Origin of the sequence: Streptomyces nymphaeiformis, from assembly GCF_014203895.1 — a bacterium.
Classification (GTDB): Bacteria; Actinomycetota; Actinomycetes; order Streptomycetales; family Streptomycetaceae; genus Streptomyces; species Streptomyces nymphaeiformis.
The window spans coordinates 1-57671 of sequence record NZ_JACHJY010000002.1 but is presented as its reverse complement, the minus strand read 5'-3'; the positions used below and the strand labels follow the sequence as shown (position 1 = coordinate 57671).

The 57671-nt window shown below is 73.6% G+C and carries 49 protein-coding genes (1 of these 49 running past the window's edge); 29 read left to right on the top strand and 20 right to left on the bottom strand.

Annotation, left to right across the window (positions count from 1 at the left end; genetic code table 11):
* On the bottom strand, window positions 1-1627 hold the 5' portion of the coding sequence (locus GGE06_RS43360; RefSeq protein WP_184930210.1) for a helix-turn-helix transcriptional regulator. The gene continues 1202 nt to the left of window position 1, outside the view; the window shows 1627 of its 2829 coding nt (coding positions 1-1627); the start codon lies at window positions 1625-1627; its stop codon lies off the left edge, out of view.
* A gap of 166 nt (window positions 1628-1793) precedes the next feature.
* On the opposite strand from GGE06_RS43360, the gene GGE06_RS06285 reads away from it, so the two are divergent.
* From GGE06_RS06285 to GGE06_RS06260, 6 genes are all read left to right on the top strand, one after another.
* Window positions 1794-3416, top strand: a complete 1623-nt coding sequence (locus GGE06_RS06285) for a cytochrome P450 (RefSeq protein ID WP_184930209.1) — start codon at window positions 1794-1796, stop codon at window positions 3414-3416.
* A 46-nt stretch (window positions 3417-3462) separates the two neighbouring features.
* Window positions 3463-6069: a class III lanthionine synthetase LanKC gene (lanKC, locus tag GGE06_RS06280; protein WP_184930208.1), complete on the top strand. Its 2607-nt coding sequence runs from the start codon at window positions 3463-3465 to the stop codon at window positions 6067-6069.
* 176 nt (window positions 6070-6245) lie between these two features.
* Window positions 6246-8021 carry an ABC transporter ATP-binding protein gene (locus GGE06_RS06275; protein WP_312883038.1) on the top strand — a complete coding sequence of 592 codons (1776 nt, stop codon included), beginning with the start codon at window positions 6246-6248 and terminating at the stop codon, window positions 8019-8021.
* A gap of 22 nt (window positions 8022-8043) precedes the next feature.
* A complete protein-coding gene (locus GGE06_RS06270) occupies window positions 8044-9255 on the top strand; it encodes a cytochrome P450 (RefSeq protein ID WP_184930207.1) in 1212 nt (403 codons plus the stop codon).
* Between the two features lie 9 nt (window positions 9256-9264).
* Window positions 9265-10278, top strand: coding sequence for a radical SAM protein (locus GGE06_RS06265; RefSeq protein WP_184930206.1), 1014 nt, complete (start codon window positions 9265-9267; stop codon window positions 10276-10278).
* 97 nt (window positions 10279-10375) lie between these two features.
* Entirely contained in the window at window positions 10376-11728 is a 1353-nt protein-coding gene (locus tag GGE06_RS06260) for a carboxyl transferase domain-containing protein (RefSeq protein ID WP_116157488.1), read from the top strand.
* Between the two features lie 9 nt (window positions 11729-11737).
* Here GGE06_RS06260 and GGE06_RS06255 read toward each other — a convergent pair whose 3' ends face one another.
* The 3 genes from GGE06_RS06255 to GGE06_RS06245 all read right to left on the bottom strand — a co-directional run bounded on the left by GGE06_RS06255 (window position 11738) and on the right by GGE06_RS06245 (window position 13860).
* Entirely contained in the window at window positions 11738-12064 is a 327-nt protein-coding gene (locus tag GGE06_RS06255; RefSeq protein ID WP_116157489.1) for a plasmid stabilization protein, read from the bottom strand.
* Window positions 12065-12129: 65 nt separating this feature from the next.
* Window positions 12130-12585 (bottom strand): ATP-binding protein, encoded by a 456-nt coding sequence (locus tag GGE06_RS06250; RefSeq protein ID WP_116157490.1) that lies wholly within the window; start codon window positions 12583-12585, stop codon window positions 12130-12132.
* Between the two features lie 66 nt (window positions 12586-12651).
* Complete coding sequence (locus tag GGE06_RS06245) at window positions 12652-13860, bottom strand: serine hydrolase domain-containing protein (RefSeq protein ID WP_184930205.1); 1209 nt, start codon at window positions 13858-13860, stop codon at window positions 12652-12654.
* Between the two features lie 186 nt (window positions 13861-14046).
* Between GGE06_RS06245 and GGE06_RS06240 the strand changes: the two genes are divergently transcribed.
* The 4 genes from GGE06_RS06240 (at window position 14047) to GGE06_RS06225 (ending at window position 17154) form a co-directional block, all read left to right on the top strand.
* Window positions 14047-14433, top strand: coding sequence for a hypothetical protein (locus tag GGE06_RS06240; RefSeq protein WP_184930204.1), 387 nt, complete (start codon window positions 14047-14049; stop codon window positions 14431-14433).
* Between the two features lie 106 nt (window positions 14434-14539).
* Window positions 14540-15928, top strand: a complete 1389-nt coding sequence (locus GGE06_RS06235; protein WP_147321047.1) for an MFS transporter — start codon at window positions 14540-14542, stop codon at window positions 15926-15928.
* Between the two features lie 151 nt (window positions 15929-16079).
* Window positions 16080-16598 (top strand): SgcJ/EcaC family oxidoreductase, encoded by a 519-nt coding sequence (locus tag GGE06_RS06230; RefSeq protein WP_116157494.1) that lies wholly within the window; start codon window positions 16080-16082, stop codon window positions 16596-16598.
* Between the two features lie 97 nt (window positions 16599-16695).
* Window positions 16696-17154, top strand: a complete 459-nt coding sequence (locus GGE06_RS06225; protein ID WP_116157495.1) for a group II truncated hemoglobin — start codon at window positions 16696-16698, stop codon at window positions 17152-17154.
* Window positions 17155-17171: 17 nt separating this feature from the next.
* Here the strand turns inward: GGE06_RS06225 and GGE06_RS06220 are convergent, their stop codons facing one another.
* The 6 genes from GGE06_RS06220 to GGE06_RS43355 form a co-directional block, all read right to left on the bottom strand.
* The gene (locus GGE06_RS06220; protein ID WP_116157496.1) at window positions 17172-18638 is read right to left on the bottom strand and encodes a sensor histidine kinase; all 1467 of its coding nucleotides are present in this window, start codon (window positions 18636-18638) and stop codon (window positions 17172-17174) included.
* The gene (locus GGE06_RS06215; RefSeq protein ID WP_116157497.1) at window positions 18635-19312 is read right to left on the bottom strand and encodes a response regulator transcription factor; all 678 of its coding nucleotides are present in this window, start codon (window positions 19310-19312) and stop codon (window positions 18635-18637) included. Before GGE06_RS06215 ends, GGE06_RS06220 begins: the two co-directional genes overlap by 4 nt.
* A 57-nt stretch (window positions 19313-19369) precedes the next feature.
* Window positions 19370-19861, bottom strand: a complete 492-nt coding sequence (locus GGE06_RS06210; protein WP_184930203.1) for an SAM-dependent methyltransferase — start codon at window positions 19859-19861, stop codon at window positions 19370-19372.
* 82 nt (window positions 19862-19943) lie between these two features.
* Window positions 19944-20303 carry a hypothetical protein gene (locus tag GGE06_RS06205; protein WP_116157499.1) on the bottom strand — a complete coding sequence of 120 codons (360 nt, stop codon included), beginning with the start codon at window positions 20301-20303 and terminating at the stop codon, window positions 19944-19946.
* Between the two features lie 55 nt (window positions 20304-20358).
* Complete coding sequence (locus tag GGE06_RS06200; RefSeq protein ID WP_184930202.1) at window positions 20359-21036, bottom strand: 4'-phosphopantetheinyl transferase family protein; 678 nt, start codon at window positions 21034-21036, stop codon at window positions 20359-20361.
* Window positions 21033-21155 (bottom strand): hypothetical protein, encoded by a 123-nt coding sequence (locus GGE06_RS43355; protein ID WP_281402301.1) that lies wholly within the window; start codon window positions 21153-21155, stop codon window positions 21033-21035. The genes GGE06_RS06200 and GGE06_RS43355 overlap by 4 nt, the downstream gene beginning before the upstream one ends.
* A 127-nt stretch (window positions 21156-21282) precedes the next feature.
* Here GGE06_RS43355 and GGE06_RS06195 point away from each other — a divergent pair, with 127 nt between their 5' ends.
* Window positions 21283-23061: an FAD-dependent monooxygenase gene (locus tag GGE06_RS06195; RefSeq protein WP_312883037.1), complete on the top strand. Its 1779-nt coding sequence runs from the start codon at window positions 21283-21285 to the stop codon at window positions 23059-23061.
* On the opposite strand, the gene GGE06_RS06190 is transcribed toward GGE06_RS06195, so the two are convergent.
* Together GGE06_RS06190 and GGE06_RS06185 are read right to left on the bottom strand one after the other, a co-directional pair.
* Window positions 23038-24687 carry a glycosyl hydrolase family 8 gene (locus tag GGE06_RS06190; RefSeq protein WP_116157502.1) on the bottom strand — a complete coding sequence of 550 codons (1650 nt, stop codon included), beginning with the start codon at window positions 24685-24687 and terminating at the stop codon, window positions 23038-23040. The two genes, GGE06_RS06195 and GGE06_RS06190, sit on opposite strands and share 24 nt — an antisense overlap.
* 108 nt (window positions 24688-24795) lie before the next feature.
* Window positions 24796-25848 (bottom strand): AI-2E family transporter, encoded by a 1053-nt coding sequence (locus tag GGE06_RS06185; RefSeq protein WP_116165183.1) that lies wholly within the window; start codon window positions 25846-25848, stop codon window positions 24796-24798.
* A gap of 137 nt (window positions 25849-25985) precedes the next feature.
* On the opposite strand from GGE06_RS06185, the gene GGE06_RS06180 reads away from it, so the two are divergent.
* Entirely contained in the window at window positions 25986-26684 is a 699-nt protein-coding gene (locus GGE06_RS06180; RefSeq protein WP_184930201.1) for a hypothetical protein, read from the top strand.
* Here GGE06_RS06180 and GGE06_RS06175 read toward each other — a convergent pair.
* From GGE06_RS06175 to GGE06_RS06165, 3 genes are read right to left on the bottom strand one after another with little or no spacing between them, the layout of a single operon-like run.
* Window positions 26644-27291, bottom strand: a complete 648-nt coding sequence (locus GGE06_RS06175; protein ID WP_116157504.1) for a 4'-phosphopantetheinyl transferase family protein — start codon at window positions 27289-27291, stop codon at window positions 26644-26646. The two genes, GGE06_RS06180 and GGE06_RS06175, sit on opposite strands and share 41 nt — an antisense overlap.
* Window positions 27278-27508, bottom strand: a complete 231-nt coding sequence (locus GGE06_RS06170) for an acyl carrier protein (RefSeq protein WP_116157505.1) — start codon at window positions 27506-27508, stop codon at window positions 27278-27280. Before GGE06_RS06170 ends, GGE06_RS06175 begins: the two co-directional genes overlap by 14 nt.
* A gap of 59 nt (window positions 27509-27567) precedes the next feature.
* Window positions 27568-28428, bottom strand: a complete 861-nt coding sequence (locus tag GGE06_RS06165) for a class-II aminoacyl-tRNA synthetase family protein (RefSeq protein ID WP_184930200.1) — start codon at window positions 28426-28428, stop codon at window positions 27568-27570.
* 287 nt (window positions 28429-28715) lie between these two features.
* Between GGE06_RS06165 and GGE06_RS06160 the strand changes: the two genes are divergently transcribed.
* The 7 genes from GGE06_RS06160 to GGE06_RS06130 all read left to right on the top strand — a co-directional run bounded on the left by GGE06_RS06160 (window position 28716) and on the right by GGE06_RS06130 (window position 40195).
* The gene (locus GGE06_RS06160) at window positions 28716-29798 is read left to right on the top strand and encodes a phytanoyl-CoA dioxygenase family protein (RefSeq protein ID WP_116157507.1); all 1083 of its coding nucleotides are present in this window, start codon (window positions 28716-28718) and stop codon (window positions 29796-29798) included.
* Window positions 29780-31096, top strand: a complete 1317-nt coding sequence (locus GGE06_RS06155) for a DUF6271 family protein (protein ID WP_184930199.1) — start codon at window positions 29780-29782, stop codon at window positions 31094-31096. The genes GGE06_RS06160 and GGE06_RS06155 overlap by 19 nt, the downstream gene beginning before the upstream one ends.
* Window positions 31093-32790, top strand: a complete 1698-nt coding sequence (locus GGE06_RS06150; protein ID WP_184930198.1) for a condensation domain-containing protein — start codon at window positions 31093-31095, stop codon at window positions 32788-32790. The genes GGE06_RS06155 and GGE06_RS06150 overlap by 4 nt, the downstream gene beginning before the upstream one ends.
* A 1-nt stretch (window position 32791) precedes the next feature.
* On the top strand, window positions 32792-34066 hold the full coding sequence (locus tag GGE06_RS06145) for an MFS transporter (RefSeq protein ID WP_184930197.1): 1275 nt from the start codon (window positions 32792-32794) through the stop codon (window positions 34064-34066).
* Window positions 34067-34193: 127 nt separating this feature from the next.
* Window positions 34194-35171 (top strand): tetratricopeptide repeat protein, encoded by a 978-nt coding sequence (locus GGE06_RS06140; protein WP_246532358.1) that lies wholly within the window; start codon window positions 34194-34196, stop codon window positions 35169-35171.
* A 180-nt stretch (window positions 35172-35351) separates the two neighbouring features.
* The gene (locus tag GGE06_RS06135; RefSeq protein WP_116157511.1) at window positions 35352-37214 is read left to right on the top strand and encodes an HSP90 family protein; all 1863 of its coding nucleotides are present in this window, start codon (window positions 35352-35354) and stop codon (window positions 37212-37214) included.
* A 2-nt stretch (window positions 37215-37216) separates the two neighbouring features.
* Entirely contained in the window at window positions 37217-40195 is a 2979-nt protein-coding gene (locus GGE06_RS06130) for a hypothetical protein (protein ID WP_116157512.1), read from the top strand.
* Window positions 40196-40235: 40 nt separating this feature from the next.
* Here GGE06_RS06130 and GGE06_RS06125 read toward each other — a convergent pair whose 3' ends face one another.
* A complete protein-coding gene (locus tag GGE06_RS06125) occupies window positions 40236-41027 on the bottom strand; it encodes a sulfite exporter TauE/SafE family protein (protein WP_184930196.1) in 792 nt (263 codons plus the stop codon).
* Between the two features lie 98 nt (window positions 41028-41125).
* Here GGE06_RS06125 and GGE06_RS06120 point away from each other — a divergent pair, with 98 nt between their 5' ends.
* Window positions 41126-41899, top strand: a complete 774-nt coding sequence (locus tag GGE06_RS06120) for an AraC family transcriptional regulator (RefSeq protein WP_116157514.1) — start codon at window positions 41126-41128, stop codon at window positions 41897-41899.
* A gap of 7 nt (window positions 41900-41906) precedes the next feature.
* On the opposite strand, the gene GGE06_RS06115 is transcribed toward GGE06_RS06120, so the two are convergent.
* Together GGE06_RS06115 and GGE06_RS06110 are read right to left on the bottom strand one after the other, a co-directional pair.
* Window positions 41907-43169, bottom strand: coding sequence for a glycoside hydrolase family 16 protein (locus GGE06_RS06115; protein WP_116157515.1), 1263 nt, complete (start codon window positions 43167-43169; stop codon window positions 41907-41909).
* 126 nt (window positions 43170-43295) lie between these two features.
* Window positions 43296-44477 (bottom strand): alginate lyase family protein, encoded by a 1182-nt coding sequence (locus tag GGE06_RS06110; protein WP_184930195.1) that lies wholly within the window; start codon window positions 44475-44477, stop codon window positions 43296-43298.
* Between the two features lie 227 nt (window positions 44478-44704).
* Between GGE06_RS06110 and tpx the strand changes: the two genes are divergently transcribed.
* Complete coding sequence (gene tpx / locus GGE06_RS06105; RefSeq protein ID WP_246532357.1) at window positions 44705-45235, top strand: thiol peroxidase; 531 nt, start codon at window positions 44705-44707, stop codon at window positions 45233-45235.
* Window positions 45236-45308: 73 nt separating this feature from the next.
* Here tpx and GGE06_RS06100 read toward each other — a convergent pair whose 3' ends face one another.
* Complete coding sequence (locus tag GGE06_RS06100; protein ID WP_184930194.1) at window positions 45309-45719, bottom strand: Fur family transcriptional regulator; 411 nt, start codon at window positions 45717-45719, stop codon at window positions 45309-45311.
* Window positions 45720-45917: 198 nt separating this feature from the next.
* Here GGE06_RS06100 and katG point away from each other — a divergent pair, with 198 nt between their 5' ends.
* The 8 genes from katG to GGE06_RS06060 all read left to right on the top strand — a co-directional run bounded on the left by katG (window position 45918) and on the right by GGE06_RS06060 (window position 56820).
* Complete coding sequence (katG, locus tag GGE06_RS06095; protein ID WP_116157519.1) at window positions 45918-48143, top strand: catalase/peroxidase HPI; 2226 nt, start codon at window positions 45918-45920, stop codon at window positions 48141-48143.
* A gap of 228 nt (window positions 48144-48371) precedes the next feature.
* On the top strand, window positions 48372-51167 hold the full coding sequence (locus GGE06_RS06090; protein WP_184930193.1) for an alpha/beta hydrolase family protein: 2796 nt from the start codon (window positions 48372-48374) through the stop codon (window positions 51165-51167).
* A gap of 279 nt (window positions 51168-51446) precedes the next feature.
* Window positions 51447-51965 (top strand): toxin-antitoxin system HicB family antitoxin, encoded by a 519-nt coding sequence (locus tag GGE06_RS06085; RefSeq protein ID WP_116157521.1) that lies wholly within the window; start codon window positions 51447-51449, stop codon window positions 51963-51965.
* 96 nt (window positions 51966-52061) lie between these two features.
* Window positions 52062-52904, top strand: a complete 843-nt coding sequence (locus GGE06_RS06080) for a DUF4097 family beta strand repeat-containing protein (protein ID WP_184930192.1) — start codon at window positions 52062-52064, stop codon at window positions 52902-52904.
* 74 nt (window positions 52905-52978) lie between these two features.
* A complete protein-coding gene (locus GGE06_RS06075) occupies window positions 52979-53974 on the top strand; it encodes an ATP-binding cassette domain-containing protein (protein ID WP_184930191.1) in 996 nt (331 codons plus the stop codon).
* Window positions 53971-54756: an ABC transporter permease gene (locus GGE06_RS06070; protein WP_184930190.1), complete on the top strand. Its 786-nt coding sequence runs from the start codon at window positions 53971-53973 to the stop codon at window positions 54754-54756. Before GGE06_RS06075 ends, GGE06_RS06070 begins: the two co-directional genes overlap by 4 nt.
* A gap of 114 nt (window positions 54757-54870) precedes the next feature.
* Window positions 54871-55467: a TetR/AcrR family transcriptional regulator gene (locus GGE06_RS06065; protein WP_184930189.1), complete on the top strand. Its 597-nt coding sequence runs from the start codon at window positions 54871-54873 to the stop codon at window positions 55465-55467.
* 81 nt (window positions 55468-55548) lie between these two features.
* Window positions 55549-56820: an MFS transporter gene (locus GGE06_RS06060; protein WP_184930188.1), complete on the top strand. Its 1272-nt coding sequence runs from the start codon at window positions 55549-55551 to the stop codon at window positions 56818-56820.
* Here GGE06_RS06060 and GGE06_RS06055 read toward each other — a convergent pair.
* On the bottom strand, window positions 56748-57671 hold a 924-nt coding region (locus tag GGE06_RS06055), incomplete at its 5' end, for an alkaline phosphatase (protein WP_184930187.1). The two genes, GGE06_RS06060 and GGE06_RS06055, sit on opposite strands and share 73 nt — an antisense overlap.

Genomic DNA, 57671 nt, shown 5'->3' with positions numbered 1-57671 from the left:
GTGCCGCCTCCTCGACCCGCCCTCCGGCGAGCCGCACCCGCAGGTGCGCCTGCAACAGCAGCACGTCCGCCTGCGTCCACCCGCCGTCGTCACCGTCGGGCTTCGGGTCGGCGCCCTCGCCCAGGGCCAGGACCGCGGCGGCCTCGTCGTTGCGGCCGACGGCACTCAGGAGCGTGGCCCGGCAGGCCGTGAGCGCGGGCCGGGTCCCGATGCGGTCGGCGGCCCGGCCCAGCACCCCGAACGCGGCGTCCGCGTCGCCGAGGCCGTAGAGGTGGTGCTGGGAGAGCGCCGCGGCCGCGGACTCGACCTCGCCGGGGGTACGGGCCTCGGCGAAGGCCCGTTCGAGGACGGGGATGCTCTCGGTGAACTCGCCGCGCTGGCCGAGCCCTTCGCCGAGCAGCAGCCCGGCCACGACGTGCGGGCCCTGCACCAGGGCGGCGCGGGCCAGCCGGCACATGGTGTCGACGTCGCCGTCGTCGAGGGCGTGCCCGGCCGCGCGGACGAGGAGGTCGGGGTCGGCCGTGCCGGTGGCGTCGAGCTCCCACCGGGCGAGGGAGAGCGCGTCCCCGCGCCGCCGCGCCCCGTACTCCCGTACGCGCCCGGCCTGTTCGAGCAGGAGGGCGCGGGCGAGGAGGCGGGGGGTGCCCCGGCGGAGGAGCAGCGCGTGCCAGGGGTGGGCCAGCTGGACGCGGCTGCGCCGGTCGTCCTCGGTGACCGTGACGAACCGCTCCTCCTCCAGCGCGGCGAGGGCCGCGGGCGCGACCTGCGCCAGGGCGTCGTCGAGCCCGAGCGGGCCGCACAGGGCGAGCAGCCGCAGCAGGGTCCGCCGGTCCTCGGGCAGCCCGCGGAAGCGCCCTTCGGCGGGCGCGTCGAGCAGGGTGTCGTCCAGCGGCCCGGTGAGGCACCACACGTCGTCCACGGGCCGCAGGGTGCCCTCCCGTACGGCGGCGCGCAGGATCTCCCGGGTCCAGAGCGCGTTGCCCCGGCCCGCCTCCCACAGGGCCCGTACGACGGGGGCGGCGACGGGCGCGCCGAGCGTGCCGGCGAGGAGGCGTGCGGTGGTGGCCCGGTCGAAGGGGCCGACGCGGAGGTGCTCCACGGCGTCCTGGTGCCAGAGCGAGCGCAGCGCCTCGGGCCAGTCGGCGTCCTGGGGCAGGGTGGCGACCAGGAAGAACCCGGGTGCCGGGGCGGTGGCCGCGTCGGTGGCGAGCGCGGAGAGCAGGGTCAGCGAGGAACCGTCCAGGTGGTGGACGTCGTCCACCAGGAGCAGCGCCCGGGGCCGGCCTGCCGGGGCGGCCAGCAGGCGCCGTAACTCCTGGAAGTGGGCGCCGAGTTCGCCGGGGCCGGCGGGGCCCGTGAGGTGGGGGGCGAAGGCCGCGAGGGGGACGTGCGAGGCGGCCTCGCTCACCGGGAGCCGCACGGTCCGGTGGTGCGCGGCGGCCTCGTCGGCGAACTCGACGGCGAGCCTGCTCTTCCCGACCCCGCCCTCCCCCGTGATGACGACGCCCCTGCAGCCGGACCTGCGCAACCCGCCGCGCAGGCGCTCCAGTTCGGCGTCGCGCCCGGTGAAGGGGAGCGGACCGGAGAAGGACGGGGGTCTTCCGTCGCCCGTCACCGGCGTCCCCACCCCCTTCTCCTTCCTTGGGCCGCTTGTCCGTTGAGTAGGTGTCCGCCGGGGTTTGAGTAGGTGTCCACTCTGTCGCCGTTCCCCCCGTCGGCGGAGGCTATGCGACAGGCGGGCACCACGACCGAAAGCCCGCCGGTCGTCGGAAGTGCTTCGGGGGGAGTACGACATGAGCGCCGTGCCGGCGTCGGGGGGATCCGGGGAGCTCGTGCTCCTCGGCGCAGGCTGTACGGGTACGGGGGCGACCGGCCGGGAAGGCCTGGCAGCGCTCGCGGTGCGGGCCGGCTGGCGGGTCCGGACGCTCACCCCGCCCACGGGGGGCGGGGACGGCGGATGGACCGCGCGGCTCACGGGCTTCCTGGCGGCGCCGGACAGCCCGGACCGGATGGTCCTCGTGGCGGAGGGCCGGGCCTGCGGCGCGGTGTTCGCGCTCGCGGACCGGCATCCGGAGCGGGCGGCCGCCGTGGTGGCGCTGGCCCCGGAGCCTCCGGCGGCGGACGTCCCGCCTCCCGGTCTCGCCTGTCCGGTCCTGGTGCTGCCGGGCCGGGACGACGAGTCCGGGCGGGCCGTGGAGCGGTTCCTCGGGGAGCTGCGCCGGGGGCCGGCCGAGGAGGGGCGGCCCGTGGGCCATCGGGGGCTCTCCCCCGCGGACCTCCACGACCCCTCGGTCATGCGCCGGTTCGCCGGCGCGGGGCCGGTCCACCGGCTCGCCTCCCCCGGTTCCGTACCGACCTGGGTGGTCACGGGGTACGAGGCCGCGCGGGCGGTCCTCGACGATCCGGGGCTCCGGGGGGACACCGCGACGACGGCCGGATACCGGCCACAGCCACGGGAGTCGGCCGCCCTCCATCCGGGGGACGCCGACACGATCACGGTCGGCGCGGACGAGCACGGCCGGCTGCGCGGGCTCGTCGAGCGGCACCTCACCCCGCGCTGGGTCGACTCGCTCGTGCCCCGGCTGCGGCGGGTCACCGACGGGCTCCTGGACGCGCTGCCCCGGGACCGGGAGGTCGATCTGGTGGCCGCGTTCGCGGTCCCGCTGCCCGTGGCCGCGCTCTGTGAGCTCCTGGGCGTGCCGGAACCGGACCGGCCGTACCTCGCCGACTGGCTCGTCCGGCGGGTCCCGACACCGCCGCCCGCCGCGCACGAGGACGTCGACGCGTATCTGGGCGGTCTCGTCACGGAGCGGCGGAAGCGGCCTGCCGACGACCTTCTCGGCAGGATGTGCGACGCCCTCCGCGACGAGGACGTGATCGCGGCGGCGCGACTGCTGCTCGTCTCGGGGGCCCGTCCGACGACGACGCTCCTCGGGAACGGTGTCGCCGCGCTCCTCGCCGACCGCGACCGGTGGCGGCTGCTCACCGGGGACCCGGACGCCGTCGCCGGTCCCGCCACCGAGGAACTGCTGCGCCATGTCACCCCGTACCCGGTGGGGTTCGCGCGCCGGGTCGTCGCACCGGTCGACACGGCCGGCGTCCGGATCCCGGCGGGGCACCGGGTCCTGGCCTCCCTGACGGCCGCGAACCACGACCCGACCGTGTGCCCCGGGGAGCACGACGGTCCCGACCCGGGGCGCGCCCCGTACCCCCACGCCTCCTTCGGCCACGGCCCGCACGCGTGTCTCGGTGCCGGCTTCGCCCGGGCGGTGGTCCGCACGGCGCTCGGGACCCTGGCCCGCCGGTTCCCCGGCCTGGACCTGGCGCCCGGTGTCCGGGAGCTGCACTACCGCAGGAGCCGGGTGCGGTACCTGCTCGCGCTGCCGGTCGTCCTGGGCCCCGAGCACCGCGCGTAGCCCCCTCCTTCCCCTTTTCCTTCCTTCTCGCACGGGAGACGTCCGCATGGAAGCCACCACGATTCCGGAGCTGATGGCCTACTGTCAGGCCGATCCGGCCTTCTTCGAACCGCCGTGGCACATGCGGGACGAGGACAGTCTGTTCGAGGCCGGCCGACGGCCCTGTCCGCCCGGCTGGCGCCGTCGCGCCAACGGTCTGTGGACGGTCGTCGAGCCCGAGGGCGGGGAGCTGCCCGAGCAGGGCTGGAAGATCCACGTGTCCGCCGCGGCCGCCGACGCGGAGACCGTGTGCGACCTCGTCTCCGCGTTCTGTCTCGCCCGTGGCGTGACCTTCAAGTTCCTCCGCAGCGGGGCCGCGCTGCGGCTCCTGAACAGCAAGTACGCCGACCGGGGCGGCAGCGGCAAGCTCCTCACCCTGTACCCGGCGGACGACACCGTCCTCGCCGAGGTGCTGCCGGAGCTCGCGGCCCTCCTGAAGGGCTTCACTGGCCCGTACGTCCTGAGCGACGTCCGGTACGAGGACTCCCCCGTGTACGTGCGGTACGGCGCGTTCATCCCGCTGACGTACACGGGGCCCGGCGGCGAGCTCGTGTACGCCGTGCGGGCGCCGGACGGCTCGCTGGTGCCGGACCGGCGCGATCCGGTCTTCACGGTGCCGGAGTGGGTGACGGTCCCGGAGGTGCTGCGCGACTCGGTGGAGCGGCGCACGGCGGGCGGGGAGGAGTTCCCGTACCTGATCGAGAAGTCGCTGCACTTCTCCAACGGCGGCGGTGTCTACCTGGCCCGGCCGCGGGACGGCGGCGGCTACGTCGTCCTCGTGGAGGCCCGGCCGCACGCGGGGCTCGACCGGGACGGCGCCGACGCCGTCGCCCGGCTGACCCGGCAGCGGGAGGTCCTGGAGCGTCTCGACGGCCTCGACTGCGTGCCCCGGGTCCTCGGCCATCTGGTCGTCTGGGAGCACCACTTCCTCGTCGAGGAGTACGTCGAGGGCGAGACGCTCCTGGAGGAGGTGTTCGCCCGGTACCCGCTCGGGAGCCCCGAGCCCTCGCCGGAGTGGCTCGCCGAGTACACCGGGTGGGCGACCGGCGTCCTGGCGAAGGTGGACCGGGCGCTCATGGCCGTCCACGCGCGCGGGGTGCGCTTCGCCGACCTGCATCCGGCGAACGTCATCCTGCGCCCCGACGGGCGCGTGACCCTGATCGACTTCGAGATCGCCGGCGACCTCGACGACCCGAAGCCTCCGGCGCTCGGCGCACCCGGTTTCACCGCTCCCGAGGGGATGTCGGGGCGGGAGGCCGACGCGTACGCCCTGAACTGCCTGCGGCAGTGGATGTTCCTGCCGATCAACCCGCTCCAGGAGCGCGACCCCGTCAAGTACGCCACCCTCACCGACGTCATCACCGCGCACTTCCCGCTGCCCGAGGGCTTCGGCGCGCGGCTCGTCCGCACACTCGGCGAGGGCCGCGAGCCCTTCGGCGAGGACACCGCGGCCCGGCTCCTCGCGGGGGCGCCGGAGGACTGGCCCGCCGTCCGGGAGGCGCTCGTCGCCGGGATCCGCGCGAGCGCGACCCCGGGGCGTACGGACCGGCTCTTCCCCGGTGACCCCCAGCAGTTCGGCACCGGCGGCCTCACGGTCGCGTCCGGGGCCGCCGGGGTGCTCTGGGCGCTGCGCCGGGCGGGCGCCGAGGTGCCGGAGGAGTACGTGGAGTGGCTGACCGCGGCCGTACGGCGGGCGAGGGAGCCGCGTCCGGGCCTGATGGACGGTCTGCACGGCGTGGCGGCGACGCTCGACGCGCTCGGGCGCCGCGACGAGGCCCTGGACGTGCTCGACCGGGCCCGCGCGCTCCACACCGGCCTGCGGGCGCCCGGGCTGCATTCGGGTCTCGCGGGTGCGGGGCTCGGACTGCTCGGGTTCGCCGCGCTCACCGGCGACGGGGAGCTGCGCGCGGAGGCCCTCGGCATCGGCGAGGCGCTCGCCGCGGAGCTGGGGCGCGAGGGCTCGCCGATGTTCCCGCCGACGGGGCGCGTGGGGCTCGAACACGGCCTCACGGGAGTCGCGTACTTCTTCCTGCGGCTCCACGAGGTCACCGGCGACCCCCGGCATCTCGCGCTGGCGCGGACGGCGCTGCGCCGCGAGACGGACCGGGGCCAGTTCCTCCCGGACGGCGGCTTCCGGCTCCTGTACGGCAACCGGCACCTGGTCTACCTGGGGCCCGGCAGCGGCGGTCTCGCGCTGGTCCTCGCCCGCTACCTCGCGCATCCCGATGCCGCGGCCGACCCCGACGCCGCCGAGTTCGCGCGGGTCGTCGCCGGGGTGCGGCACGCCTGCCGGGCGCCGTTCGTGCGCCATCCCGCGCTGTTCATGGGGCGGGCCGGCGTCATCACCACCCTCGGTCTCCTCGACGTGCCCGAGGACCGGCCGCACGTGCGCGAGCACGTCCGGCGGCTGTCCTGGCACGCCGTCTCCCACGAAGGCCACCCGGCCTTCCCCGGCAACCAGCTCCTGCGCCTGTCCATGGACCTGGACAGCGGTTCGGCGGGAGTGCTCGTTGCCCTCGGCGTCGCGTTCGAACGGAACGCGTCGATCGTCCCCTTCCTCGATCTGCGGGCGCCCGCGACCGGGGAGCCGCTTCCGGAACACGGAGGGAGGTGAATGAGATGGCCTGCGTTCTCCAGCTGCAGTCGCTCGGCGAGGCCGAGTCCGCGCACCCGTGCAACAGCATCGTGACCTCCTACAAGAGCACCTGCTGACGGGTCCGGGGCCGGGGTCCGTCCCCCACGGCGGACCCCGGCCCCGACACACCCTCCCGACCCGCTTCGAGGAATCCCGTGAACACACCGTCCCGTCCCGACCTCCCTCACGAGGAACCCGCGGCCTCCGTCCGGCGCGTCCTGCTCGACCACGTCCGCCCCTCCTGGCCGGCGCTCGCCCTCGGCGGGTTCCTCAGCCTGCTGACCACCGCGGCCGGACTGACGATCCCGCTCGTGGCCGAGCGGCTCATCGACGGACTCACCCACCACCGGCCCCTGGACGGCGTGCTGTGGGCGATGGCGGCCCTCGTCGCCGTCACGGCGCTCGCCGGTCCGGTCGCGCAGTACGTGCTGCGCAGGGCCGCCGAGACGGTCGTCCTCACCGCGCGGCGGCGCCTCTCCTCGCACCTCCTGCGGCTGCGGATCGGCGAGTTCGACCGGACCGAGCCCGGCGACCTGATCGCCCGGGTCACCTCCGACACGGCGCTCCTCCGGCAGGTCACCACCGACGCGCTCGTCGGCACCGCCATGGGCGCGCTCACCCTGGTCGTGACCACGACGCTGATGGGCCTGCTCGACCCGGTGCTCACCGGCGTGACGCTCGGCGTCCTGCTCCTCGCGGGCTGGGTGGTCCGCACGGTCATGGTCCGGGTCAACGAGGCCGGGACGGCAGCCCAGGAGTCGGTGGGTCTGGTCGGTGCGGCCCTGGAGCGGGCGCTCGGCGCGCTGCGCACGGTGAAGGCCTCCGGGGCGGAGGACCGGGCCGAGGCCGCCGTCCACGAGGCGGCCGAGAGCTCCTGGCGGGCCGGGGTGCGGGCGGCGAAGTGGCTCGCGCTCGCCGGCAACACCGCCGAACTCGCCGTACAGACCGCGTTCTTCACCGTGCTCGCGATCGGCGGCAGCCGGGTCGCCTCCGGCGCCCTGGACGTCGGCCGGCTCATCGCCTTCCTGATGTACGTGTTCTACCTGGTGCCCGCGGTGCAGCAACTCGTCGGCGGCGTCAGCCAGTACCACCTGGGCGCGGCCGCCGTGAACCGCATCCGCGAGACGGAGGCGCTGCGCGCCGAGCCGAAGGGCCGGGCGCCGCGTCCGGAACCCGCCGTCTCCCCCGTACCGGCCTCCCTGGAGTTCCGGGACGTGCACTTCCGGTACGGTCCCGAACTGCCGCCCGTGCACCGGGGGGTGAGCTTCTCCGTGCCGTCCCGGGGCACGACCGCGTTCGTCGGCCCGTCCGGGGCGGGCAAGACCACCCTCTTCTCGCTCCTGGAGCGCTTCTACGAGGCCTCGGCCGGCAGCATCCTCCTCGACGGGCGCCGCCTGGACAGCTGGGACCTGCGGGAACTGCGTTCCCTCATCGGCTACGTGGAGCAGGACGCGCCCGTCGTATCCGGTTCCCTGCGGGACAACCTGCTGCTCGGCCGGCCCGGCGCGAGCGGGCCCGAGCTCGACCGGGTCCTGCGCACGGCCCGCCTCGACGAGCTGGTGGAGCGCCTGCCGGAGGGCCTCGACACGCTCGTGGGGCACCGCGGCACCCGGCTCTCCGGCGGTCAGCGGCAGCGCGTGGCGATCGCCCGCGCGTTGCTGCGCCGCCCCCGGCTGCTGCTCCTGGACGAGGCGACCTCGCAGCTGGACGCGGTGAACGAGGCCGCGCTGCGGGACACCGTCGCCGACGTGTCACGGACGACGACCGTCCTGATCGTGGCGCACCGGCTGTCCACGGTCGCCATGGCGGACCGGATCGTGGTGCTCGACGGCGGTGTCGTACGGGCCGTCGGCACCCACGCCGAACTCCTCGCCGGCGATCCGCTCTACGCCGAGCTGGCGGCGACCCAGTTCCTCGAACCCACCCCCTGAAGTCCGGAAGGAGGACCGCCCGATGGAATGCCCGTACGCCGGTTCCGGCCGGCCGCCCGTGATCGGTGCGGAGATGCTCAGGGACCACGCGGCCCTGACGCGGCTGCGCGAGAGCGGCACGGTGGAGGTCAGCCTCGGCGGCCGCGAGGACGGTCTGATGGTCACCCGGTACGAGGTCGCCGCCGCCGTCCTCGTCGAACCGGCCCTGCGCGGCGAGCATCCGCTGGCCGTGTCCATGCGCACCGGCGCGGACGAAGAGGCCTGCGACGAGGAGCAGTTGTTCTTCCTGCCCACCGAGGAGCACCTCCGGCTGCGCCGTACCGTCTCCCGTCATCTGACCCACCGCCGGGTCGCGGCGCTCGTCCCGCGCGTCCAGCGGGAGGCCGATCTGCTGCTCGCGGCCGTGCCGCCGGGCGAGGCCGTCGACCTGGTGCGGGTGTTCTCTCGGCCGTTCCCGGTGGCGGTGCTGTGCGAGCTCCTGGGGATCCCCCGGGAGGACCGGGGGTACGTCCGGGACTATCTGTACGGCTGGATCGCGGAGTACGGCGGGGCGAGCACCGTCACGGAGAGCGCGGGCCACGCGCTGTCCCGGTACCTGAAGGGCCTGATCGGGGAGCGGGCCGAGAAGCCCGGGGACGACCTGATCAGCGCGATGCTCCGGCAGGGCGGCGCGGACGCCGAGCTGCTGCGGGAGGACGCCCTCGCCGCCGTCCGGTTCGTCCTCGTGGCGGGCCACCGTCCGGTGACCCGGCTGATCACCGACGGCCTGGAGCTGCTGCTTCGGCGGCGGGAGCACTGGGAGCGGCTCGGGGCCGACCCCGGGCGGCTCGACGCCACCGTCGAGGAGCTGCTGCGGCACGTCACGCCGACGACGCTCGCGTCCCGCTACGCGGGGGCCGCGACCGAGGTGGACGGCGCCCCGCTGGCCGCCGGCGGCGGGGTGCACTGCGCGCTCGCCGCCGTCAACCGCGACCCGGACCGCTTCGAGGACCCGGACCGCTTCGACCCCGACCGCGCGCCCCACGCCCACCTCGCCTTCGGGCTCGGGCACAAGCACTGCCTGGGCTCGGCGCTCGCCCGCGCCGAGCTCCGGATCGCCTTCGGCACCCTGCTCGCCCGCTTCCCGCGCCTCGCCCTCGCCGAGCCGCCTCCGGGCACCGGGGAGGAGCCCGAACGACGACGCCTCCGGGTGGTCCTGGCCCCGGACGGCGACCACGAACCCGTACAGCGCTGAGGAGCCGCCGTGGAGATCCCCGACCACCCGCTGGAAGTCCTGTGGGACATCACGTACGCCTGTCCCCTGCGGTGCACGCACTGCTACTCCGAGTCCGGGCGGCGCCCGGCGCGTCGCCTCTCCGGTGACGACATGCTGCGCGCCGCCGACGCGATCCTGGCCCTGGGGACGCAGGGGGTGTGCCTGGCCGGGGGCGAACCGCTGCTCGTGCCGGAACTGTTCGCGGTCGCGGAGCGGTTCACGGCCGCCGGGGTGCCGGTGTCGCTGTTCACCAGCGGCTGGACGCTCGACCGGGCTTCCGCCGAGGCCGCCGTCGACGCCTTCTCGGCCGTGAGCGTGAGCCTCGACGGGGCCACCGCGGACGTCCACGACCGGATCCGCGGCCGGCGCGGCTCCTTCGACCGGGCGGTGGCCGCCCTGGAGTTGCTGACCGCCGGGGTCCGGGCGAGCATCGGTGTCGACTACGTGGTGATGCGGAGCAACGCCCATCAGGTCGAGGAGTTCCTGACCGCCGTCGCGCCCCGGTTCCCGGACCTCGGGCAGGTGTCGTTCGGGGCGGTCGTCCCCGAGGGGCTCGCCAGCCGGCCGGGTTTCGCGGAGCACGAGCTGCTCGACGACGAGCGGGTACGGCTCCTGGGCAGCGCGGAGTACGGGCGGCGGCTCCAGGAGCTCGCGCCGCCGGGCGTCCGGGTGACGAGCACGGACAACCTGGCCCTGCGGATGAGTCCCGACCTGATCGCCGCGGGCGTCTGCCTGCCCGTGCTGCAGATCGAACCGGACGGCGCGGTGCGGGCGATGGCGGCGTACGAGGGGACCGTCGGGAACGTCCTGACCGATCCCCCGGCGGAGCTGTGGCGGCGGGCCGTCGCCCGCTGGCACGACCCGTTCGTCCGGGAGGCCCTGGGCCGGGTGCGGACCATGCGGGAGTGGGCGGAGGCCACGCGGGCGATCGACCTCCGCTTCGGCACGGAGGCCGACCGGCGGCGGATCGCCCGCCGGACGGCGTTCGTCCCGGGCGGCTGACGGCTGCCGGGCAGCCGACGGCTACCGGGCGGTACGGTGGAGGTGCAGCACCGCACCATCCCGCATCCACACTCCGGCGACGAGCGGCGAGGCCCGCATGAGCGATCCGACGACGGCACGCGAGGCGATCGCCCTCGTCACCGACGACTTCCACGAACTCCCTTTCGTGGAAGGCCCTTTGACCGGCGACGGGCCGATCGGCTGGCCCGGCTACTCCGCCGCGCACGCCCGCGCCGCCGACCGCACCGGCGAGACCGAGTCGGTGGTCTGCGGGACGGGCGTGGTGGGCGGGGTGACGGCGGTGCTGATCTCCTTCGAGTTCCGGTTCCTCGGCGGCTCCCTCGGGGAGCGGACGGGCGCGCGGGCCGCCGCCGCGCACGCCGCGGCGCGGGAACGACGGCTACCGGTGGTCGTGCTGCCGGCCACGGGCGGCAGCCGGATGCACGAGGGCATGCGCGCCCTCCTCCAACTCCAGCTCCTGGCGCGCGAGTCGGAGATCACGCGGGCCGAGGGGCTGCCGCAGATCGCGGTCCTGCGGGATCCGACGACGGGCGGCGGCTGGGCCACGCTCGGCGCGGGCGCCGATGTCGTCCTCGCCCTGCCGGGCGCCCAGGTCGGCTTCGCCGGCTCCCGGGTGCGGCCGCCGGACGCGGACCCCGCCGCGTACACCGCCGAGGCGCAGCTCGCCCACGGCCACCTCGACGCGATCGTGCCGCCGGACGCGCTGCGCGGGACCCTCGGGCGCTGGCTCTCGCTGCTCGTCCGGCCCGCCGAGGGCCCGGTCCCGCCGCCGTACGCGCTCGGCGACCCGGCGGCGGCGCCCGCCGCGAGCGGCCGGGAGGCGGTGGCGCGCGCCCGGCACCCGGAGCGGCCCCGGGCCGCCGCGTACCTCGACGCCCATTTCACGCTGCGCGAGGAGATCTCGGGCGACCGCTGCGGAGGCGTCGACCCGGGCATGCGGTGCGGCTTCGGCCGCCTCCCCGACGGCCGTACGGTCGCGTACGCGGCCCAGTGCGGCACCGCGACCCGCCCGGCCGGCTTCCGCACGGCGGCCCGTGTGGTGCGCCTGGCCGACCGCCTCGGGATCCCGGTGCTCACGCTCGTCGACACCCCGGGCGCCGCGAACGACGCCGAGGCGGAGCACGCGGGTGCGGGGCCGGCGATCGCCGACCTGTTCGCCGCCGTCGCCTCCGCCCGTACCCCTGTGACCGCCCTGCTCATCGGCGAGGGGGGTTCGGGCGGTGCACTCGCCCTCGCCGCACCGGGCAACACCTGGGCCACGCCGGACAGTTACTTCTCCGTCATCGCGCCCGAGTCCGCCGCCGCCATCCTCAAGCGGGCCCCCGAGGAGGCCGCGGCCACGGCCGACCAGCTCCGTCTGCGCCCGCAGGACCTGGTGGACCTCGGTGTCGTCAGGGGTGTGGTGGAGCACCGGCCGGACGCTTGCTGACACGGGCTCTCAGCTGTCGTCCAGGGCCCGCTTCAGTTCGGCCTTGTCCATCGAGGAGCGGCCGTGGATGTCGCGGCGCCGGGCCTCGGCGTACAGCTGGTCGTAGGTCGGGCCCTGCGCGCCGCTGTGCGAGCGCAGGCCGCCGCGGCGCCCGGAGGACATGTCCTCGGTCGAGCTCTTGCTCGCGGTCTTCGACTCGCCGGACCGCGCCCGCTCCTTGTTCACCGTGCGCGCGGCGATCTCCTCGGCGCGCTCCCTGCTCTCGCCCCGCTCCAGAGCGCTCTCCTTGATGTGCTCGTACTGCCGCTCCCGCTTGGCGTTCGATCCGCGCGGCATGATCCGCTCCTCTCCGCACCGGTACGACGGCCCCCGCGTCCGGCGGCTGCCCACCCCCGCCGGGTCTAATCGCCGGTGCTCCTCCGGGGCGGGCGGCCGACCTCCAGCCAGACCACCTTGCCCACGGCTCCCGTCTCCTTGTCCCGGCTGCCCCACTCGGCGGCGAGCAGGTCGAGGACCATCAGGCCGTGCCCGCCGGGCAGGGCCGGGGACCTGGGCACCCGTACGCGCGGGTGCTCGGGGCTGGCGTCGGACACCTCCACGCGCAGCCGCCCCCGCCCGTTCCGCAGGACGAACTCCTCGGGGCCGCCGGCGTGCAGACAGGCGTTGGTGACGACCTCGGAGACGAGGAGCAGGACGTCCTCGACCCGCTCCCCCGCCTCCTCGCTGTCCGCCGGGATCCAGCCCCAGTCGGCCAGCGCCTCCGCCGTGAAGTCCCGGCAGCGCGAGACGACCCCGCGCGTGCCGTGCAGCACCAGCCGGCGGACCTGGTCCGGGGGGCCACCGTCGCCGTCACCCATGGGCGCCTCCTTCCCCCCAGTCTCGGGCAGGTGGCCCCGATCGACCTCCTCTGGACAGGACACCCGCTACCGGGGCTGGATCCCGCCGGCGTAGACGTGGTCCGGGGTGACGATCGCGGTGACCGCGCGGGCGACGAGCGTGGACGGCTCCTGGCCCCCGCTGGTGATGTCCGTGTTGAGCATGACGACGAGCGTGGCGTCCCGCTCGGGCAGGTAGACGGTCACCGTCTCGTACCCGGGAATCGAGCCGTTGTGCCCGATCCATCCGTTGGCGTCGAAGATGCCGAGGCCGTAACTGAGGCCGGGGAAGCCCGTCGGCAGCGTCTTGAGCCGCTGCGCCTGCGTCTCGGGGCTGAGCAGCTCTCCGGTGGCGAGGACCTTCGCCCAGCGGCGCAGGTCGCGCTGGTCGGAGATCATCGCCCCGGCCGCCCAGGCCCAGCTGGGGTTCCAGTCGGTGGAGTCCACGACCGTGCCGCTGAGCGTCTGGTTCGTGTAGCCGCGGGGGTGCGGCTCGGGGAACTCGGGGCCGGTCGGGAGGAGCGTGTGGCGCAGGTGGGCCGGGCGGAGCACGCGGTTGCGGAGGAACTCCTGGAGCGGTTGGCCGGTGACCTTCTCGACGACCAGGCCGAGCAGGACCAGGTTGCTGTTGGAGTACTCGAACTTCGCGCCCGGCTCGAAGGTGTTCTTGTGCTTGAAGCCGTACGCGAGCGCCTCCTCCGGGGTGAAGTAGCGCTGCGGGTCGCTGAGCAGGTCGTGGATGAAGCCCGGGTCGGAGGTGTACGGGAAGAGGCCGCTGCGCATCTCGGCGAGGTGGCGCAGGGTGATCCGGTGGCCGTTCGGCACGCCGTGGACGTAGCGGGCGATGGGGTCGTCGAGGCGGATCCGGTGGTCGTCGACGAGCTTCAGGAGGGCGGTGACGGTGAAGGTCTTGGTCTCGCTGCCGATGCGGATGAAGCCGTCGGTGGACATCGGCTCGCCGGTGGCCTTGTTCGCGACGCCGGTCGCGTGGACGTAGCTTCCCCTGCCCGGCATCCACAGGCCGACGGCGACGCCGGGGATGCCGGCCTGCCTGCGGACGTCCTCGACGGCCTTGTCGAGCCGGGAGGTGAGCTCCGGGCCGAATCCGCCCGGCGGGCAGTCATCCTCGCCGTGCGTGCCGACGGCGGCGGTGGTCACGGCGTGGACGGCGGCGGCGGGCGTGGCCGTCACGGGGGCCAGCACGGACGCCACGAGCAGCGTCGCGGCGAACAGCCGGCGGGAGGGGGTACGTCGCATGTCGGGGGTGCCTCTTCCGGGTCACGGGAGCTTCTGGACGGCCACATCACCACCGGGGGCCGACGCGACGGCCCTCCCTCTCGGCGCCCGCGCGACGAGTCCACCCGTACGGGGTCACGCGGGTAACCGAGACGGCCTCAGGGCCCGGATAATCGACACCCCGACCTATCTGGAGACGAAGGATCGATGACGCTGAACGAGGGCCGACGGGTGAGGTTGACGGTCGATCTCCGGCTGGACGGACAGGTCGTCCCGGCGGACGGGGCCTCCGCCGGGACGGCGGCGGGGTTCCTGGCCCTCGCGGCCGGCCTGGAGGGCACCGTCGAGCGGGTGGAGGAGGACCGGCCGCAGAGCCAGGAGGTCCGTGAGTACGAGCGGCTCAAGTCCCTGCTCGACGACTTCGGCCACCAGATGCCGCCGGGCAGCAGGCAGCAGCTGGAGGAGCAGGTCGCCTCCCTGGAACCCGAGTGGACCGCGTACCAGGAGCGGAAGCTCAGGCTGACGGTCCGCGTCCGCTTCGACAACGGCTTCGTCCTCGACGACGCCCCCGGGGACCTCTTCACCGCGGTCTGAGCCCCGTTTCACGGTCCCGTTTGCGGTCCTGGCAAAGTTCTTTGCCAGGACCGCTCCCCCGGTTCGAGTCTGGACGGCGTCCGCACTCGTCGAAGGGGGAACTCACGTGCTCACGACATCCCTGGCCGCTCCACCCGCCCCGCTGAGCTCACGCCGGCGCTGGACGGTGCTCGCGGTCTGCGCGCTCAGCATGTTCCTGGTCGGCGTCGACGCCACCATCGTCAACGTGGGACTGCCCGAGATCGGGCGGGGCCTCGACGTGGGCACGCGCGGTCTCGAATGGGTCGTCGACGCGTACACCGTGGCCATGGCCAGTCTGCTCATCGTCTCCGGCGCCCTCGCCGACCGCCTCGGGCGGCGCCGGATCTTCCGGACCGGGCTGCTCGTCTTCGGCCTGGCCTCCCTCGTGTGCGCCCTCGCCCCGTCCCTCGGCGTCCTGGTGGCCGCCCGGGCCGTGCAGGGGATCGGCGCCTCGATGCTGAGCCCGGTGGCCCTGGCGATCGTGGTGAACGCGATGCCCGACCCCCGGGAACGGGCCCGCGCGATCGGGGTGTGGGCCTCGGTCTTCGGGCTGAGCATGGCGGCGGGCCCGGTCACCGGAGGGGCGCTCATCGGCGCGTTCGGCTGGCGCGCGGTGTTCTGGATCAACGCGCCGGTGGTGGTCATCGCCCTCGTCCTGGTCGCCCTGTTCGTACCGGAGTCCCGCGGGGAGCGCGCCCGCCGCCTCGACCTGCCCGGTCAGCTGCTCCTCACCCTGGTGCTCTGCCTCACCGTCGGCCTGCTCATCGAAGGCCCCCGGATCGGCTGGGCGTCGCCCGTGGCCCTCGCCGGCTACGCGCTGACCGCCGTGGCCACGGCCTGCTTCGTCCGGATCGAACTGCGGCGCGAGGAGCCCCTGATGGACCTCGGCCTGTTCCGGCGGCCGCCGTTCGTCACGGCGGTGCTCGGCGCGACGGCGGTCTTCGTCGCCCTCAACGTGACACTGCTGCTCAGCACCCTCTACCTCCAGCAGGCCCGTGGCCTGACACCGCTCGCGGCCGGCGCCGTGACCCTGCCCCTGGCGCTCGGGGCCACGGTGTGCGCGCCCTGGTCCGGCGCCCTCGTGGGGCGCCTCGGCCCCCGGCGTCCCCTGCTCCTCGCGGGCGGGTTCACCGCGGCCGGGGGCCTGTGTCTGGTGGGCCTGGACGGAGACACGGGCGTGCCGCTGATCCTGTTCGCCTTCCTGCTGATCGGCATCGGGTTCGGCTTCGCCAACGCCCCTCTCACGAACACCGCGGTCAGCGGTCTGCCGCCGTCCCGGGCCGGCGTGGCGGGGGCCGTCACGTCCACCTCGCGCCAGGTCGGTGTGGCCGTCGGCATCGCCGTCGCCGGCGGTCTCGTCGCGGGCGCCGACCCGGCCGGTCTCGCCGCCGCGACCCGTCCGGGGTGGCTGATCGTGGCGGCGTGCGGCCTGTTCCTCCTGGTCGCGGCGCGCACGGCGCGGCCGAGGTCCTAGGAACCGTCCTTCCCGAACGGGGACCGTCTTTCCCGAGTCTTGGACGGGCGCTTGACGTCCGCTGTACGGGGGCTGCACCACGCGCCGCGAGAGTGGCAGCACCCGGACGCACCGGCGTCCGGGGCCCGTCCACTCGAAGCTGGAGCCCCTGATGAAGCGCATGACCCGTACCCGCGCCGCCCTCGCCGGCGGTCTCGCCGTCGCAGCCCTCGGCACGCTCGTCGCCGGGGTCGGCGTGGCGCAGGCGGCCGAGGAGGACGGCCGGCGCGGCAAGGCCGCGGTCATGCCCGGCGAGCGGGAGATCGCCGGGCTGTTCGACCGGTGGAACGCGGCGCTGCGCTCCGGCGACCCGGAGCGGGTCACCGACCTGTACGCCGAGGACGCCGTCCTGCTGCCGACCGCCTCCCCGAGGATCCGCACCGACCACGTGGAGATCGCCGACTACTTCGCGCACTTCCTGGAGAAGAAGCCGAGGGGCGAGAAGATCCGCTCGGAGATCAACGTCCTGGACGCGGACTCGGCGATAGACGCCGGTCTCTACCGCTTCCACCTCACCGACCCGAAGACGGGCGTCACCAAGCCGCTCGACGCGCGCTACACCTATGTGTACGAGAAGCGCGACGGCCGGTGGCTGATCGTCAACCACCACTCCTCGGTGATCCCCTCCTGAGGCGGGGGCCCGCGCCCCGCCGAGAGCGAACATCCTTGGATCCGGGCCGTGTTGCGGTAAGGCTGGGAGGACACATCCCGGATCCCGGAGGGCTTCCATGAGCGCCGAGCACACGAACACCCTGTACGAGGCCGTGGGCGGCGCCGACGCGCTGCGCCGGCTCTCCGGGACGTTCTACGAGGGGGTCCTGGCCGACCCCCTCCTCGCCCCCGTCTTCGCCGACTTCACCGCCACCCATGTGGAGCACGTGGCCGTGTGGCTGGCGGAGGTCTTCTCGGGGCCCGCCGGGTTCACGGCGGAGCTCGGCGGGCACCAGGCGCTGCTCCGGGCCCACCTCGGGCTCGGCATCACGGAGGAACAGCGGCTGCGCTGGATGGAGTTGATGGAGGCGGCCGTGGAGAAGGAGCTGCCCGACGACGCCCTGCTGCGCCGCCGGGTGATGGAGTACTTCGACTGGGGCACGCGGATCGCCAAGGACGTCTCGGCCTCCGCCCCGGGCACGGACCTCGGCGAGCCCGGCCCCACTCCGCGCTGGGGCTGGGACGGCCTCGCCTAGGGGCTGTCCGGCGGGCCCTACGGGGTGATCCAGCGGGGCGCGTCGGCGGCGGTTCTCAGCCGTATCCGTACGCACAGTCCGCCGCCGGGCGCGTCCCGCAGGGCCACCCCACCGCCGTCGTCCGTGACCAGCTGCTTGACGATGGCGAGCCCCAGGCCGGAACCCGAGCGCCCGGTCAGTCCCTGGCCGCGCCAGAACCGGTCGAAGGCGCGGGCCTGCTCGGCCGCGGACATGCCGGGGCCCTCGTCGAGGACCTCCAGGACCGCCTCCTCCGGGCCGCCCGTCCCCACCCGCACTGTGATCGTCCCCCCGTCCGGGGAGACCTCCAGGGCGTTGGAGAGCACGTTGTCGAGGACCTGGTCGAGGTTGCCGGGCCCCGCGAGGACCGGCGGCGGGCCGTCGGCGGCGCCGGTGAGGAGGATGGTCACCCCGCGTTCGTCGGCGGCCGGGCGCCAGACCTTCAGCCGCTCCTCGACCAACTCGCGCAGCGCCAGCGGTTCGGGCGCGGACACCTTGGCCTCGGCACGGGCGAGCACGAGCAGGCCGCTGACCAGGCGGCTCATCCGGACGACCTCGGCGGTGGCCTGGTCGACGTCCTCGCGGACGAACTCGTCGTCGACGCCGTCCGCGATGTTGTCCAGGGAGAGGCGCAGCGCCGTCAGCGGGGTCCGCAGCTGGTGCGAGGCGTCCGCGACGAAGATGCGCTGCGAGGCGACGAGGGTGTCGAGGCGTTCGGCGCCCTGGTTGAGCGTGCGGGCCAGGGTCTGCGTCTCCTGCGGGCCGGTGACGGGCGAGCGGGCGGTGAGGTCGCCGTCGCCGAACCGGCTCGCCATGTCGTTGAGCTGACGCAGCGGTCTGGTGAGCAGCCGGGCGACGATCGCGCCGAGACCGGCGGCGACCGCGAGCACGCCGATCGCGAGGATCGCCCGGAAGCCCCAGATCCGCCAGAGCCGGTCGCTCAGGTCGGCGGTCTCGTACCGGACCCGGACCGCGCCGACGATCCGGTCGGCCGGGGCCGGGGGCGGGGCCGCGACGGTCTCCGCCTCTTCGTCGTCGTCATCGTCCTCGTCGAGGGCTTCGCGCCGTGCGTACACGGGCACGGTGACGACCAGTTCCGGGCCCCAGACCAGCCGGGAGCCCCAGTCGACGGTGGTCCGGCCGCGGGCGAGCGCCGCGCCGAACGCCGGGTCGTCCGGGTGCGCCGGCAGGGGCAGCGGCGGCATCGCGCTCCTGCCGTCGGCGGCCACCACCTCGACCGTGCCGGGCGTCTCGTCCGCGTACGCCCCGGCCATCCGGGCCAGCGCCTGCCGCGCGGGCTCGTCGCCGTCCCCGAGGAGCAGGGCCATCGTGGTGGCCTCGCGGCGTACGGACTCCTCGGTGTCGCCGCGCAGTTGGGCGGTGAGCGTGAACGCGACCGGCACCGTGAACGCGGCGAGGGCCACGGCGACGAGGAGCACGTAGCTGACGATGAGACGTCTGATCACGGGCGGGCCACGGACTCCACGACCAGCCGGAAGCCGACGCCCCGGACCGCCTCGACGGTCACCGCGCCGGCCAGCTTGCGGCGCAGCGCCGCCACGTGGACGTCGAGGGTCTTGGTCGGCCCGAACCAGTTGGCGTCCCAGACGGCTTCCATGATCTGTTCGCGCGACATCAGGGCGCCCGGCTCCTCCGTGAGGAACGCGAGCAGGTCGTACTCCTTGGGCGTCAGCGCCACCTCGGCGTCGTCCAGCCACACCCGGGCCGCCTTGCGGTCGACGCTCAGCCGGGCCCCGTACCGCTGGGGACCGGTGGGCTGCTCCGCCGGACGCACCCGGCGCATCACGGCCCGGATGCGGGCGATGACCTCGCGCACCCCGAAGGGCTTGGACACGTAGTCGTCGGCGCCGATCTCCAGGCCGACGACCCGGTCGGTCTCGTCGCTGCGGGCGCTGATCACGATGATCGGCACGTCGCCGCGCCGCCGCAGCGCCCGGCAGACGTCGAGCCCGTCGGTGTCGGGCAGTCCGAGGTCGAGGAGGACCAGGTCGTAGGGCGTGGTGACGGCGAGTCCGGCCGTCCCCGTGGTGACCCACTCCACCTCGAAGCCGTAGCGCAGCAGCCCGCGCCTCAGGGACTCGGCGACGGGCTCGTCGTCTTCCACCAGGAGTACACGCACGGGGCAACCCTAGTTCGAGTTCCGTACGTCGGTTCACCACCGGGGTCCGCTCCCGGTTCAGTAGTAGTGGCGCATGATCTCGTCGGCCCAGGCGGGCTGCGTGGTCGGTCCCTGCGGGCCGAACTCCGTCATGTACGGCTTGATGTCGAGGACCGGCGTGCCGTCGACGGCGTCCAGACCGCGCACATGGAGGTCGAGCCCGTCCGTACGGATCAGGCGGCAGCGGGAGACGCCGAGCCGGTTGGGGCGGTTCTTGCCGCGCTGGGCGAAGATCCCGACCAGCGGCCACTCCTCGTTGCCGCGCGGGTGCCGGGCCCCGGTCTCGACGGCGTCGGGGCTCACCCGGTCGAAGTGGTAGACGACCTCCAGGTGCGAGAAGGCGTCGAGCCCGGCCAGCGCCTCGGGCCCGAAGGCCTCCGCGTCGAGGCGGACGACCGACTCGACGTCCCCCCACTCGTCGTCGCGCACCTCGCCCCGCCCGCCGACCACCCGGCCGACGGGACGCGAGACGATCACGCCCGGGGTGTGCTCCGTGTGCTCCTGAGCCATGGGTGCTCTCTCTCCTTCGTCGGTCGTGGCCGCGCCTCCGGCGAGGCGGGCGTCGGGCACGCTACCCCGCGCCGAGGGACCGTCAGATGCCGGGCCCGTACCCGGGATCCGGGCCCTGCCGCGGATGCCACCAGGCGGCGAGACCCCACAGCGCGAGCCCGGCGACGGCCACGCAGACGAGCACGGCCGCCCACGGCCGGAGCCACCGGGTGGCCGCCGCCCAGGTCAGCGGAGGGACGACCAGACCGGCGAAGAGGATCAGCGGCACGTCGACGAGGATCACTCCCCAGTCCCGGGCGTGCGCCTCGAAGCCGCCGTCGATGCTGTACGAAGCCCGGGGCAGCGCGTAGGCGCCCGCGACGGCGACGCCGACGACGGCGAGGAGGCAGCCGACGGCGCCCTCCATCCGGTCCCGCGCTTCCTCTGACGGGTTCTCGCTCATGCCCGGGACGGACGCGGGAGGACGCCGCCCGGTTCCGTACGGGAGAAGTCGCCCGCTACCGCGCCAGGACGATCGCGGTGAGCACCACTCCCTCGCGCACGAGCCAGCGGCCGGTGAAGTGGTTCCGCCGGACGCGGCCGGTCACCGGGCCGGGGACGAGGAGCCGGGCGGTGAACGTGCCCGTGTCGTGGCCGTGAGGGTCCGGGGCCGGTTCGAAGTCGACCGCCGCCTCCTCGAACCCGAGCTCCCGGCGGGTCAGCGGGTACCAGGTCTTGAAGACGCTCTCCTTGGCGCTGAACAGCAGCCGGTCCCAGGGGACGCCCGGTGTGCGGGCGGTCAGCGCGTCCAGGTGGCGGCGCTCCCCGGGAAGCGACACGCCCGCCAGGACCCCTTCGGGCAGGGGCGCGGCCGGTTCCGCGTCGATGCCGAGCGACAGCACGTCCGAGGTCCTGGCCAGGGCGGCGGCCCGGTATCCGGCGCAGTGGGTCATGCTTCCGGCCACGCCGTCCGGCCAGCGCGGCTCCCCGCGCGGCCCCGGCGTGAGGGGGGTCTCGGGCAGGCCGAGGCGGCGCAGCGCGAGCCGTGCGCAGAGCCGTACGGTGGCGAACTCGCGCTGCCGGCCCACGACGGAGCGCGCGACGGCGGCGGCCTCCTCGGGGAAGAGGGTGACGGGCTCGGCGTCGTCGCGCCGGAAGACGGAGACGACGGCGTCCGGCAGCAGCTCCGCGATCACCGGGCGCGCCTCGCGGGGAGTGTGATCCCGTACCGGCGCTCCGTGCCGTACGCGCTCGTGCGGACGTCCTCCAGGACGCGGTCGAGGCCCGGGTCCGGGGCCCGGTGGGGTTCGAGCATGTGCGCGACAGTACCGGTCCCGGGCACGCGGCCCGCCGTACGGCCCTGCCCGCTCGCCGAGCCGCCGGCCGCGGGTGAGCATGGGGGACGGGATCCTGCCGGGGGCGAGTCAGTGCTGGAGGCACGCGTGGCGCACCAACGCTCCACCACCGACGTCCTGATCGTGGGCGCGGGTCCGGTCGGTCTGAGCGCGGCCGCCGAGCTGCGCCGGCACGGCGTGCACTGCCGGCTCGTGGACCGGCTGCCCGCCCGTCTCCCGTACGCCAAGGCCGTCGGGATCCAGCCGCGCACCCTGGAGCTCTGGGACCGGATGGGTCTGGTCCGGGACGTCCTGGAGGCCGCCGTGCCGCTGCGCGGTCAGCTGGCCTTCGTCGACGGCCGCGAGCGGGACCGCATCGAGCTGACCATGCCGCCCGAGGTGCCGTACGGCTTCGCCGCGCTGCCGCAGTACGAGACGGAACGGCTCCTGGAGCGGTACGTGGCCCGCATGGGGACGGTGATCGAGCGCGGTACGGAGCTGGTGTCGTTCACCCAGGACCGGGACGGGGTCACGGCGCGGCTGCGCACGGCGTCCGGGGCCGACGAGGAGCTGCGGGTCCCGTATCTGATCGGCTGCGACGGCGCGCACAGCGTCGTGCGGAAGACGCTGGGCCTGTCGTTCGAGGGCGGCGCGTTCCAGGAGGAGTACATGCTGGGCGATGTCGTGGCCGACTGGGACCTGCCCTCCGGCTACGGCATCCGTTCGACCCGCCTGGGCGCCGACGGCTCCCCCGGCGACGTGCTCGTGTGCATCCCGCTGCCGGGGGCGGGGCGCTACCGGATGTCGATGAAGCTCCCGCCGGAACTCTCCCCCTCCCGGGGCGCGGACGCCCCGGACGGTGTGGCGCACGGCCTCGAAGGCGGCCGGGGTCCTTCGCTCGCCGACCTCCAGGACGTCGTCGACCGGCTCGCGCCTCGCCCGGCGCGCCTTTCGGGGCTGCGCTGGTCCTCCGTCTTCCGCATCAGCCACCGGATCGTCGACCGGTACGGGCGGGGCCGGGTCTTCGTGGCGGGCGACGCGGCGCACATCCATCCGCCGACCGGCGCCCAGGGCATGAACACCGGTGTGCAGGACGCCTGCAACCTGGCCTGGAAGCTCGCCCTCGTGGTGCGGGGCGAGGCGGAGCCCGCGCTGCTCGGCACGTACGACGCCGAGCGCCGTCCGGTCGGCGAGGAGGTCGTCGGCCGGACCGTGCGGCACGCCGTGCGGGGGATCGAGGCCGACCCCGAGGACCGCAGGACGCTGCTCCTGCGCGAGGCGCAGCTGCTCGTCGGCTACCGGGGCGGTCCGCTCGCGGGCGATCCGTACGGTCCGGAGGGTGCGCCCCGGGCGGGCGACCGGGCCCCGGACTGCGCGGGCCTGACCACGCCGATCGCCGCGTATCCGCTGCGGCTCCTCGACGTGCTGCGGGGGCGCCCGGGGCACGTGGTGCTGTTGTACGGATCGGACGGCGCCGAACTGGCCGGGGCCGCCGAGGCGGTGCGGGCGGTCGGCGACCTCCCGGCGATCGTGATCCTCGCGGCGGACGCGGACGAGACGGCGGGTCCGGGCGACCTGTCCTCACGTGGCGGCGTGTCGAGGTCCGGTGGCCCGTCCTCGCCCGGTGCCGCGTCCGTGTCCGGCGGTCCGTTCTCGCCCGCCGACCGGTCCGTGCCCGCCGGTCCGTCCGTGCCCGTCTACCGGGACACCGCCGGGGAGTTCGCTCGGCTGTACCTCCCCGACGGTGCCACCGGTCTCGTCGTCCGTCCCGACGGGCAGCTCGGTGCCCGTTTCCCGCTCGCCGGGACCGCCGCCGCCCTGAGCGGTTATCTCAGGGCCCTGTCCGTGCGGCAGGACGCCCCACTACGGCACCCAGTGGTTGCCTGAGGCGGTGATCATGACCTGGAGCTGGATGCTGGCCGAGAAGTAGCTGCTCGTGTCGATCGGAGTCGCCAGCATCTTGCTCCACAGGGCGTCGAGCCAGGCCTGGCTGCCCGGGTCGGTCATCGCCGCCACCGCGAACGGCGCGAAGAAGGCGGCCTCGCTGCCCGAGGAGATCTGGGTGCCGTTGAGCTTGTAGCCGACGGCGATCTTGTTCGGGTCGCCGCCGGTCTTCGTCTTGATCCAGCCGTTGACCTTGCGGGCGGCCGCGAGGGACGTGGCGTCGCCGCTGGTCACGGCGTCGTCGCCGATGCGCCAGGGGGTGCGGCAGGCGTTCCACCAGTACGCGCCGTCGTTGGGGTCCTCCAGGACCTGGCCGGGGGCGGGCCTGGGCGTGGTGTCGGTGTCGACGACGAAGTCGGGCAGGAGTCCGGTGCCGGAGGCGTACGTGGACTGGAGGCGGGAGATCTGCGTCTGGTGGGCGTTGCGCACCGCGTCCCAGGTGGTGTCGCCCGAGGCCGCGCGGAAGGCGCGGAAGTGGTCGGCCATCCAGTCCGAGGTGCGGGTGATGTAGTAGTACTGGTCGCCCGAGCTGCTCCAGTCGCCGAGCTTCAGGAGTTTGGTCGTCGCGTTGACCTCGTCCTTCTTGATGGCGGCGATGTGCTTGAGCGCGAGGTCCTTGTAGTTGTAGGTGCCGGTGCTGCCCCACTGCCTGTCGGCGAGGAGCAGGCCGTAGGCCACGTCCATGTCGCCGTCGGTGGCGCCGTCGCCGCCGTTGACGCTCTTGCAGGCGGTGTCCTGCTCGGCGGCGAGGAGGTTCGGGTTGACCGAGGAGGGGTGGTCGATCTTCCACTTGACGAGACCGTCGAAGATCTTCTTGGCGTCGGGGTCGGCGCCCGCCATGGTGGCGGTGACGACCATGCCGTACCCCTGCGCCTCGGCGACGTACGGGTGGTCGGCGTCGGGCGAGATGACCTGGTACCAGCCGTTGCCGCAGTTCTGCCGGACGAAGGCGGCCTTCCACCGGTTGTAGTAGTCGACGACCTTCTGGTCGAGGGCGGACTGCGTGCCGGAGGGCTTCAGGATGCCGGCGGCGTACGGCTTGAGGTGGCTGCCGAAGGGGACGGCGGGTCCTCCGCCGCCCCCGCCGGTGCCGGTGGGCGCGCCGTACACCTCGAACTCCCAGAGGGAGTAGCCGTACGGCGTGCCGCGACCGGTGCCGTACATCCGGACGTAGCGGCCGCTGCCGGAGACCGTGAGGTCGTCGGTCGCCCCGTCACCGGCGGTGGTGGAGTAGACGTCGGTCCAGTTCGTGCCGTCGGTGGAGGTCTGGATGCGGTACGCCTTGCCGTACGCGGCCTCCCAGTCGAGCTTCACCCGGGAGATCGTGTGGTTCGCCCCGAGGTCTATCCGTATCCACTGCGGGTCGACCCCTTCGGCGCTCGCCCAGCGGGTGGCCGTGTTGCCGTCGACCGCGAGGCCGGGCCCGAAGGCCGAGGTCTCGACGGACGAGGCCGTCACCGCCTTTCCGCCGGACACGAGGCCGTCGGCGGCCTGCGCCTGCGGCAGGACCGTCAGGGGCAACGCCAGCAGACCCGCGAGCCCGAGAAGCGTGACGCTTCGTCGACGCATGTCAACTCCCTTTCCCTCCATGGCCAATCGTTAGGAAATATTCCTAACCATTGGCCGGGAGAGTAGAGAGGCCGCCCACCCGGCGCAAGACCCCGCGCACGGGGGAAGTCAGCCGCGCGCGTCCCGCAGCGCCGTGTGCACCGACCAGACCACCGACACCAGCGGCACCGCCACGACCGCGCCCACGACGCCCGCGGCGATGGAGCCCGCGACCACCGAGACGGCCACCACCAGCGGGTGGAGCCGCACCGCCCAGCTCATGACGAGGGGGTGCAGCAGATGTCCCTCGATCTGACCGATGATCACGATCAGGGCGACGACGATGCCCGCCACCAGCGGGCCCTTCGAGGCGAGCGCCACGACGGCGGCGATCGCGAGGGCGATCGGCGAGCCGATCAGCGGGATGAAGGCGGCGAGGAACTCCAGGAGGGCGAGCGGTACGGCGAGGGGGACCCCGAGGGCCCAGAGGGCGATGCCGACGAGCACCGCGTTCGTCGCGGCGACCAGGACGATGCCGTGCGTGTAGCCGGTGAAGGTGCTCCAGGCCGCTCGCCCGCCGAGGGCGACGCGGTCGCGCACCGAACTCGGGAGCTGCTTCTGGAACCAGGACCAGTGCCGGTCCCCCGAGTGGATGAAGAACACCGCGGAGAACAAGCCGAGGACCAGCGTGGCGAGGACGGTGACGACGTGCCCGGCTCCGCTCACCGCCGTGCTGAGCAGGGCGGACCGGTGACTGGAGAGGTAGTCGCCGATCTTGGACTGCACACCGGAGAGCGCGTCCGGGGCGAGGCGGAACGGCGGCCGCTGCAGCCAGCGTTCGATCCGTCCGACGCCCTCCCGGAACTCGCGCACCAGTGTGGTCTGCTCCCCCGCGACCGCCTCGCCGACCAGCACGAGCACTCCGAGGACGAGCACGATGCTGACGAGCAGGGTGAGGGCGACCGCGAGCGACCGGGGCAGGACCCGGGCGACCTGGTCGGCGACGGGCCGGAGCAGCGCGGTGATCACCAGGCCGAGGAAGAGGGCCACACCGATCTCGTGGAAGCGCCCGAGCACCGCGAACAGGCTGTAGACGAGGAGGCCGACGGCGAGCAGCCGCCACGCGTAGGCGGCGGCCGTACGGAGGAAGGGGCTGACCGTCGGGGGGGTGGCTGGCTGCATGGCCATCGACGTACCACCGCAGCTTCACGGGGCCACGCCCGCGGCGGCGGATTCGCCCGACCCGGTCCCGCCATTCGGCCGTCCGGTGTGCAGAATGGTCCCCGATTCCGGTGTCTTCACTTTCGGGGGAACGTGACGTGTCCAGACTGAACCGGTGGTGCCTCGTCCTTGCCGTGGCCGCTCCTCTCGCGCTCGCGGGCTGCAGCAGCGCGCCGCCACCGCTGGAGTTCGGCGCGGCGAAGCCCTCGGGCCCGAAACTCGCCGCGCACCCGGCCGCGAACGCCTCGCTGCCGCTCGCCGAGTGGCCGAACGCCTGCGAGGTGCTGAGCGACGAGGAGATCCGGGCGATCCTCCCGCAGGCGACCGACTTCGCACGGGACCCGGTGAAGGTCACGATCATCGACTTCAACCCCCTGTCCGAGTCCGCGCCCGGCACGACCGGCGACGTCCCGGCGGGCGGCTGCGAGTTCAGGTTCGGGCTGCCGTCCGAGTACGAGAGCGAGCACAACAGCAGCGTCAAGGTCACCTTCACGGCCATCGCCGACCCCGCGCTCGTGGAGCGGAACTACGCCGAGGACCTCAAGTCGGCGCGGAAGCGGGCGGCCGAGGGCACGTACAAGAAGGAGTTCCGGGACCTCGGCACCTCGCTCGGCACCGAGGGCTGCTTCCTGCCGGACGTCTCCGACGGGCCCACCTGCCACCAGGGCCCGTACCAGTTCGAGGTGAGCGGCATGTCCACCGCGGACGGCGTGGGCGAATACCCGGCGTCGAACCGGAACTGGAGCGAGAAGGTCCTCACGCAGGTCGTGCGGACGCTGGGTCCCCGCATGCCATGACGGTGACGGGCCCGGTCCCGGCGACCGCCGCGACGGCCGCCCGGTCCCGGTCGGTCCACTCCAGGAGTCGCAGACCCTCCTGGCCACCGGCCTTGAACCGGGCCTCGCCGCGCACCCACAGGCGGAGCAGCGCCGCGTCCGGGTCCGGGGCGGCCGCCGCCTCCCGGAGTTCGGCCTCGGCCTCGGGAACAAGGCGCCGCAGCACGGGGAGGGGGCCGGGCCGGCGCCCCTCGGGTTCCACGTCGATGCCGACCGGTCCGGGGCCGACGGCCGCCGCGACCAGACCGTCGGCGTGGCTCAGGCTGACGCCCAGCCCGGGGAGGCGGCTCAGGTAGGGGCGGCCGTGCCCGTACCGCCGGCATCCCCCGCAGTACTGCTCCGGACCCGACTCCTCGGGCGGGAGCCCGGTGAACCGGGCGACGCACCACCGGACCAGGAGGCGGGCGGCGAGGACGTCGTCGCGGCGGCCCGGCACCCGGATCCGGTCGAGCCGCCGGCGCTCCCAGGGCGCGAGGAGGCCCTCGTGGAGTCCCGGCAGGTCCAGGACCTCCCCGGTGGCGGCCACCACGGCCAGGGCGTTCAGGGGCGGGGGGTCACTGCGCGCCACTCAGGAAGCGCTCCTGGACGCGCCCGATGGTGCGGAAGTCGTCGATGGTGACCTCCTGGAGGTCGATGGAGCTGTCGGACAGCTCCTCCAGGAGGTCGATGAACTCCAGGAAGTCCATGGAGTCGATGAGCCGGGCCTCGATGAGGTCCTCGTCGGTGTCGATCGGACCGTCGAGACCCGGGTTCTTCTCGTGGAGCCACGCGACGATGGGGTCCATGGGGGGGTGCTCCTTGCTGTGCCGAGTACGGGTGGAGGTGCGGAAGGAAGGCGTGCCGTCTACGCGGCGGCGGCCTCGCGCAGCCGGTCGAGCGCCTGCTCGGGGCTGCCGTGGGCGAGGATCATCGCGTGCACCCAGCGCTCGACGCCGAAGGCGACGCAGGCGCTGTACGCGGGGCCCGCGGAGCCGGCGCGGATGTCGAGGCGCTCGCCGAAGAAGTTGCGGTGCCGGTTGACGGAGGCGATGGCCGTGCCGTCGGGGGCGCTGAACTCGTGCTTGACGGGGTCGAGCGCCATGAGCCGGGCGCGGGAGCCGCCCTTGTCGTAGAAGGGGTCGTCGGCCACGGCCCGGTCCAGTGCGAGGCCGAGGCGTCCGGCCAGTTCCTGGATGAACTCGGCGCCCCGGTCGAGGTGTTCGAGCGAGCCCTGCTTCGTGCCGAGGTACAGGACCTCGCGCATGTGGAAGCCCCACAGGCGCTTGAGGCCGTCGTAGTGGGTCTCGTTGCGGAAGCAGCGGCCGGCGGCCGAGAGCCGCAGCCCTTCCTCGCCGACGTCCCGGCCCTCCAGGGAGAGCAGCAGGCCGTAGCAGGTGGCGGACGGCAGGAGGTAGCCGGTGGGCCGGAGCGGCAGTTCGCCCGGGGACTCCCCCGCGGCGAGGCCGTCGAGCGCGTCGGGGGCGAACCGCCCGGCGGAGACGCCGAGATGGGGGAAGTTGCGGAAGAAGTCGAGGCGCGCGAGGCCCTCCACGGAGAGCAGCGGCGGGCCCACCACCTCGGGGGCGGAGAGGCGCGCGGCCAGGCCGGTGAGCAGCTCGTCCAGGCCGTGGAGCAGGGCGGTGCGGACCGGGTCCAGGGTGATCAGGCCCGCGCCGGGGCTCTTGAGGCCGCCGTCCGGGAGGACGGTGGTGCCGGGTGTGCTCATGGAAACGGGACTCCCTCTGGGCGTGGGCGAACAGTCACGGCGTGGGGTCCTCGTCGACCACGGCACGGCGGAGAAGCCGCCTGACGCTCCCTCAGGGGCCGGCCTGCGCATGGGGACCCTAAGCCAGTTCACCGAAGGTTGTCTAGACCAAAGGGGCCGTGTCGCCGAACCAACCCGATTGCCAACTGCACACACCCGGGGAGCACTTGACAGAAGTGATGGTCTAAACCAATTCTTCTGAACGACGTGGCCGCCTGACCTCCGGCCACCGCCTCTGGAGGGACCCCATGACGACACCCGCCCCGCACCGCCCTGCCCGCCGACCCCGGCTGCACCGGGCGGCGTCGGACCTGCCGTACTTCAGCGCGGACGGCGAGTCGTACCTCGCCCAGACCACCCTGCGGGAGCTGAAGAAGTCACGGCCGCTGCGGGTGCTCTCCGAGGAGGACTTCGCCCACTGGCAGACGTACGGCTACGTCATCGTCCGCGAGGCGATCCCGGCCGCGGCCGCACGGCGCCTGCTCGACTTCACCTGGGACTTCCAGGGCCTCGACCCCGAACGGCCGGACAGCTGGTACGAGGACCGCCCGTTCCGCTCCGAACTAGACCAGCAGCTGCACGTGTACGGTTTCGTGGAGGCGTACCACCACCAGCTGCTCTGGGACAGCCGACAGGCCCAGCGGGTCTACGACGCCTTCGTGGACGTGTGGGACTGCGAGGAGCTGTGGGTCACCCAGGACCGCCTCAACCTCAACCCGCCCAACGTGCGCAACCGCGACCGCGCCCTCATCGAGCCCACCGACCGGGGCTTCGACATCGATCTGCACTGGGACATCGACACCACGCTCGGCGTGCCCCCGCAGCGGGTGCAGGGGATCATCGCGCTGAACGACACGAGCCCGGAGTCCGGCGGCTTCCAGTGCTGCCCGGAACTGTTCCGCCGGTTCGAGGAGTGGAAGCTCGGCGAGCCCGCCGACCGGGACCCGATCCGCCCCGCCGTGGACCGGACGGAGTTCCCCGTCGTCCGCCCCGATCTGCGCCCGGGCGACCTGCTGATCTGGAACGGCCTCCTCGCCCACGGCGTGGCCCGCAACACCTCCGCGGACCAGGTGCGGGCGGTCCAGTACCTGTCGATGATGCCGGCCCTGGAGGAGCACACGAAGCTGCGGAAGTCCCGGGTCGAGTCCTGGCGGCACCTGCGCACCCCCCGCTGGAACCGCACCCTGGTCGGCGACCCCGTCCTCCACGAGTCCAAGCGCTACCCGACGGCCACCCTGAACGAGCTCGGAAGCCGCCTCCTCGGGCTCACCTCCTGGAACGAACCCCACGGGACCACGGGCGAGGAGGCGGCGTGCGCCGTGTCTGCCTGACCCTGCCCACCCACCGCGCCTGCTCCGGGACGATCCGGGCCGTCGCGGCGGAAGCCGCCTACGGCGCCCGGGAGTTCGACGTCGAGGTGCACCTGCTGATCCTGGACTCCTCTCCCGCACCCGTCCTCGCCGAGCACCGGCGGACCGTGGCCGCGCTGCCCTCGGTGCCCCGCGTGGTCGTCCACCACTTCGACGAGGCCGCCCAGCGGGACCTCCTGCGCGAGGTGATCGTCCGGTCCGGCGCCGCCGAACCGGACCGCGTGCTCGGCCTGATGCTGCCGGACCGGGTGTCCTACGGCGCCTGCACCAACCGCGCCTTCCTGCTCGCGGAGGCGCTCGGCTGCGCCTCGGTGCACCGCAGGGACTCCGACAGCCGCTACCAGCACCTGGACGGGGAGCCGGTCTTCCCGCTCCACCACGAGCTGGCGGCCCTCGGCCGGCGGGCCTCCGACGTGGCCGGGCTCGTGTCCCGGAGCAGGCTCGACCCCGCGGCCGCGCACCGGCCGGTCTCCCTGGTCGGCGGCTCCTTCGTCGGCGAGATGTCCGTGGACGTCGAGGAGATCCGCAGGCTCGACCCCGTCGTGTACGAGGACGTCATCGGCCTCTCGGTCCCGGACGGCTATCCCGAGATCTGGCGCCGCAACCTCATCGCCGAGTCGTTCCGGGGTGCCGGGACCGCCGCGTTCACCGGAGACCTGACCACGCTCACCACCGTCGGCCCCACGCGCGTCGACATGTGCAACATCGCCCTCGCGCGCGAGGTGTACGGCCGGGTGCCGCTGCCGCCCGCCACCGACACCATCGGCAGCGACTACCTCCTCCTCCACCTGGTCCACGACGCCCGGCTGCCCGGAGTGCTGCACAACCGGCACATCGTCAACTTCCACACCGGAGAACGGCGTTCCGACAGCGGATTCCTCGCCTACCAGCTGCGGTTCACGAAGTTCCTGCTCGCCACCCCGCACCTCCACTCCGTGTACGCGGGGACGAAGGCGGCCGGCGATTCGCTGCTCGACGCCGGGGGCGGGCTCCGCGCCGACGCCGTCGCCGCTCTCGTCCGGGAGAGCACCCGGCTCGACCGGGCCGAGAACGCCGAGCGCCTCGACGTCGTCGACCGCTCCTACCGCAAGCTCGGCGGCCGCTACACCGAGGCGGCGGACTTCCTCGCCGCCCGCCGCGAGCCGCTGATCGACGAAGTCCGGGAGGACATGGCGGAGTTCGCCCTCCTCATCGACGCCTGGGCGGCCGTCGTCCGCGCGAGCGGGGACCACGAGCTGTCCTCCGGGGGCGCCGCATGACGAAGACGTACACGATCACCGTCGCCTACGCGGGCGGGGAGCGGCGCCGGGGGCCCGTCACGATGGGCCAGGCCAACATGATCCGCTGCATGCTGCGGGACGAGCCCGAGCACATCAACATCCACGCCGTGTGGCCCGTGCCCGAGGGGACGCGGACGGAGTCGGCGATCGACGCGCTGCGCGCCCTGGTGGTGCGGCACGAGGCACTGCGGACGACCTTCCCCCACGCGCCGGGCGAGGCGCCGCGCGAGCAGGTCGTGGCCTCGGAGGGAGAGTTCACGGTCACGGTCCTCGATCACGACGAGGTTCCGCCGGACGCCGCCGGGTACGCCGACGCGGTGGCCCGCCGGGACCGCGTCGGCCGCTTCCACCTGGACCGGGACTTCGGGCTCCGCGTCTCCCTCGTCGCCGTGGCCGGTGCTCCGGTGTTCGTCGCCCTGGCGGCGAGCCACGCCGTGACGGACGTGAGCGCGCTCTCCGTCCTGGAGGAGGACTGGCTCGACCTGCTCGCCGGCCGGACGCTCCCCGCCGTGACGGCGTTCACCCCGCTCGACCTCGCCGCCGAGGAGGCGACCCCGGGCGGGCTCCGGAAGGCCGAGGCGTCCCTGCGGCACTGGGAGCGGATCATCCGCACCGGCCCGCAGGCGATGTTCGCGGAGCCGGGCGCCGTGGGCACGGAGGTCGAGGCGGAGCAGCTGACGCTCCGCTCGCTGCGGGGCGCCCGCGCGCTCGCCCTCGTGGCGGAACGCACCGGCGGCCTGCCGTCCACGGTGCTGCTCACGGCCTGGTGCGCGCTCGTGGCGCACCGTGCGGGCCAGTCGTCCTGCGTGGCCGCCGTGCCGACCTCCAACCGGTTCCTGCCCCGGCTGGCCCGCTCGGTGAACACCGTGTCGCAGGACGCGCTGCTCCGCCTCGACATGGGGGTGCCGTCCTTCGACGCGCTCCTGGGCAAGGCGTGGGGGGCGGCGCTCAACGCCTACCGGCACAGCCAGTTCGACGCGGTCCGCCTCTGGGACATGATCGACGCCGTCACCCACGAGCGGGGCAGCCGCTTCGCCCGCGACGTCGTCTTCAACGACGTCAGCACGCTCCCGGCGGCGGCCGGATCCACGGGCGGGTCCGACGGGCCCGAACTGGACGTGGTCCGGGGGCCGGTGCAGGTGCTGCCGACCCGGATCCTGACCTTCGTCCACGAGACGGCGCCCCTGCTCCGGCTCGACCTGTGGGTCGATCCCGCGCTCTTCGCCCCGGACGAGGCCGAGGGATTCCTCACCGGTCTGGTACGGCTCCTGGAGGCGGCCGCCACCGAGGACGTGCCGCTGGCGGCGCTCACCGGGGTGACGGGCGTCCGGCCGGTCGAGCGCGGCGCGGGCTGGGTCCGGGTGGACGGCTCGTGGGTGTCGCCGCGCGAGGTGGCGGAGGTGCTGGGCGGGGCGCTGGGAGGCGTACCCGTGCAGGTGACTCCGGACGAGGACGGCCTCACCGCGTACCTCGCGTGCGGCGGCTCCCCGCTCACTCCGGCCGACGCGCACGCGGCACTGATGGACGCCCTCCCGGGCCGGCCGGGGGTGCTGGCCCCGCGCCGGTACGTGATCGTGCGGGACGCGCCGGCGGAGGCGGACCGGGACCGGACCAGCGCGTGGCTCCGGCAGCGGATTCTCAGGGAAGGGGCCGGCCGGGACCGGCGCATGTGACATGACGACGAATGACGTGACGATACAGACGGCGGCGAACTCCCTTCCCAGCCCGTGGCGTTCTCCGCGCTTCCGGCTGTTCTTCGGTGCCCGCAGCACCTCGCTCCTCGCCGACGGCATGCTGATGGTCTCGCTGACGACCGCCGTGCTCGGCGCGGGGTACGGGGCGGCGGGCGTGGGCTACGCGCTGGCCGCGTGGATGGCGCCGATCGTCCTGCTCGTGCTGTTCGGCGGGGTGTTCGCCGACCGGTTCACCCCGCAGGTGATGATGGTCGGCGCCGACGTGGTGCGGATGGTGGCCATGCTGGCGCTCGCGGTGCTCCTCGCCGCCGGCGACATGCGGCTGTGGCACATGATGGCGCTGCTCGCGCTCAGCGGCGCCGCGACCGCCATGTTCCAGCCGGGTCTGGCGAGCCTGGTGCCCCGGGTCGCCGAGGACATCCAGCGGGCCAACGCGCTGCTGCGGATCTCCGAGTCGATCTGCACCCTGCTCGGTCCGGGCCTCTCCGGCCTGCTCGTGGCGTACGGGGACGTCGCCGGCTCCTTCGTCGTCATCGCGGCCTTCTACGCCTGCAGCGCGCTCGGTCTGGCGCCGCTGCGGAAGCTCGGCACGGCCCGGGACGAGAGCGACGAACCGATCCTGCGGCGGCTCGCCACCGGATGGCACGAGTTCCGGTCCCGGTCCTGGCTGTGGGGCGTGATCGCCGTGTGGTCCGTCTACGGCCTGTTCGTCTTCGGCCCGGCCCTGCCGCTCGGCGCGGCGCTGCTCACCGAACAGCACGGCGCGAGCGGTTACGGCTGGATCGCCTCCGCCGACGGCGCCGGCACGATCGTCGGCGGACTGCTCGGCATGCGGGTCCGGCCGCGCCGCCCGCTCGTCGCGGGCGCGTGCGCCATGTTCTTCTTCTCCCTGAACCCGCTGGCGCCCGCCCTGGGGTGGAACTTCACCGTCACGGCGCTGACCGGTGTCGTGGCCGGCTGCGGGTTCGCCTTCTGGGGCGTCATGTGGGCGACGAGCGTGCAGTCGCACATCCCCCTCGCCGTCCTGAGCCGTGTCTCCGCGTACGACGTCGCGGGCTCGATCATGGTCATCCCCCTGGGCCGCGCCCTGTCCGGCCCGGCCGCCGAGAGCGTGGGCGCCGACCGCGTCCTGCTCTTCTCGTCCGTCACGGGTCTGCTCCTGATCGCCGTCATGCTCTCCGTCCCGGCCGTCCGCGCCCTGCGCCGGGCACCGGAACCGGCCACCGACACCGAGGGCGCCACGGGCGCCGGCTGAGCGCCCGACGGCCCCGGGGAAGCAGAGGGAAACAGCTGTGCGATTGTCGGTCGCGCGTGATAGTCACTACGTCCACGGGGCGGGTGATCACTGACCGCCCCGTTCGGACACAGCAAGGGGTGGGGACATGGCGTTGCTCCGTGATTGGGGGCTCACGCTGGGGAAATGGACGGGCCGGCCGGCCGTACGGCTGGTGAAGGACTCCGGGGATCCGGACGTCCCCCGCGTCCGGGAGGCCGCGCGGGCCGGGGACTGGGCCACGGTGCGGAAGGTGCTCGAAGCGCACCCCGAGAGCGAGGGCCGCACGGAACTCCTGTGGGCCGTCGGCGACACCCCCGGCGTGGAGCGGTGGATCACCCCGGTCCTCGAAGCGGAACCGGAGGCGGCGCTGCCCCGGCTCGTGGCCGGAATCCGCCACCTCAGCTGGGGGTGGGAGGCGCGCACCGCGGCCCGCGCCAAGGACGTCTCGCGCGAGCAGTTCGAGGTCTTCCACTCGCGGCTGCGCACGGCCGAGGAGTGGCTGTACGAGGCGGCCGAGCGCGAACCGCTGTGGACCTCTCCGTGGTACGGCCTCCAGATCACCGGGCGCGGCCTCGAGGTCGGCCAGGTCACCGCGCGGCGCCGCTTCGAGGCGACGGTGCGACGCGACCCGCAGCACCTGGAGGCGCACCAGCAGCAGTTGCAGCAGGTCTGCGACAAGTGGGGCGGTTCCCACGCGGAGATGCACGCCTTCGCGCGCGCGTCCGCGTTCGGCGCCCCGGGCGGCACCCACCTGGGGCAGCTCGTCGCCGCGGGACACCTGGAGGAGTGGCTCTCCCTCGACCCGGGTGCGGACGCCGCGTACATGCGGCTGGCCGAGGTGGCGAAGTCCCTGCGGGAGGCCGCCGAGCACTCCTACCGGCACCCGGACTTCGTCCGGCGGGGCGGGTGGCTCCAGGTCCTCAACACCTTCGCGATGGCCTTCTCGCTGGCCGGGGACCAGGAGGCCGCCCGGGAGTGCTTCCGCGCCACCGAGGGGCAGGTCACCGAGTTCCCCTGGTACTACCTGGACGGCTCCGACCCCGCCGCGGCGTACCGCAAGCGGCGTTCGTCGGCCGGTCGCTGAGCCGGGGGCCGCGCCGGTTCGGCCCTCTGCGCGCCACGCGTCGGCCGGGCCGTCCGGTCGTGAGGCCGCCGGCCCCTCCGTACCCCTTCCGTACGTCCTCCGTACCCCTCCGTACGCCTTCCTTCCGCTTCCCGTCCGCGCCCTCCCGGCACGGACGGGCCCACCGAAAGACTCCGTCAGGTGCACCCTTCCGAGTCCGCCCACACGTTCCAGGTCGATCTGCGCGGCCTGGTCGACCTGCTCTCCCACCACCTGTACTCCAGCCCGCGCGTCTACCTGCGCGAACTGCTGCAGAACGCCGTCGACGCCATCACCGCGCGCCAGGCGGTCTCTCCCGGCGCCCCCGGCACCATCACCGTCCGCACCGGTGAGACCCTGACCGTCACGGACACCGGCATCGGCCTCACGGAGGCCGACGTCCACCGGTTCCTCGCCACCATCGGGCGCAGCTCCAAGCGGACCGCCGACGGCGCCCTGGACGGCGCCGGTCTGGACGCCGCCCGCGGGGAGTTCATCGGCCAGTTCGGCATCGGTCTGCTGGCGTGCTTCGTCGTGGCCGACGAGATCACGGTGGTGAGCCGCTCCGCGGCCGACCCGTCGGCGCCCGCCGTCGAGTGGCGCGGCCACTCCGACGGCCGCTACACCATCCGGACCCTGCCCGCCTCCGCCGCGCCGGAGCCGGGCACGACCGTCCGCCTGACCCCGCGCGCCGACAACGCCGAGTGGACGAGCCCGGACCAGGTCGTCTCCCTGGCCCGGCACTACGGCGGTCTGCTGCGGCACGAGGTCACCGTCGTCGGCCCCCGCGGCGAGACCCACCGGATCAACGAGGCGCCGCCGTGGGAGCGGGAGCACCGCTCCCCGCTGGCCCGCCGCGAGGCCCTCGCCGCGCACTGCAAGGACCTGTTCGGCTTCGCACCGCTCGACAGCGTCGAGCTCGACCTGCCGGCGGCCGGTCTGCGCGGTGTCGCCTACGTCCTGCCGACGGCCGTCAGCCCGGCGCAGCGCGCGGGGCACCGGGTGCACCTCAAGGGCATGCTGCTCACCGACCAGGCACCCGAACTGCTCCCGGACTGGGCGTTCTTCGTCCGGTGCGTGGTCGACACGACGAGTCTGCGGCCGACCGCTTCGCGGGAGGCGCTGTACGAGGACGGCACGTTGTCCGCCGTACGGGACGCGCTGGGCGACCGGATCCGCGACTGGCTCACCGGGCTCGCCGCCAGCGACCCGTCGCTCCTCCACCGCTTCATCGACACCCACCACCTCGCGGTGAAGGCGCTGGCCCGCTACGACGACGAGCTGCTGCGGATCGTGCTGCCGTGGCTGCCGTTCGAGACGACCGACGGCAACGTCACCCTGGAGGAGTTCGCACGGACGCACCCGACGGTCCTGGTCGCCCGCAGCGTCGAGGAGTTCCGCCAGGTCGCGCCCATCGCCTCGGCCGCCGGTCTCGGCGTCGTCAACGGCGGCTACACCTACGACCGGGACCTGGTGCACCGGCTGCCCGAGATCCGTCCGGGCACGACCGTCACGGACCTCGACCCGGCCACGGTCACCGCCCACCTGGACGCGGTGGACCCGACCGCCGAACTGCGCGCCGCGGCCTTCCTCGCGGTCGCCCGGGAGACGATCGGCGTGCACGACTGCGACGTCGTCCTGCGCGACTTCCAGCCCGTCACCGCCCCCGCGCTGCTCCTCGACAACCGGGAGGCGCGCCACGAGCGGACGAGGTCGGACCTCGCCGCCGGAAGCGACGGCCTGTGGGCCGACATCCTCGGTTCGCTGCGGCAGGAGACCCCGCGCGCCCAGCTGGTCCTGAACCACCTCAACCCGCTGGTCCGGCAGGCGATCACGATCACCGAGCGCGGCCTCGCCGTGACGACCGCCGAGGCGCTCTACGGCCAGGCGCTGCTGCTCAGCCGCCGCCCGCTCCGCGCGAGCGAGAGCGCCCTGCTCAACCGGGCCTTCATCGGTCTGCTCACCCACGCCATGCACCACCCCGGCACGGACGCCACCGGCACCGGGCCCCGGAAGGAACTGTAGAGATGCTGGACACCCCCGAGGCCGTCTTCGAGGCGCTGCGCGAGAACCACGACCGTCCGCACGGACTGCAGCGGACCGTGACCGCGGAGGAGCTCGTCGAGGCCGCCGAGCCCTTCGAGAAGCCGGACACGCTCGTCACGGCCCTCCTGGAGCTGATGACGGCGTACGAGTTCACCGGCGAGCACCGCAAGTCGCCCGTCGTCTTCGCCCGGCTGCTCAAGCTGTGGGACACCGCTCCCGAGTCCTTCAGCGAGTGGGAGGCGCACCAGGTCTTCTGGCGCTTCAAGTGGGTGACGACGTCCCTGCTCCAGGTGCCCGAGATGCCGCTGGCCACCGTCCGGGGGTGGATCGACCAGATGCGCGTCCGGTACGCGGAGGCCGGGCACGGTCTCCAGCCGGTGGCCGCGATGCGCTACCACGTCGCCGCCCACACCGGCGTGGACGTCGCCGACGCCTACGACCTGTGGGCCACCCGTACCCGCACCGACCTCAGCGACTGCGAGGCCTGCGAGACCCGGCACCTCGCCTGGCACCAGGTGACGGCCGGCGACGACGCCGGAGCTCTCGACAGCTGGGCCCCCGTCCTCGGCGGGGCCCAGAGCTGCTCGGAGGAACCGCAGGTCAGCCAGGCGCAGGCGCTGCTGCCGCTGCTGCGCCTCGGCCGCGCGGACGAGGCCCGCTCGCACCACCTCTCCGGCTACCGGCGGGTCCGGGGCAACACCGGCACCCAGGAGTCGGTCGGCCTGCACCTGGAGTTCTGCGCGCTGTCCCGCAACGAGGGGCGCGGCCTGGAGATCCTCGCGGAGAACCGTCCGCTGTTCGAGGCGACCGGCGCCCCGCTGGCCCACCTGGAGTTCCTGACCGGGGTGGAGGTCCTGCTCGCCCGGCTCGTCGGGGACGGGCACGGGGACGCCCCCGTGGCCGGGCCACCGGGACGGAGCTGGACGGCGGACGGGCTCCTCGCCCACGTGCGCGCCGAGGCGGACCGGCTCGCCGCCGCGTTCGACGCGCGCAACGCCACCACGGCCGTCGGCGACCGCCGCCGCGAGCGCCTCGCCCGGCGCCCGCTGCTCGACGAGCCGCTGCCGCTGGGCCTGCGGGCGTCCGTCGGCCGCGCCCCGGTGGTGGCGCCCGCCGCGCCCGCCGTCGACAGCCCCGAGGTTCCCGAGGACTTCGTGGAGCTGGTGCGCGAGGCGCGGCGCATGGCGCGGGTGGGGCATCCCGGCGACGCCCGGCTCTGGACCCGCATCGGGGACCGCCTCGCCGACGGCTCCGCCGCCCATGACGACCGGCTCGGCCCGGAGGACCTGCTGCGGGCCGAACTCGCCGCCCAGCGGGCGTACGTGCTCACGCGGACGGGCCGGGACGCGGAGGCGATCGCCGAGCTGGAGCGGGCCGCCGTCCTCTACGAGGGCATCGGGATGCCGTGGCAGGCGCTGTCCACCCGCAGCCGCGCCCTCGCGTGGGCGGCCGCGCCCGATGTGACGGAGGGCGCGGCGCTGCCGGACGCCGACGCGGTCCGGTCCGGCCTGGACGAGGTCCTGCGCGAGGCGGAGCGTCTGACGACCGAGGCGCCGCTCACAGGCGGGGCACTCGGGGAGGGCGAGGCCGTGGCCGGCGACGACGTGGCGCTCGACCGCCGGCTCGCGTACCTCGCCGTGCTGTACTCCCGCACGTTCGCCGCGTATCAGGCGGTGGTGCGGACGTTCCCGGAGGTCCCCGACGGCGCCCTGGAACGCTTCGAGGAGTGTGCCGGCACGATGCGCGCCGAGGCGGAGCGTCTTTCCCTCCCCCACCACGTGGCCAATGTGCGTCAGTTCGTCGCCGAGGTGGCGGGCCGGCGCGGTGACACGGCCGGCGCCGAGGCGGAGCTGCGGGCCGCTCTGGTGGACAACGAGGCGGCGGAACGTCCCTGGCGCAGTGGGCGTCCACGCGCCCTGCTCGCCCAGTTCCTCCTCGCCCGGGAGGAGCCGGCGGAGGCGGCGGAGCTGCTGCACCGGTCGATCGCGGACGCCGTGCGGTACGACGACGCCGACTTCCCGATGGCTCCGACGTACAGCCTGCTCGGCCACGCGGCCGCGCACCTCGGGGACACCGCGGGCGCCGTGCGCCATCTGTCGGAGGCGGCCGCACGGTTCGACCAGGACGGGGCCGCCGACGAGGCCACCGACGTACGGCTCCAGCTCGCCGACGTACTGGGCCGCTCGGGGCAGCAGGCGGACGCCGTCGCCGTCCTGGAGTCCGTGCTCGCCGACGGGGCGGCCGCCACGATCGGCGAACGGCCGCTGGCCCAGGCGCGACTGAACCTCGCGCGCGGGCTGCGGGAGCTGGAGGAGCACCTGGCCGCGGCCGAGGAGTTCCTGCGGCTCGCGGACACCGTCGCCGCGTGGGGGGACGGCGGCCCGATCCTCACCCTGGTGGCGGCGGAGGCGGCGACCACGCTGGCGCTCGCCGGCCGCTGGGACGCGGCGGACACCGCGTACGAGCGGGCGCTCGCCGCGCACGCCGAGGCGCCCCATCCGCACCTGATCACGCACATGATGCGCGAGTTCGCCCGGCTCACCATGGTGGCCCGGGAGGCCGAAGGGCTCGACGCGGCCCTGGAGCACCTGACGCGGGCGGACGAGGTGCTCGGCGCCGTCCCGGAGGACGCCGAGGGCTTCTCGTCCTGGTACGAGAGCGGCGAGGTGCACTACCGGCGTGCCCGCGTCCTGGCGGAGGCGGACCGCTTCCCGGAGGCCCTCGCCGAGGCGGAGGCCGCGATCGCCGCCCACGAGCGGGGCGGGGACGCGGGAGAGGTACCGCGTGCCGAGGCCGTGCGGATCGCCGCCCTGATCGAGGGGAACGGTCTCGGCCGGACCCAGGAGGCGGCCGCCCGGCTGACGGCTGCGGCCGCGCGCTGCCGGAAGGCGGACCTCCCGGAGGCCGCCGAGATCCTCGACGCCCTGCGGCAGGACTACCGGTCCCGCGCAGGGAGCTGACCGCCCCGAGCCCGCCGCCCGGCAGGTCGGGCCGGTGGGCTCACGCCCCGCTGAGCGCCATCGCGAGGGTCACCAGGGCGAGCAGCGCGAGGTACGCGTACGCGTGGACGCGGTCCGGGATCCGGGGCGGTCGGCGGCGCAGGACGGCGATGACCGGCAGGGCTCCGAGGAGCAGCGCCCCGGCCGCGTACGGGTCGACGAGACCGACCAGTCCGGTGCCGGGCGGCGAGGAGGCGGCGAAGGAGACCGCGACGGCCGGGAGCGCCACGGCGAGGGTGAGGGGGTTGGCCAGCGCGGTCGCCACCCGCATGGGGTGACCGGCCCGGCGCATCGCGGGGACGGTCATCACGCTGCCGCCGACGCCGAGGAAGGCGGCGACCGCGCCGATCGGGGCCCCGGCGGCGGCCGGCAGCGGCCGCGGGGCTCTCCCGGGCCCCGCGTCCGGCCGGGTCATACGGAGGAAACCTGGCCGGAGCAGCAGGTCGAGGGCGGTCAGGGCGGTGTACGCGACGAACGCCCAGCGGGCCAGGGCCGGCGGGGCGAAGCGGGTCGCGTACGCCCCGGCGCAGGCGCCCGCCGCGAGCAGGGGCAGCAGTGCGCCGCTGCCGCGCAGGGCGAGGAGCACGGACCGGGGGGTGACGGCCGTGGCGAAGGCGGCGCTCACGACCATCACCAGGGCCGAGGTGGCGGTGGCCACCGGGAGGGCCGCCGTGCCGAGGGCGGCGTCGGCCCACACCACGACCGGGACCGCCACGAACCCGCCGCCGAACCCGAACAAGACCGTCGTCGCTCCGGTGAGGAGCCCGATCGCCATCAGCATCACCACGTCCATGGGTCAAGATCACCACCCGGCCGGGGGTTCCCGCATGCGATGGTCGGCAGGATTCCTTCGCGTCTCGGCCGGTACGGCGGCCCGGTTACGGTGGCCCGGTGAAGAACATCCCGCTGGACGACGTCGACCACCTCGACCGCGCGGTCCTGCCGATCGGCACCGACTACGCGGCCGGGCAGGTCCTGGACTGGCACGAGCACCGGCGGGCGCAGTTCCTCTACGGGGCGACCGGGGTCATGGTCGTCGACACCGCCGACGGCACGTGGACGGTCCCGCCCGAGCGGGCGGTCCTGATCCCGGCCGCCACCCCGCACCGGGTCCGGATGCTGGGCGTCAGCACCCGCAGCCTGTACGTGGAGCCGGGCGCCGTTCCGTGGTGGCCGGCCCGCTGCACGGTCGTCGACGTACCGCCGCTGCTGCGCGAACTGCTGCTCGCGGCGGTCGAGTTCACGGCCGACTACAGCCTGTCGGGGCGGGAGGGCGCCATCGCGACGCTGTTGTTGCACGAGATCGCCGCGCGCTCTCCGCTCCCCTTCCACGTCGGGATCCCCGCCTCCGGCGACCTCGCGGCGCTGTGCCGGGAGTACCTGGCCGCCCCCGACGCGGCCGTGACCAACACCGACTGGGCGGCCAGGTCCGCCCGGAGCGAGCGGGCGTTCACCCGGCGGTTCCGCGCGGAGACGGGCGAGAGCCCGGCCGTCTGGCGGTCTCGCGCCCGGCTCCTCGCGGCCGTGCCCCTGCTCCGTACCGCGACGGTCAGCGAGGTCTCCGGCCGGCTCGGGTACGGTTCCCCGGCCGCGTTCACGGCCGCCTTCACACGGGCGTTCGGCATGCCGCCGTCCCGCTTCACGGCGGGCCGGGGCCGGGGCTGACGTCAGATCAACGCGTCACCGTCCACTTCTGGTTGGCGCCGCCGGAGCAGCTCCAGATCTGCAGCCGGGTGCCGTTGGCGGAGCTGTTGCCGGTGGCGTCCAGGCACTTGCCGGACTGCGGGTTGACCACGTCCCGGGCGGAGTTGGCGGTCCAGAGCTGGGCGCCCGTGCCGTTGCAGTCCCACAGCTGGACGGGGGTGCCGTCGGCCGTGCCGGCGGAGGTGACGTCGAGGCACTTGCCGAGCGCGCGGACGGTGCCGTCGGCCGCGAGGGTCCACTGCTGGGCCGCGGTCCCGTTGCAGTCGTAGAGCTGGACGGGCGTGCCGTTCGCGGTGTTCGCGCCGGCCACGTCGACGCACTTGCCGCCGATGCCCGTGATCGGTCCCGAGGTGGCGGGCGCGTCGGCGGTGGTGACGCGGACGTGGTCGACGACGAGCTGCTTCGGGAACGTGGTGGAGCCGTCCGGGTCGCCGGGCCAGTAGCCGCCGACGGCGAGGTTGAGGATGAGGAAGAAGGGCTTGTCGAAGACCCAGGTCCGGCCGCCGAGGTCGGCGGGCGTGCGGGTCTGGTAGACCGTCCCGTCCACGGACCAGGTGATCCGGTTGGGCGACCAGTCGACGGCGAAGGTGTGGAAGGCGTCGGCGAAGGCCTGCCCGCCGGGCAGGGTGTAGCCGGCGCCGATGCCTCCGGAGCCGGAGTAGCCGGGGCCGTGCAGGGTGCCGTGCACGGTGGACGGTTCGAAGCCGACGTTCTCCATGACGTCGATCTCGCCCGAGTTCGGCCAGCCGACCTGGCCGATGTCGTTGCCGAGCATCCAGAACGCGGGCCACATGCCCTGGCCGCGCGGCACCTTCATGCGGGCTTCGACGTGCCCGTACTTCGTGGTGAACTTCCCGGCGGTGTTGAGCCGGGCGGAGGTGTACTCGCAGCGCCCGTACCAGCACTGGTAGTTGCCCGGGTTCTCCTTGCGGGCGGTGATCACCAGGTGGCCCTGGCCGTCGAGCGCCGCGTTGCCGTTGCCGGCCGTGTAGTACTGCCGCTCGTGGTTGTTGACGTTGTCGCCGGTCTCGGTCTGCCACCGCGAGCCGTCCACGGCGGATCCCGCGGGTCCGTCGAAGTCGTCGGAGAAGGTGACGGCGGCCGTCCCGGCCACGGGCAGGAGCGCTTCCTGCGGATCGGCGGCCGGGCCGAGCGCCGCGACGGCCAGGGCGACCGCGAGGGCCGCCACCGAGGAGGACAAGGTGCGCAGGCGTGAGCGGGAGGAGGTCATGGGGCTCTCTTCCGTCGGCTGTGGGGGAGGGGGCGGCAGGACGGGTCCACTTCGCCGCCCCCATGATTTAAGGAGTGAAGGAAGGGGCCGTCAAGACATCCGACGCCCCTTCCGACTCCCCACGGCTCAGCGGGAGTTGCCCGCGTGGGTCAGGGTCTCCCAGGCGACGAAGAGGTTGTTCGTGCCGGCCGGCCGAGCGGCCTCGGTGTACTTCTGGGTGTTCGTCATCGCGTATCCCATGCGTCCGTTCAGCGCGTTGAAGCCGACCTCGGTGACGGGTCCGAGGTGGTCCTTGAGGGTGCCGCCGCAGAGCCAGGACGGGACGGGCTCGCCGAGCTCGTACTTCGCCTGGAGGCCGAGGGCGTGGCGCAGCCGGTCGGCGACCTCGGGGTAGAGGTCCTGGCCCTGGATGCGGCCGGTCTCGGCGATGTGCGAGATCGCGGACAGGCCGTAGCCGGTGTGGGTGAGGTCGCGGCAGGTCTCCTGGGTGAGCCCGTCGACGAAGGTGGTCTGCCCCTGCCAGTACCGGACGAGCTCGTCGCGGGTGTCGAGCCCGCTGCCCGGCGCGGCCTTCGGCAGGGCGCCGTCGCTCGCGAGGTAGATGTACGCGGGGACGCGGCCGCGGAACGTGGCGACGGCCTTGTCGTAGGCGGCGCGGTCCTCCAGGAAGACGGCGATGCCGAGGGCGGCCTCGGTCATGCTGAGCTCCCAGTTGCCGTTGGACTGGGAGCCGTTGGCCACCTCGGGGAGGTAGACGGTGCGGAGCATGGCCTTGAAGCGGTCGACGCGGGCCTGCGGCCAGCCGGTGTAGGTGTAGCGGATGATCTCGGCCGCCCGGGGCCAGGAGGAGCCGGCCCAGCCGGTCTGGAGCGGCGCGTTGGAGTTGGTGTGGTCGGTGATGACGCCGGACCAGGCGTCCATGATCTCGATCGCCTTCTCGGCGTAGCGGCTGTCGCGCGTGACGTACCAGGCCAGGGAGAGCGTGTACGCGGCGAGGGCGTCCTCGCGTTCGTCGGTGCAGCCGTAGTCGGGGTTCGAGTACGAGCCGCACTCGACGACCGCCCGGGGCTTCGGGACCCGGGTGAGCGAGGCGTACCTGCTCGCCTTCATCTGGTCGAAGGCGTTCTTCCAGGGCTGCGCCCCGGCGGTGACCTTCTCCCGGGTGAAGTCGAGCTGCCCCCGGGAGACGAGGACGCCGGGGTGGACGAACGCGGCCGGGGCGGCCTCGGCGCGGCCGCCTCCGGGGGTGGCGACGAGCGTGGCCAGCAGGCCGGCGAGGAGGAGGGGGGCGGTGAACCATCTGGTCATGGAGTTACCCCATCTTCACGTATGTGAACGGGCGACGGTTGTCGACGCTGGAACCTAAAGGTCTGAACCAAGGCCGTCAAGAAGGCCCGTTCGCATCGGATCCACCCCGCGGACCGCACACCACCGCCGCACACGAGGCCGAGACGTTCAAATGCGTGAACCAGCCGGAGGGGATCACGACAGCCCGTGTCGTGGGGACGGTCCCGCCTTCCGTACGATTCCCCACGTTGCCACTCATACGTCTGAAGGAGATCAACATGGCCCAGGTCACGCTGAAGGGCAGCCCCGTGCAGGTCAACGGCGCTCTGCCGGCCCCCGGTAGCCAGGCCCCCGACTTCACGCTCGTCGCCGAGGGACTCGCGGACAAGTCGCTCAAGGACTTCGCCGGCCAGCGCAAGGTCCTGAACATCTTCCCGAGCGTCGACACGCCGACGTGCGCCTCCTCGGTCCGCGCGTTCAACGAGAAGGCCGGGCAGCTGGACAACACGGTCGTCCTCTGCATCTCCGCCGACCTGCCCTTCGCCCAGGCCCGCTTCTGCGGCGCCGAGGGCCTGGAGAACGTCAAGAACCTCTCGACGCTCCGCGGCCGCGAGTTCCACACCAACTACGGCGTGGAGATCGCGGACGGTCCGCTGGCCGGCCTGACCGCCCGCGCCGTCGTCGTCCTCGACGAGAACGACACGGTGCTGCACGCCCAGCTCGTGGGCGAGATCGCCGACGAGCCGAGCTACGACGACGCGCTCGCCGTCCTGAAGTAGTCCTCACCGCGTCACGACGCACGGGAGCCCTCCACCGACCCCGGTGGAGGGCTCCCGTTCTTCGTGCCGCGCCTCAGGCGCACCCCGGGCAGAGCCCCCGGTAGGTGACGTCCGCCTTCGACACCGTGAAGCCGAACCGCTCCTCCGGAGGCAGCACGGCCAGCGGGTCCCCCGACGGGCGGACGTCCCGGATGATCCCGCAGTTCGAGCAGACCAGGTGCTGGTGCGGGTGGCGCGCGTTCGGGTCGTAGCGCTTGGCCCGCCCGTCCATGGAGAGCTCCACGACCTCGCCGAGGGCGACCAGCTCACCGAGCGTGTTGTAGACGGTCGCCCGCGCGATCTCCGGCAGGCGCGCCACCGCGCGCGCGTGGACCTCGTCCGCCGTGAGGTGCACGTGTTCCCCGGCCAGGACCTCCGCGACGACGCGGCGCTGGGACGTCAGCCGCCAGCCACGCGCGCGCAGTCGCTCCAGCAGGTCACTCATGTCTCACCTCGGCGGCATAGGCAAACTTGGGGTTCATCTTGACTTGGACACTGTCCATCGTAGGATCGGTTTCGTAAATGGCCAAGGGACAGGAAGACTCCAGCACGGCGGGAGAAGCACACGTGTCACCCGCGCCAGGCCCGTCCGCCGAAACGCACTTCCTGAGCACAGTGATCCGCCATGTCCGGAAGGATTTCCATGTCTGAGAACCACGAAGCGATCGTCACCGACGCGAAGGCGGAGGGCGCAGGCGGCTGCCCCGTCGCGCACGGGCGTGCCTCCCACCCCACCCAGGGCGGCGGCAACAGCCAGTGGTGGCCGAACCGGCTGAACCTGAAGATCCTCGCCAAGAACCCCGCCGTGGCCAACCCGCTCGGTGAGGAGTTCGACTACGCGGAGGCCTTCAAGAACCTCGACCTGCCGGCCGTGAAGCAGGACATCGCCGAGGTCCTCACCACCTCGCAGGACTGGTGGCCCGCCGACTTCGGCCACTACGGCCCGTTCATGGTCCGCATGGCCTGGCACAGCGCCGGCACCTACCGCATCAGCGACGGCCGCGGCGGCGCCGGTGCCGGCCAGCAGCGCTTCGCGCCGCTGAACAGCTGGCCGGACAACGGCAACCTGGACAAGGCGCGCCGTCTGCTGTGGCCGGTGAAGAAGAAGTACGGCCAGAACCTCTCCTGGGCCGACCTCATGATCCTCGCGGGCAACGTCGCCCTGGAGTCGATGGGCTTCGAGACCTTCGGCTTCGCCGGCGGCCGCGCGGACGTGTGGGAGCCCGACGAGGACGTCTACTGGGGCCCCGAGACCACCTGGCTCGGCGACGAGCGCTACACCGGCGACCGCGAGCTGGAGAACCCGCTCGGCGCCGTGCAGATGGGCCTCATCTACGTCAACCCGGAGGGCCCCAACGCCAACCCGGACCCGATCGCCGCGGCCCGCGACATCCGTGAGACCTTCCGCCGCATGGCGATGAACGACGAGGAGACCGTCGCCCTCATCGCGGGTGGCCACACCTTCGGCAAGACCCACGGCGCCGGCCCCGCGGACAACGTGGGCGCGGACCCGGAGGCCGCCTCCCTGGAGGAGCAGGGCCTCGGCTGGAAGAGCACCTTCCGCAGCGGCAAGGGCCCGGACGCCATCACCTCCGGCCTCGAGGTCACCTGGACCACCACGCCCACCCAGTGGGGCAACGGGTTCTTCAAGAACCTCTTCGAGTACGAGTACGAGCTGACGAAGAGCCCCGCGGGCGCCCACCAGTGGGTCGCCAAGAACGCCGAGGCGATCATCCCGGACGCGTACGACCCGGAGAAGAAGCACCTCCCGACGATGCTCACCACCGACCTGTCGCTGCGCTTCGACCCGGTCTACGAGCAGATCTCGCGCCGCTTCTACGAGAACCCGGCGGAGTTCGCGGACGCCTTCGCCCGCGCCTGGTACAAGCTCACCCACCGTGACATGGGCCCGGTCGTGCGCTACCTCGGCTCCGAGGTCCCGTCCGAGGTGCTGCTGTGGCAGGACCCGCTGCCGGCCCGCTCGGGCGAGCTCGTCGACGCCGCGGACATCGCCTCCCTCAAGGAGAAGATCCTCGGCTCGGACCTCACGGTCACCCAGCTGGTCTCCGCCGCCTGGGCCGCCGCCTCCTCCTTCCGCGGCAGCGACAAGCGCGGCGGCGCCAACGGCGGCCGCATCCGCCTGGAGCCGCAGCGCAACTGGGAGGTCAACAACCCGGACGAGCTGGCGCAGGTGCTGCGCGTCCTGGAGGGCGTCCAGGAGTCCTTCAACTCCGCGCAGACCGGGGGCAAGCAGGTCTCCCTCGCCGACCTCGTCGTCCTCGCGGGCGTCGCGGCGGTCGAGAAGGCGGCCGCCGACGCCGGTCACGCCGTCGAGGTGCCCTTCACCCCGGGCCGCGTGGACGCCACCCAGGAGCAGACGGACGTCGAGTCCTTCGCCGCCCTGGAGCCCGCCGCGGACGGCTTCCGCAACTACCTCGGCAAGGGCAACCGCCTCCCGGCCGAGTACCTGCTCATCGACAAGGCGAACCTGCTCACCCTGAGCGCCCCCGAGCTGACCGTCCTCGTCGGCGGTCTGCGCGTCCTGGGCGTGACCCAGCCGCAGTCCTCGCTCGGTGTCCTCACCGAGACGCCCGGCAAGCTGACGAACGACTTCTTCGCCAACCTGCTGGACCTGGGCACGGAGTGGAAGTCCACCTCCGCCGACCAGACCACGTTCGAGGGCCGTGACACGGCCACCGGCGAGGTCAAGTGGACGGGCAGCCGCGCCGACCTGGTCTTCGGCTCCAACAGCGAGCTGCGCGCGCTGGCCGAGGTCTACGCGAGCGACGACGCGAAGGAGAAGTTCGTGAAGGACTTCGTGTCGGCGTGGGACAAGGTCATGAACCTGGACCGGTTCGACATCGCCTGATCCTCGCCGCCGTTCATCGGCGCGACTCCGGGGCCGGCCCGGGTGGCTTTCACGCCACCCGGGCCGGTCCCTTTGCAACGTCCGTCCGGGATTCACATCTTGACGTTGTGTGAGACAACCGAAGAGTGTCGAGCACCGTCCTCACGAAGCGAGAGGGGCACCGCGAGCGGGCCGGTCATCCGGCCTCCTCCCGGTGCTCCGACGATTCCGATCGTGAGGAAGAACGTTTTGATACGTGTCACACGCGGCCTGACCACCGCCGTGGCGTTACTCGCACTGACAGCCGCGTCGCCCTGGCCGGCGACCGCGCAGCCTTCACCTGGATCACCGCGTACCGGGCCGTCGGGGAGCCCGCTCGGTGACCTCACCCTCCCACCGGGCTGGCACGTGACCGGAGGCGGCGCGGACCGGCAGCTGGTCTGGACGGCCCCCGAGCGCGTCCCCGCGGGCGACGCCCGCGTCGAGTTCCACACCGGCGACCGGCTCCTCGGCCGCCCGCTCCCCCGCCCGGACGGGCGCTCCTTCTCCCTCCCCCTCGGCGGCCTCCGGCTCGAAGAGGGCACGCAGCTCCGGGTGACGGCCGGCGGACGGCGGCTCGATGCGGCGGGACGCGCCGAATCCGCGCGCGAACGCCCCCTCGCCCCCGCCGCCGCACCCGAAGCGCCGCTTCCCGTGAACCCGGTCGACCCCGGCGTGCCGGGCCCCTACCGGACCGTCAGCGGCGAGTACGCCCTGAACTCCGTGCGCATACCGGGGTTCCCGCAGCCCGTCGAGATGCGTGCCACGGTCGTCGGCCCGACGGGAGCACCGGGGAAGCGGCCGGTGGTCCTCTTCCTGCACGGCCGCCACGACACCTGCTACACGCCGGGGACGGAGGACGTCCGCTTCACCTGGCCGTGCCCGGCCGGCACCCGGCCGATACCGAGCGAGCAGGGATACCTGCGCGCCCAGCGCCTCCTCGCCTCGCAGGGGTACGTCACGCTGTCGATCGCCGCGAACGGCGTCAACGGCCAGGACTGGCAGGCCGAGGACGGCGGCGCCCAGGCCCGCTCCTCCCTGGTCCGGCTGCACCTCGCCCGCTGGGCGGACTGGACCGCGCACCGGGCCGACGCCCCGGCGGCCGTACGGAAGACCGCGCCGGCCGACCTCTCCCGGGTCCTCCTCGTCGGCCACTCCCGGGGAGGCGAGGGCGTCAACCGGGCCGCGCTCGACAGCCTGAACCCGCCGCCCGCCGCCCAGGACGGCTACCGGGGTCCCGTACGGTGGAAGATCCGCGGCAACGTCCTGATCGGGCCCACGGTGTTCGGCCAGAACCCGGCCCCCGACGTGCCCTCCACGTCCATCCTGCCGGGCTGTGACGGCGACGTGTCCGACCTCCAGGGCCAGATCTACGTCGACGGCACCCGCGGCGTCAGCCGGGGCGCCGCCCTGCACAGCGCGGCGTACGTGATCGGCGCCAACCACAACTTCTTCAACAGCGAGTGGACGCCCGGCCAGGCGAAGGCCGCGGCCGTCGACGACTTCTCGTCCGACGACGGCACCGACCCGGTCTGCTCCCCGGGCACGGCGACCCGCCTGACGGCGACCCAGCAGCAGGCCGCCGGCGCCACGTACATCGCCGCCTCCGCCCGGCTGTTCGTCGGGGGCGACGACGCGGTCCGGCCGCTGCTCGACGGCACCGGCCGCCGCGCGCCCTCGGCCGGTCCCGCACGGGTCCTCACCCACGCCGTCGGCGCGCACCGCACGCCGGCCTTCCTTCCGGGCTCCTCGGTCACCGTCTCCGGCGGCGGCCGCCAGTGCGCCCAGGTCGACCCCGACGCCGCCCGCGCCTGCCTGACGCCCGAGGAAGGCTGGTCGCCGCACTTCGCGTACTGGGAGACCGCCCCGGAGCCGGGCCGCGACGCCGTGGCGATGAAGTGGACGGGTACGGGAAGCCCGGTCACGGTCCGCTCGGCCCGGCCGGTGTCCCTCGCGGGCGCCGCCTCCCTGGCGCTGCGCGTGATCGTCCCGCCCAACAGCACCGGCACCGACCTGGACGTCGCCGTGACCGACGCCTCGGGCCGCCGCGCGGACCTGGGCCGTGCCCGCGTCGACGGTCTGCCCGGGAGCCCGCGCACCGCCGCGTACTGGAGCCGGGAGATCCGCGTACCGCTGACCGCCGCCACCCGGGCGGGCCTGGACCTCAAGCGGATCACCACGCTCGGACTGACCCCGCGCGGCGGCGCCGGACGCGCCTGGCTGATGGACGCCTGGGGCTGGCGCCCCGGCACCCCGGAGGCGCGACCCGCGCCGCTCACGCGCGTCGACCTCGGCCGCCTGACGGTCGCGGAGGGGAACTCCGGGGTCCGGACCTACCGGGTGCCGGTCACGGTCTCCGGGCAGGGCAGCGGCCAGGTCCGCCTGTTCGTCCCCGTGCCGGGCACCGAGGAGGTCACGTCCCGCATCGTGACGGTGCGTCCGGGACGCCACGACATCGACGTACCGGTCGAGGTGCGGGGCAACAGGCGTTACGGCCACGACGTCGCGCACGACGCGTTCGTGAAGGCGGTGCGCGGCACCGTGGTCGGCGCGCACCGGGGCGGGGTGACCGCGCGGAACGACGACGCCATGCCCACCGTGCGCCTGACGCCGGTCGCGGACGACGTGGCCGAGGGCTCGGCCCTGAAATGGCGGGTGGCGCTCTCCGAGCCGGCCGACGTCGACATCTCGGGCGGAGTCCTGCTCAAGCCGGTGACCGACGGTCCGGAGCTGTCCACGAAGGACGTCGACCGGGCCTGGCTGGAGGCACAGTTCGGCGAGGTGGCGGACCCCGCGAGGCCGCTGTCCCGGACGTTCGAGGACGGCACGAGCCTGTGGCTCTCCGTGCCGGCCGGCCAGACGGGCACGGAGGTGACCGTCCCCACCGTCCGCGACGGTGAGGCGGAGCCGGCGGAGTTCCTCCGGGGCGCGCTGTACACGTACGACGAGTCCTGGGAGCAGATCCCGGGCCCGGAGTTCACGGGGCGGGTACGGGACGCGGCGTGAGCTGATCCGACGGAAGCGGGGGCGGCCGGTGTGACCCTTCGGGGCCACCGGCCGCCCCTTTGCGCCACCTCTTGGTGCCACATGGCACCACCTGGCGCCATGTGGCACCACGTGGCACCATCGCGCATGAACGGAAGCGGCGCCACGCGTCTGACACCACCACCCCCCATCTAGGCGTCATGACGTTTTCCCAGGTCAGAGCAGGTGACACCAGAAGGCGCCCCCGCGACACCAAAACACCCCTTGCATGTGGCGCCATTGTGGTGCCATGATGACGCCATGGACCTCACCCCGTATGTCGAGACCCTCCGCCGCGAACTCGCGGTGGCCGCCGAAGCCGGCGGCGACGAGGCGCGCGAGCTGGCCGAGCGGCTGACCGCTCCGCTGGAGTCGGCGACCCGGCTGACCATGCTCAACGTGCTCTCCGCCGCGACGGACGAGATCACCCGCGAACTCGCGCCCGGCTCGGTCGACGTACGGCTCCGGGGCCTCGACCCCGACTTCGTGGTGACGCTCCCGCCCACCGGCGGCGCCCCCGCGGAGCCGGAGGCCGCCACCACCGAACCGCTCCCGGCCCCGGCTCCCGCCGAGGGCGACGAGGGCGGCACCGCCCGCGTCAACCTGCGCCTGCCGGCCCACCTCAAGACCCGCGCCGAGGAGGCCGCGGCCCGCGAGGGCCTGTCGGTCAACGCCTGGCTCGTACGGGCCGTGTCGGCCGCGGTCGGCGGCGGCACCCGGACGCGCCCTCCGGAGAAGTCCCAGAACGTCGGACAGAGCATCACGGGCTGGGTGCGCTGACCGCGCCCCGGCCACCAGCACCTCACCCGCACCACCTCACCCACATCGCGTCCCACCTGCGGGGACGACCTGAAGAGTCAAGAGGACGGGACAGCCATGCCTTCTTTCGACACCCCCGAACCGATCTCGGTCACCGCCTACGTCTACGCCGGTTCCCTCCAGCTCACCGCGAGCGACCGCCTCGACACCGCCGTCGAGGTGCGGCCCCGGAGCCCGAAGAAGGACCTGGACGTACGGGCGGCCGACCAGACCGAGGTCACCTACGCCGGCGGCGTCCTGACCATCACCACACCCAAGGCCAATCTGCTCGGGCGCGGCGGCACCGTCGACGTGACGGTGGAACTGCCCACCGGATCGCGCATCGACATGACCGGCACCGGATCCAGCCTGATCGGCGAGGGCCGATTCGGCGAGGTCCGGGTGAAGACCTCCGCCGGCGACGTCCGCCTCGACACCACCGGCCCCCTGCACCTGACCGCGTCGCACGGCCAGACCACCGTGGAGCGGGTCGAGGGCAGGGCCGAGATCACCAGCAGCTCCGGCAACCTGCGCGTCGGCCACGTCGACGGCCTCGCCGTCCTGAAGAACTCGCACGGCGCCACGACCGTCGGCACCGTGACCGGCGAACTGCGCGTCAGCGGCGCCAACGGCAGCATCGACATCGCGCACGCCGAGTCGTCGGCCACCGTCACCGCCACCAACGGCACCCTCCGCATCGCCGAGGTCTCCCGCGGCGAGGTCCAGCTGGAGACCTCCAACGGCTCCATCGAGATCGGCATCCGCTCGGGCACCGCCGCCTGGCTGGACGTCAACTCCAACCGCGGGCACGTACGCAACACGCTCTCCGCGTCCGAGGCCCCGGACGAGAGCGAGGAGACCGTCAAGATCCGCGCGAGGAGCAACTGGGGCAACATCGACATCCGCCGCGCCAAGGCCTGAGCGCCACCACCCCTCACCCGGCGCCCGCTCCCCCACCCCGGCTTCACCCCTACACCCTTCGATCGGAGGGCCCCATGCCTTCTTCTGTCATGCCCATGATCACTCCGCCCGACCGCCACCCCTCGTCGGCCGCCGTCTCCGCCTCCGGCCTGCGCAAGTCCTACGGCGACAAGGTGGTCCTCGACGGCATCGACCTGCAGATCCCGGCCGGCACGATCTTCGCCCTGCTCGGCCCGAACGGCGCGGGCAAGACGACCGCCGTGAAGATCCTCTCCACGCTGATCACGGCGGACGGCGGCCGGGCCCAGGTCGCCGGCCACGACCTGTCCGCCGCCCCGCAGGCGGTACGGGCCGCGATCGGCGTCACCGGCCAGTTCTCCGCGGTCGACGGCCTGATCACGGGAGAGGAGAACATGCTCCTGATGGCGGACCTGAACCACCTGTCGAAGCAGGAGGGCCGCCGGGTCACCGCCGAACTCCTCGCCCGCTTCGACCTGGCGGAGGCCGCGAAGAAGCCGGCCTCCACGTACTCCGGCGGCATGAAGCGCCGCCTGGACATCGCGATGACGCTGGTCGGCAGCCCGAGGATCATCTTCCTCGACGAGCCGACGACGGGCCTGGACCCCCGCTCCCGCCACAACATGTGGCAGATCATCCGCGAACTCGTCGCCGACGGCGTGACGGTCTTCCTCACCACGCAGTACCTGGAGGAGGCCGACCAGCTGGCCGACCGCATCGCGGTCCTCAACAACGGCAAGATCGCGGCGGAGGGAACGGCCGAGGAGCTCAAGCGCATGATCCCGGGCGGGCACATCCGCCTCCGCTTCACCGACCCGGACGCCTACCGCACCGCCGCGACCGCGCTCACCGGTGCCGCGAGGGACGACGAGGCGCTGGCCCTCCAGCTTCCCAGCAACGGCACTCAGCGCGAACTGCGTTCGGTCCTCGACTGGTTGGACTCCGCGGACATCGAAGCGGACGAACTGACCCTGCACACCCCGGACCTGGACGACGTCTTCTTCGCCCTCACCGCCACCGTCCCCACGCAGTCCAAGGAGTCCGCCCGATGAGCACCCTGTCCCTGGCCGCCCGTGACACGACCACGATGCTGCGGCGCAACCTCCTGCACGCCCGCCGCTACCCCTCCCTCACGCTGAACCTGCTCCTCACCCCGATCATGCTGCTCCTGCTCTTCGTCTACATCTTCGGAGACACGATGAGCGCGGGCATGGGCGGCGGGGACCGCTCCGACTACATCGCCTACGTCGTCCCCGGCCTGCTCCTCATGACCATCGGCACCACCACCGTCGGCACGGCGGTCTCGGTCTCCAACGACATGACCGAGGGCATCATCGCCCGCTTCCGGACCATGGCGATCCACCGCGGCTCGGTCATCACCGGCCACGTCATCGGCAGCGTCCTGCAGTCCGTCATCAGCGTCGTCCTCGTCGGCGCGGTCGGTGTCGCGATCGGCTTCCGCTCGACGGACGCCACGGTGGTGGAGTGGCTGGCGGCCCTGGGCCTCCTCGTCCTCTTCGCCCTCGCGCTCACGTGGATCGCGGTCGGGATGGGCATGGTCAGCCCGAACGCGGAGGCGGCCAGCAACAACGCCCTGCCGCTGACCTTCCTGCCCCTGATCTCCAGCACCTTCGTGCCGGTCGACCAGATGCCCGGCTGGTTCCAGCCGATCGCCGAGTACCAGCCCTTCACCCCGGCCATCGAAACCCTCCGCGGCCTGCTCCTCGGCACCGAGATCGGCCACAACGGCTGGCTGGCCCTGGCCTGGTGCCTCGCCCTCACCGCCCTCGGCTACTTCTGGTCGAAGGCGGTGTTCGACCGAGAAGCCAAGTGACCGAACCCCGGAACGGCCCCAGGGCGGCGCACCCCGACACCCGTCGGCGTGCGCCGCCCTTTCGCCCGCCTGGACGTATTACAACGCTCGATCCAAAACGGTTAGGCTCATCTCATGGCTCGACCACGGATGTTCGACGAGGAACGGGCCCTGGACGCGGCGATGCACACGTTCTGGGAGAAGGGCTACGAAGCCACGTCCACCCAGGACCTGTGCGAGGCCACGGGCCTGGGGCGCAGCAGTATCTACAACACGTTCAAGAGCAAGCGCGATCTGTTCGAGCGGGCGCTGGCCCACTACATCGACACCATGACCACCGCTCAGCTGGCCATCCTGGAGGACTCCCGGCGGAGTGCCGCCGACCGCATCCGCGCCCTGTTCGCCATGGTCGTCGACGGCGAGACGGAGCATCGGGCCGGCGGTCGCAGTCCGGGCTGCCTGACGGTGAACACCACGGTCGAGCTGGCCGCTCACGACAGCCGGACGGCGGCGCTCCTGGAGCGCGACACGGCCCGCAGACTCGCGGTGCTGCGCGCGGTGGTCGAGGAGGGGCGCCGGGACGGCAGCGTCACCTCCCGGCGGGACGCGGAAGCGCTGGCCCGCTTCGTCAACGCGGCGATCGGCGGCATGCGCGTCTCCAGCCAGGGCGGCGCCGACCGGACCACGCTGGAGTCGATCGCCGAAGTCGCCCTCGACGCACTGACCCCCTAGCCGTCCTACCCGCCCCCCACGGGGGGCTTACCCGTACGCACGTTTTGAACTGACCGTTCCATAACCCAGGGAGACCGAACCGTGCCCCGTGCCGTATACGTACTGGCGTTAGGCATCTTCGCCATGGTGACCAGCGAGTTCGTGGTCGCCGGGCTGATGCCGCAGATGGCCGACGGCCTGAACGCCACCGTCCCCCAGATCGGGTACCTCATCACCGCGTTCGCGGTGGCCATGGCGGCCGGCGGGCCGTTCCTCACCGTGGCGCTCATGAAACGTCCCCCGCGCACGGCGCTGATGGTGCTGTTCGCCATCTTCCTGGCGGGCAACGTCCTCGCCGCCACCGCGACCGGCTACGCCACGATGCTGGTCGCGCGGATCGTCACCGGTATCGCCTCCCAGGCCTTCTTCGGCGTGGGCATCTCGCTGTGCGCGCAGATCACGCGCCCCGAGGTCCGCGGCCGGGCGATCTCGGTCGCGATGAACGGCCTGATGCTCGGCACCCTGCTCGGCCTGCCCCTCTCCACCCTGGTCGGCGAACGGTTCGGCCGGCGCGCCGCGTTCTGGACGATCACCGGAATCACCGTGATCGCCGCGGTGGCGACCCTGTTCGGCGCGCCCCGTGTCCAGCGCGTCGAAGGCGGTGGCGGATTCCGTCAGGAGGTCGGCGTCTTCAGGAAGCCCCGGCTGTGGCTGGTGCTGTCCACCAGTACGCTCCTCATCGGCGCCACGTTCTCGGCCTTCAGCTACTTCAACCCGATCCTCACCGGCCTCACCGGCTTCGCCACCGGGACCGTCCCCCTCCTCCTGATCGCCTACGGTGCCGCAACGGTCGTCGGCAACACGGTCGTCGGCCGCTTCGCCGACCGCCACACCGTCCCGGTGCTCGCCCTCGGCCTGGTCCTCAACACCGTGTTCCTGGCCGGCTTCGCCCTCCTCGCCGACGTGCCCGCGGCGGCCGTCGTCTGCATGACGGGCATCGGCCTCGTCGGCGTCACCATGAACCCGGCGATGGCGACCCGCGTCCAGCGCACCGGCAACGCCGGCCCGCTGGTCAACACCGTCCACTCCTCCTTCATCACCCTCGGCGTCATCCTCGGCTCCTCCCTCGGCGCCGTCGTGATCGACGCCTGGGGCCTGCGCGCCCCGCTCTGGCTCGGCGCGGCCATGGCCCTCCTCGGCCTGGCCACCGTCCTGCCCGACCTGGCCCGCCGTGTCACTCCCACGAAGAGGGGGGAGTCCGGTGACCGGACTCCCCCCTCTCCCTTCCGGGATCAGTTCGTTCAGCGCAGGCGGAGTGCCTCGCTGATGGTGGTGAACAGGTCGGTCTGGTTGGTGACGCCCAGGACCCGGTAGGCCTTGGGGCCCTGCGCGGCGATGCGGACCTGGGTGCCGGTGTGCTCCTGGGACTGACCCGGGGTGTTGGTCGAGTAGTTGACCTTCAACTGCTGGCCCTCGTCGGTGACCAGAGTCGAGGACAGACCCGGCGGGGTGGCCTCCAGCGGCACGATCTGGCTGGTGTGACCATGGTCCGCGGTCGTCACGACCAGCGTGTCGGGATGCTTGGCCGCGTAGTCACGGGCCAGCTTGACCGCCCGGTCGAACGCGGCCGTCTCACCGATCTGACCACACGGGTCGGCGGCATGGTCCTGCTTGTCGATCGAGGCACCCTCGATCTGCAGGAAGAAGCCCTGCTCGGAGTGCCTGCGCTGCTGCTTGGCCTCCAGCAGCTCGATCGCCTTCGCGGCGGAGTCGGCCAGGCTCGGGGTGCCCGCCGGACGGTTCGGGTTGGAGGTGACACAACGCTGCGGGTCGGTGCCGCCGACCGCGGCGGGCCTGCCGGTCCACTCCACCGGCACGTTGCCCGGCGCGAACAGACCCAGCACCGGCGCCCCGGGCCTCACCCCCCGCAGACCCGCGTTGTCGGTGACGACCTGGTAGCCCAGCTTCCGCGCCTGCTCGGTGACGGTCAGACCCTTGTAGGCGCCGTCGGTGACCTTCTGGTCGAAACGCTTCCCGCCACCGCCGAACAGCACGTCGACCCGGTGGTTGACCGACTGCTCCGCGATGGAGCCCGGACCGCCGGCCGCGAGGGTGTCGGTGGGGCACTTGGCCATGTCGGCCGGGCCCTGGCAGGAACGGTCGGTGGCGTGCGAGGCCAGCACCGCCGGGGTGGCGTCGGTCAGCTCCGCGGTGGTCACACTGCC

Bases quoted from the DNA above. Each gene is read 5' to 3' on its own strand.
- GGE06_RS06260 (WP_116157488.1), top strand. From the start codon at position 10,376: ATGAGCGATCCGACGACGGCACGCGAGGCGATCGCCCTCGTCACCGAC.
- GGE06_RS43355 (WP_281402301.1), bottom strand. From the start codon at position 21,155: ATGCTCGAACCCCACCGGGCCCCGGACCCGGGCCTCGACCGCGTCCTG.
- GGE06_RS06125 (WP_184930196.1), bottom strand. From the start codon at position 41,027: ATGGACGTGGTGATGCTGATGGCGATCGGGCTCCTCACCGGAGCGACG.
- GGE06_RS06070 (WP_184930190.1), top strand. From the start codon at position 53,971: ATGAGCACCCTGTCCCTGGCCGCCCGTGACACGACCACGATGCTGCGG.
- GGE06_RS06075 (WP_184930191.1), top strand. From the start codon at position 52,979: ATGCCTTCTTCTGTCATGCCCATGATCACTCCGCCCGACCGCCACCCC.
- GGE06_RS06210 (WP_184930203.1), bottom strand. From the start codon at position 19,861: ATGGCTCAGGAGCACACGGAGCACACCCCGGGCGTGATCGTCTCGCGT.
- GGE06_RS06250 (WP_116157490.1), bottom strand. From the start codon at position 12,585: ATGGGTGACGGCGACGGTGGCCCCCCGGACCAGGTCCGCCGGCTGGTG.
- GGE06_RS06185 (WP_116165183.1), bottom strand. From the start codon at position 25,848: ATGCAGCCAGCCACCCCCCCGACGGTCAGCCCCTTCCTCCGTACGGCC.
- GGE06_RS06190 (WP_116157502.1), bottom strand. From the start codon at position 24,687: ATGCGTCGACGAAGCGTCACGCTTCTCGGGCTCGCGGGTCTGCTGGCG.
- GGE06_RS06225 (WP_116157495.1), top strand. From the start codon at position 16,696: ATGAGCGCCGAGCACACGAACACCCTGTACGAGGCCGTGGGCGGCGCC.
- GGE06_RS06285 (WP_184930209.1), top strand. From the start codon at position 1,794: ATGAGCGCCGTGCCGGCGTCGGGGGGATCCGGGGAGCTCGTGCTCCTC.
- GGE06_RS06270 (WP_184930207.1), top strand. From the start codon at position 8,044: ATGGAATGCCCGTACGCCGGTTCCGGCCGGCCGCCCGTGATCGGTGCG.
- GGE06_RS06240 (WP_184930204.1), top strand. From the start codon at position 14,047: ATGACGCTGAACGAGGGCCGACGGGTGAGGTTGACGGTCGATCTCCGG.
- GGE06_RS06150 (WP_184930198.1), top strand. From the start codon at position 31,093: ATGACGAAGACGTACACGATCACCGTCGCCTACGCGGGCGGGGAGCGG.
- GGE06_RS06115 (WP_116157515.1), bottom strand. From the start codon at position 43,169: ATGACCTCCTCCCGCTCACGCCTGCGCACCTTGTCCTCCTCGGTGGCG.
- GGE06_RS06065 (WP_184930189.1), top strand. From the start codon at position 54,871: ATGGCTCGACCACGGATGTTCGACGAGGAACGGGCCCTGGACGCGGCG.
- GGE06_RS06255 (WP_116157489.1), bottom strand. From the start codon at position 12,064: ATGCCGCGCGGATCGAACGCCAAGCGGGAGCGGCAGTACGAGCACATC.
- GGE06_RS06080 (WP_184930192.1), top strand. From the start codon at position 52,062: ATGCCTTCTTTCGACACCCCCGAACCGATCTCGGTCACCGCCTACGTC.
- GGE06_RS06245 (WP_184930205.1), bottom strand. From the start codon at position 13,860: ATGCGACGTACCCCCTCCCGCCGGCTGTTCGCCGCGACGCTGCTCGTG.
- GGE06_RS06100 (WP_184930194.1), bottom strand. From the start codon at position 45,719: ATGAGTGACCTGCTGGAGCGACTGCGCGCGCGTGGCTGGCGGCTGACG.
- GGE06_RS06110 (WP_184930195.1), bottom strand. From the start codon at position 44,477: ATGACCAGATGGTTCACCGCCCCCCTCCTCCTCGCCGGCCTGCTGGCC.
- katG (WP_116157519.1), top strand. From the start codon at position 45,918: ATGTCTGAGAACCACGAAGCGATCGTCACCGACGCGAAGGCGGAGGGC.
- GGE06_RS06145 (WP_184930197.1), top strand. From the start codon at position 32,792: ATGACGACGAATGACGTGACGATACAGACGGCGGCGAACTCCCTTCCC.
- GGE06_RS06170 (WP_116157505.1), bottom strand. From the start codon at position 27,508: ATGGACCCCATCGTCGCGTGGCTCCACGAGAAGAACCCGGGTCTCGAC.
- GGE06_RS06085 (WP_116157521.1), top strand. From the start codon at position 51,447: ATGGACCTCACCCCGTATGTCGAGACCCTCCGCCGCGAACTCGCGGTG.
- GGE06_RS06205 (WP_116157499.1), bottom strand. From the start codon at position 20,303: ATGAGCGAGAACCCGTCAGAGGAAGCGCGGGACCGGATGGAGGGCGCC.
- GGE06_RS06160 (WP_116157507.1), top strand. From the start codon at position 28,716: ATGACGACACCCGCCCCGCACCGCCCTGCCCGCCGACCCCGGCTGCAC.
- lanKC (WP_184930208.1), top strand. From the start codon at position 3,463: ATGGAAGCCACCACGATTCCGGAGCTGATGGCCTACTGTCAGGCCGAT.
- GGE06_RS06230 (WP_116157494.1), top strand. From the start codon at position 16,080: ATGAAGCGCATGACCCGTACCCGCGCCGCCCTCGCCGGCGGTCTCGCC.
- GGE06_RS06165 (WP_184930200.1), bottom strand. From the start codon at position 28,428: ATGAGCACACCCGGCACCACCGTCCTCCCGGACGGCGGCCTCAAGAGC.
- GGE06_RS06140 (WP_246532358.1), top strand. From the start codon at position 34,194: ATGGCGTTGCTCCGTGATTGGGGGCTCACGCTGGGGAAATGGACGGGC.
- GGE06_RS06130 (WP_116157512.1), top strand. From the start codon at position 37,217: ATGCTGGACACCCCCGAGGCCGTCTTCGAGGCGCTGCGCGAGAACCAC.